Raw genomic sequence first — 55,298 nt, 5'->3', positions numbered from 1 at the left:
TGCGCCACCGCCCCGTCGACCATGGCGTGCACCTGGTCCTTGTCGGTGATGTCGGTCTGCAGGAACTCGGCCTTGACGCCCCACTCGTCCCGCAGCCACTGGGCGGTCGATTCACCCGCGGCCGTGTCGATCTCGGCCACCAGCACGTTCGCGCCCTCACGTGCGAACGCACCCGCGATCCCGCGTCCGATGCCCATGCCGGCGCCGGTGACGATCGCGACCCTCTCGTCGAGCTTTCCCACAACGATCCCCTCTCCCAGAAGAGCTGAAGGGTCCCTTCACGCGCGCACAGCGCACGAAGGGACCCTTCAGCCGAATCGACTTCAGTTACCGCGGACGCGGTACCGCCGCGTCGATGAACAGTCCCTCCACCGACACGCACACCTCGCCGGCGGCGTTCTTGATGTCGCCGACGGTGTGAATCTTTCGCCCGTCCACCGAGATCTGCTTGCCGGTGACGGTCAGCTGCTCGAACAGCGGCGTCGGCTTGTGGTACCGCACGTTGAGCTGTGCGGTCATGCCGGCCTTGCCGCCCCACGCGTTCGCGACACCGAGCACGTGATCGAGGATCAGCGACGACACTCCGCCGTGCACGCACCCGGGCGGACCCTGGTACGGCAGCGTCAGCGTGACCACGCCCTGAACCGAACCGTCCTCGAGTCCTTCGAGCACGAGCGGCGGCGCGATTGCGTTCTCCGGACCGGTGATCGGGTCATGCCTGGTGACGCCCTCGCCGCTCCACATGTCGATCATCCGCTCGGCCACCTCGGGAGCGTGCTCCTCGAGGTGGTCGGCGATGCTGTTCAACTCCTCCGCGACACGGTCGAGATTCGCGTTGCCGCGATCGGTCCGCAGCATCGCGTCGATCACGCGGCGGGCCGCGGCGGTCGCACGGTCGACCGGTGCATCCTGCGGCGCCGACGTCAGGACGGTGCGATGCGGATGGGTCTCGACCGTCGGGTGGTCACCGACCTTCACGAGCGAACCTCCATCGTCGCGTGGGTCAGCACCGGCTGCCCGTCACGCTCGGGGCAGGTCGCGAGCAGGGTGAGTCGATCTCCGTCCTGCCAGACGGACGTCTCGATGGTCTCGCCCGGGTAGATCGAGCCCGCGAAGCGCACCGAGTAGCTCTGCACGCGAGCAGGATCGCCGCCGAGCAGACCGTCGACGACGGCCTTGCAGACCACGCCGTACGACGCGAGCCCGTGCAGGATCGGGCGGTCGAAACCGGCCATCTGCGCGAACGCCGGATCGGCGTGCAGCGGATTCATGTCGGCGCTGAGGCGGTACACGAGCGCCTGCTGCGTGCTGGTCGGCGAGACGAGGACCTTGTCGGCGTCGCGTTCGGGAACGGTGTTGGTCACCTCCGGCCCGGCGTCGCCGCCGAACCCGCCCTCGCCGCGCGCCCAGATCTGCATGCCCGTGGTCCACAACGGGTTTCCGTCGAGGTCCGTCGCGGACTGCTCCAGCACGATGACCGCGGCCTTGCCCTTGTCCCACACGTCGGCGACACGCGACGAGATCCGGGCCGAGCCCGACGTCGGGATCGGTGCGTGCAGCGTCAGCGCCTGCCCGCCGTGCAGGATCTTGCGCAGGTCGATGTCGATGCCGGGCATGTTCATCCCGGCCGGCTTCAGCGTGCCGGCCGAGACGCCCTGGCCCGCGACCATCGCGAACGTCGGCAGGACCCGCACGCCCTTCTCGTACACCCAGCCGAGCTCGGCGGGATCGAGCGAGTTCACGCCCGCACCGAGACCCAGGTGGTACAGCAGGACGTCACGCTCGGTCCAGTTGGCCTCGCGCACAGTCGGTTCGGCCGACAGCACGGCCTTCACATCGATGGGCATTACGACTCCTTGGAGATGGTCCCGGCCTGGTACAGCGTGACGATGCACGCACCACCGAGACCGAGGTTGTGCTGCAGACCCACACGGGCACCGTCGACCTGACGGGCGTCGGCCTGACCGCGCAGCTGCCATGTCAGCTCGGCGCACTGCGCCAGGCCGGTCGCGCCGAGCGGATGGCCCTTCGAGATCAGTCCGCCCGAGGGGTTCACCACGACCTTGCCTCCGTATGTGGTGGCGCCGGACTCGGCGAGCTTGCCGCCCTCGCCCGGCTGGCACAGTCCCAGGCCCTCGTACGTGATGATCTCGTTGATCGCGAAGCAGTCGTGCAACTCGATGACGTCGACGTCGTCGATCGTGAGCCCCGACGCGGCGAACACCTGCGCGGCCGCGGCCTTCGTCATCGGAGCACCGACGACATCGATCATCGACTTGTCCGCGAAAGCTTCCGCGGTGTCGGTGGTCAGGGCCTGCGCGACGATCTCGACGGCCTGATCCTCGAGGCCGTGCTCGCGCACGAACCGCTCGCTGACGACGACTGCGGCGCCCGCACCGTCCGACGTGGGCGAGCACTGCGAGCGGGTGAGCGGCGCGTGGATCATCTTGTCGTCCAGCACCTGCTGCAGCGTGTACTCGTCGCGGAACTGCGCGTACGGGTTGTTCACCGAGTGCTTGTGGTTCTTGACCGCGACGGATGCGATCTGCTCGGCAGTGGTGCCGTAACGCTCCATGTGCTCGAGGGCGGCGTTGCCGAACAGCTGTGCCGTCATGGGGCCATGGCCCCACTCGTGCTTGGCCGTCATGATCTTCAGGTGGTTGTCGAGCGTGGTGACCTTCGGCAGCGTGCCGTCGCCGACGAGCGACTTCTTGGTCATCTTCTCGAAGCCCACCGCGAGGGCGACGTCGACGATGCCGCCCTGCACCCACTCACGGGCCATCATGAGCGCATTGGAACCGGTGGCGCAGTTGTTGTGGACGTTGACGATCGGGATGCCGGTCAGCCCCGTCTCGTACAGCGCCCGCTGGCCGCCGCACGACGGCTGGAAGACGTAGCCGACCGCGGCGCGCTGCACCTGGTCGTAGGAGATCCCTGCGTCGGCGAGCGCCGTGCCGACCGCCTCGGAGACCATGTCCGGGTACTCCCAGTCACGAGACTCGATCTTCTCGAACTTGGTCATACCCACGCCGATGACGAACGTGCGATTACTCATGCTTGTGGAACTCACTTTCCGGGATCAGGGTCGCGCGGCAGACCGAGGATCCGCTCGCCGATGATGTTGAGCTGCACATTGGTGGTACCACCTGCGATCGACATGCACTGCGAGTTCAGGAACATTTGCGTCGCGGAGCGTCGGTGCTGGTCGCCCAGCAGCGCAGCCGGGCCGGCCCAGTCCATCGCGACCTCCCAGACCTGCTGGATGTGTTCGACGCCCAGGAGTTTCGCGATCGACGACTCCGCGCCGGGCTGCGCGCCGGTGAGCGAACGCAGCGTGGTGCGCAGTCCCATCAGGCCGCCGGACTGTGCGTCGCACAGCACCTTACCCAGAACGGTCAACTGTTCGGCATCGAGCCCGCCGGGAACGGTGTCGGCGAGGTCGAGCAGCGCCTCACCGCCCGAACCGAGGGACGAGTCGTGCGACAGCGAGACCCGCTCGTTCGCGAGGGTGGTGCGGGCCAGCTTCCAGCCGTCGCCGGGCTCGCCGACCAGGCACTCGTCGGAGACGAACACGTCGTCGAGGAACACCTCGTTGAACAGTGCCTCGCCGGTGATCTCCCGCAGCGGACGGATGTCGAGGCCGCTGTTCTTGATGTCGATCAGGAAGTACGACAGGCCCTTGTGCTTGGGGGCGTCGGCGTCGGTGCGGGCCAGGCAGATGCCCCAGTCGGCCTCGCGGGCCATCGACGTCCACACCTTCTGCCCGTTGAGTTTCCAGCCGCCGTCGACCTTGGTGGCCTTGGTGGAAAGGGCCGCCAGGTCCGATCCGGCGCCGGGCTCGGAGAACAGCTGGCACCACACAATGTCCCCGCGCAGCGACTGCGGCACGAATCGCTCGACCTGCTCGGCGTTGCCGTGCGCGATCAGCGTCGGGATCACCCAGTTGCCGATGATCATGTCGTGCGGCGTGAGTTCGGTGGCCCGCAGTTCCTCGGCGATCACCAACTGGGTGACGGCGTCGGCGCTCTTGCCCCACGGAGCGGGCAGATGCGGTGACGTGTAACCCTTCTCGGCCAGGTACGCCTTCTGCTCGGCGCCCTCGAGCGCCTTCGCGGGCTCGAGCTCGGCCCGAATGTCGGCGCGGATCTGCTCCGCCTCCGGCGGCAACTCGACGCTGAGGATGCGGCGGGCGCCGTCGAGGGTGAGCTGCGCGACCCGACGCTTCCACGACGCCGTCGATCCGAGGAGGATGCGCAGCGACTGCGCGCGACGCAGGTACAGGTGGGCGTCGTGCTCCCACGTGAAGCCGATGCCGCCGAGGACCTGGATGCAGTCCTTGGTCACCTGGAACGCCGACTCGAGTGCAACCGCGCCGGCCACCGCCGCCGCCAGCGACGCCTCGCCGCCGTCGACATCCTCGCCCAGTGCGCGGGCTGCGTCCCACGCGGTGACCCGGGCCTGCTCGGTGAGGCTGAACATGCGGGCAGCCTTGTGCTTGACGCCCTGGAACTGGCCGATGACCCGGCCGAACTGCTGACGCACCCGCGCGTAGTCCGCGGCGGTCGTCGTCGCCCAGTCGGCGAGACCCGCCGCCTCGGCCGCGAACAGCGTGGCGGCGATGTCGAGGATCCGCTGCGAATCCAGCGCCAGCACATCGTCGTCCGCGATCTCGAGGCCGTCCACGCTGATCTCGGCGTTGCGGCGCACCACGTCGTGGCTCGGGAGTTCGGTGACGTCGAGACGATCTCGTCCCACCACCACGAACGCGAGGGCGCCGGCGTCGTCCGCGGCGAGCAGGAACACGTCGCCCACCTGACCACCGAGGATGAAGCTCGACGTGCCCGACAGCGTGACCTTGCTGCCGTCACGGACCAGCTTCAGCCCGCCCGGCTGCAGCGCGACCGCACCGAACACCGAACCGTCGGCCAGCCCCGCCAACTCGGCGGTGCGGCCCGCCTCGTTCAGCACGGCCGAGACGACCGCGGTCGGCAGGAACGGTCCCGGCACCATCGCCCGCCCGAGTTCCTCGGTGACGATCGCGAGTTCGACCAGACCGTAGCCGGCGCCGCCGAACTCCTCCGGCAGATGCAGGCCCAACATGCCCAGCTCGGCCAGCGATCCCCAGTACACGGGACGGGCCTCGGCCTTCGCCTCGACCGCCTCACGGATCACGGCCGGGGTCGCGTGGCGGGCGGCCCAGCCACGCACGGAATCGCGGAGTTCGCGGTCTTCGTCACTCAGTCCAATGGTCATCGAAAATCCTCGGAAGTAGATGAAATACGACAGGCGCTTCCCGCCCGTGCGCCTTTCTGGTGCTGCCTGCTACCAAAAAGGCGCACGGGCGGCGGAGCCGCCTAGATGCGCTCGATGATCGTGGCGGTGGACAGCGCGCCACCCGCGCACATGGTGATCAGCGCGGTGGAGCGGTCCGAGCGCTCGAGCTCGTGCAGCGCCGTGGTGATCAGGCGCGAGCCGGTGGAGCCGACCGGGTGACCCAGCGCGATCGCGCCGCCGTTGACGTTGACCTTGCTCAGGTCCGCCTCGAGCACCTGCGCCCACGACAGCGCGACGGCCGCGAAGGCCTCGTTGATCTCGACGATGTCGATGTCGTCCAGCGACATGCCGGCCTTGCCCAGCACGTGGCGGGTGGCGTCGATCGGGCCGTCGAGGTGGTAGTACGGGTCGGCGCCGACCATGCCGGACGACACGATGCGGGCGCGCGGGCGCAGTCCGAGAGCCTTCGCCTTGTCCTCGCTCATCAGCAGCACGGCGGCCGCGCCGTCGCTGATCTGCGACGACGAACCGGCGGTGTGGATACCGCCGTCCATGACCGGCTTCAGAGCGGCCAGCCCCTCGGCGGTGGTCTCGCGCAGGCCGCCGTCGCGGCTCACGGTCGCAACCTCACCGGTCGGCTCGCCCTCCTTCGTCACGACCGGGGCCTCGACGGGCACGATCTCCCGGTCGAAGCGGCCCTCGGCCCACGCCTGCGCGGCGCGGCGCTGCGACTCGAGACCGAACGCGTCGGTGTCACCGCGCTTGATGCCGCGGTTGGCCGCGATGCGCTCCGCGGAGGTGAACTGGTCACCCATGTCGACCGTCCAGTCCTCGGGGAACGGGATGCCGGTACCGGGCGCGAGTGCCTGACCGAGGAACACCCGGCTCATCGACTCGACACCGCAGCCGATGCCGGCGTCGATCTGACCCGACGCGATGAGGCCCGCCACCATGTGCACGGCCTGCTGCGACGATCCGCACGCGCAGTCGATCGTCGTCGCCGCGGTCGTGTAGGGCAGGCCCGCATGCAGCCATGCGTTGCGCGCGACGTTGTTGGACTGCTCGCCCGCCTGGGTCACGACACCGCCGACGATCTGACCGATCTCCTCGGGAGCGACACCGGCGCGGTCCAGCACGGCGCGCTGGGCGAAACCGAGCAGGGTGGCCGGGTGCAGGCCGGACAGGGCGCCACGACGGCGACCGATCGGGGTGCGGGCGGCCTCGACGATGACGACGTTGGTCATGGAGTGCTCCTCTGAAGAACTGCGAGTACGTGCGAAATCCGCGAACCGGCCCCGGAGCGGGACTGCAACGCGTTCATTTTTGGAATGTATTCTACTTTCGCGATGAGGGCAATGGACGCGGGGGAACTGGATCACGAACTGGACCCCATCGCCGCCCGACGACGAATTCGGCCCCGCAGGAACCCTGCGGGGCCGAATTTGAAATTCGTTTCAGTTACGCCGTCTCGGCGGATTCCGGAAGCTGCGCGTTCGACAGATCGGCCAGCAGCAGGCGGCACGCCGTGCGGAGATCCTCCTCGGCATCCGGGACGGAGATCCGCCCGTTCAGGCACGACTGGATGATCCCGAACCACGCCGAGACCAGTAAACGGACCAGAACCGAGTCGTTCTCCGTGACCTGCTCCAGTCCGGCGGCCTCGAACAGCACATCGCGGAACTGGCGGTCCACGCGCGCCACGTCGGGAATCGCCGTGACCTTCGCGGTACTCGTCGACTGGATCATCGCGTTCGCCAGCAGCGGCCGACGCAGGAGCGCGCGCGTGGCCCGCAACAGCGTCTCGAAGATCTCGTCCTGCGGGGTGGGCGCCGGGTGCGCGCGCCGCGCGAACCCCTCGCTCATCTGGTCGATCTGGTCGACCATCACCGCCACGAACAGGTGCGTCTTGGACGGGAAGTACCGGTAGAGGGTGCCGATCGCGACGCCGGCAAGCTTCGCGACCTCGTGCATCTGAACCCGCTCGAGATCCTTCTCGGTGCCCAACTGAGCCGCGGCGTCGAGCATCCGCGCAAACCGCGCCCGCTGCTCGGCCGAACTCGGTTCGGCTGCGTCCCGCGCCTCGGCGACTCTCGGCACCGTTGATCCCCTACCTTCTGCTCGTCCATGCGTGCGCCGCGGCGCGCGACTCACACTGGAATGCTCCCACCCGACGTCAAATCAGGCGACGAACCGCCGCACAATTCCGCTCAGTGGGAGTCCCGCGGCCGCGGAACAAGCACCTGCGATTGCGTTCCACATCGAACCCGAAATCGATGGAGGACACAACCACGCCGGGTGGGGCAACCGATGGCGGCCCGGTCGCTAGACCAGGTTGTCCTCGATCGGCAGCCCGAACGCGCCGCGGCCGTACATGGCCAGGGCGCGTTCGGCGTCGTTGGCGACGTGCACGCTGCCCGCGTGCGCGTCACGCCACGCCCGCTCGATCGGGTTGCCACGATTGAGCGAGTTTCCGCCCGCGGTCTTGAACAGCAGGTCGATGGCCTCGACCGCCCGCTCGGTCCCGCGCACCTGGTCGCGCCGCACCCGCAGTCGCTTGCTCATCGGCAGCGGCTGTCCCTCCTCCGCCAACTCGAGCAGTTCCCGGATGTTGCGGTCCATCTGCAGGATGGCCGCGTCGATCTCGGACGACGCCCGGGCCACCGCGACCTGCGCGAACTGGTCCTCGGCGAACCGCCCGCCCCCGAGGCTGAGCCGGACCCGGTCCCGCATCGCCGTCAGGTAGATCTCGTAACAGCCGGCCACCGTGCCGATCACCGGGGCCGCGACCGCACTGGTGAAGATGGCGCCGAACGGCAGCTTGTACAGCGGCGCCGTGTTGATCTTGGTCCCCGGTGCGCGCAACTGTGCCGCGTCGTAGTTGCGCAGCACCCGGTACTCGGGCACGAACGCCTTCTCCACGGTGATCTCGTTGCTCGCCGTACCCCGCAGGCCCACGACGTCCCACACGTCGTTGATCCGATAGTCGGTGCGCGGCACGACGACGGTCATGAAGTCGACGGGACGCCGGTCCTCGCAGACCACGAGGGCGCCGAGCATCGCCCACGACGCGTGGTCGCAGCCCGACGAGAAGCGCCAGCTGCCCGTCAGCTCGTAGCCGCCCTCCACCGGAATCAGTTCCCCGACAGGCGCATACGCCGACGACACGAGCACCGAGGTGTCCTGGCCCCACACCTCGTCCTGCGCACGGACGTCGAACAGGCCCAGGTGCCACGGGTGCACACCGAGCACCGACGCGACCCATCCCGTCGATCCGCACGCACCCGAGATGGCGCGCACCACCTCGTAGAAGTCGACGGGGCTCGCCTCGAGGCCTCCGTACCGCGCGGGCTGCAGCATCCGGAACACGCCGGCGGCGCTCAGGTCCCGGATCGACTGATCGGATACACGGCGGGACTCGTCGACAGTCTGTGCGCGATCGGCAATGGCAGGCAGTAACTCGCGAACCGACCGCAGAACCTCGTGGGCCATGTGGTGCTCCTTCGCGGCCCCGGACGGGGTCGCATGTCGGGATTGGGGGGGTACCCGCATGGTAGGGCCGGATCCGGAAACGCCTCCTGCGGGAGTCCCCTTCGTCCGGTTTCCAACGGTGCTACGCCTCCTCACCCGTCGGTCCCGCCCAGTGGGACTACGGAAATCCGGGTGATAGGTGTCACCTAGCGTGGCCGTCAATGCCACAGGTGCATCCTCCGCACGGCGACGATCACCCGCGGCCAGCGCTCGACATTCGAACGCGCCTGAACTCGAAATTGCATTTCCCTGAAAGGACGGACGAAGTGACCCTCAAGTCCGAAGAGCCCGAAGTTCGCGAGATCGTTGCCGGCAGCGCCCCGACCCGCTTCGCGCGCGGTTGGCACTGCCTGGGCCTTTCCGAGTCCTTCAAGGACGGAAAGCCGCACTCGGTCCACGCTTTCGGCACCAAGCTGGTCGTCTTCGCAGACAGCAAGGGCGACCTCCAGGTCCTCGACGCGTACTGCCGCCACATGGGTGGCGACCTGAGCCAGGGCGAGATCAAGGGCGACTCGGTCGCCTGCCCGTTCCACGACTGGCGCTGGAACGGCAAGGGTCGCTGCACGGACATCCCCTACGCCCGCCGTGTCCCCCCGGTCGCCAAGACCCGCGCCTGGCCGACCCTGGACCAGGACGGCATGCTCTTCATCTGGCACGACCCCGAGGGCAAGGCGCCGGCCGAAGAGGACATGTACATCCCCCGCATCGAGGGCGCGCTGAGCGACGAGTGGACCGAGTGGGTCTGGTACACCACCGAGGTCGACACCAACTGCCGCGAGATCGTCGACAACATCGTCGACATGGCGCACTTCTTCTACGTGCACTACTCGTTCCCCACGTTCTTCAAGAACGTCTTCGAGGGCCCGGTCGCCAGCCAGTTCATGCGCGGCGAGGCCCGCACCGACATGCGCCCGCACGCGACCGGCGTCCCGAAGATGCTCGGCAGCCGCTCCGACGCGTCCTACTTCGGTCCGTCCTTCATGATCGACGACCTGGCCTACGAGTACGAGGGCTACGACGTCGAGTCGATCCTCATCAACTGCCACTACCCGGTCAGCCCCGACAAGTTCGTGCTCATGTACGGCATGATCGTCAAGAAGTCGCCGGTCCTCGGTGACAAGGCGCTCGCGACCGCACAGAAGTTCGGTGAGTTCATCGCCAAGGGCTTCGAGCAGGACATCGCCATCTGGAAGAACAAGACCCGCATCGAGAACCCGCTCCTGTGCGAGGAGGACGGCCCGGTCTACCAGCTGCGCCGCTGGTACGACCAGTTCTACGTGGATCGCGCCGACGTCACCTCGGAGATGACCGACCGTTTCGAGCACGAGATGGACACCACCAAGGCTGTCGCATCGTGGCGCCGCGTGGTCGAGGACAACCTCGAGAAGAAGGCGCGTGAGAATGCAGCCGCTGGAGTGTGATCGCTGCGGGGCCTGCGTGCAGGTCCAGAAGCACAGCTGGGAGCACACGGCCGTGCAGTGGAACGAGGCGGCACAGGAGCAGTGCCTCGAGATCCACGAGTGGGTGGGCCGGGAAGGCCGCCCCGGTGCACCGGTCATGCGGTGCGAGGCGTTGAGCGCGGCGATCCAGGTCGCCGCGCTCGACGGGCGCCTCGCGATCACCAACGAGGAGCCCGTCCCCACCCCGCAGGTCGTCGACCACTGAGTCGCGCCGCAGACGAGAGAGACCTTTCATGATCGACAAGAACCAGTACGGCCCGTGGGTCGTCATCGCCGGCGGCTCCGAGGGCGTCGGCGCGGCCTTCGCCGACGAGCTCAGCCGCGCCGGGCTCAACCTCGTGCTGATCGCGCGCAAGCCGGGACCGCTCGAGGAGACCGCGGAGAAGGTCCGCGCCAACGGCGTCGAGGTCCGCACGCTGTCGCTGGATCTGCTGGCCGACGACGCCATGGACCAGATCCGCAAGGTCACCGACGACCTCGAGGTGGGCCTGCTCATCTTCAACGCCGGAGCCAACAGCTACGGCCACGAGTTCGTGACGGGTGACCTGAACGGATTCAACGGGGTCATCAACCTCAACATCACCAAGCAGCTCGAGCTGTCGCACCACTTCGGCGCGAAGATGAAGGACCGCGGACGCGGCGGCATCATGCTGCTCGGCTCGCTGGCCGGCTACATGGGCTCCGAGCACCAGAGCATCTACGCGTCGGCCAAGGCGTTCAGCCGGGTGTTCGCGGAGAGCCTGTGGCTCGAGCTCGCGCCGTACAACGTCCATGTCGTCGAGCTGATCCTGGGCGTCACCCGCACTCCCGCGATGATCCGTGCCGGACTCAACTTCGACATCCCCGGCATGATCGTGCAGGAGCCCGAGGACGCGGCGCGCGAGGGTCTCGAGCACCTCACCGACGGCCCCGTCTGGGTGGCCGGCGGCAACTACGCGGCCGCCGAGAAGCGCAGCGGCTTCCCCCGCGACAAGATGGTCAAGGGCGCGGCCGAGGCGATGCGCAAGCTGCTGAACCGCTCCTAGAATTCCAGATCGACAGGCTGTGGCTGCGACCGAAAGGTCGCAGCCACAGCCGTATTCGCACCCCGCCTCGGAAGGAATGCCGATGAGTCTCAAGATCCTGTTGGCCGAACGCGAGATCGCCCGCGGCGTCGTCCGGTTCGCACGCGCGATGGACGACCGCGACTGGCCGGTGCTACACGAGATCATGCTGCCCGACGCCACTGCCGAACTCGGCACCGGAACGCTGCACGGCCCCGGCGAGGTGGAGGCCGCGATCCGCTCGTTCCTCGACGACTGCGGGCCCACCCAGCACCTGCTGGGCAACATGCTGATCGACGTCGACCTCGAGGCGGGCACCGCCACCAGCCGGACCTACGTGTCCGATCTGCACCTCGGCGTAGGCGACCGGCAGGGCCTGAGTTTCTCCACGCTCGGCGACTACCACGACGAGTGGCGACTCACCGACGGCACGTGGCGGATGAGCCACCGCACCAAGCACATGCGCGGCACCCAGGGCGAGATCGAGGTGCTCGGTGCCGGTCCCGGGCACTGGAACGGCGGAGCGTCGCCGGTGAACCCGCGTACGGCCGCGGCGGACGTCGAGGCGATCAAGGCGCTCAAGGCCCGCTACTTCCGGCTCATGGACACCAAGGACTGGGACGGACTGGCCGCCGTCTTCACCGACGACGTCGCGATCGACATGACGGAGACCGGTGGCGGCGTGACGAATTCGGTGTCGGAGTACATGCCCTTCCTGCGGGCGAGCATCGAGAACGTCTCCACCGTCCACCACGGCCACATGCCCGAGATCACCCTCACCTCCCCCACCACCGCGACCGGCGTGTGGGCGATGGAGGACAAGCTGTGGTGGCCGGAGGGCTCCGCGCCCGGACTCGGCGCCCTGCACGGCTACGGCCACTACGTCGAGGAGTACCGCAAGTCCGGCGACGGCTGGCGGATCGCCTCGATGCGCCTGACCCGGCTGCGGACCGACACGGCGTAGGGCGCTTCGTCCGACCGAATTGTCCGATACGGTTGCGGCAGGCTGGCGGGGGGCCTGCCGCAACGGGGAGGAACACGCATGTCGAGGAATTGGGCCGCCGCCCTGGCGGCTGCCGGACTTCTGGGTGCTGCGGCGTGCGGGACCACCACGGTCACGGACACCATCGCCGATCCGGCTGTCGCACGCGCCAGCCTGCTGCCCGACGCCTCGGAGCTTCCGCCGGGAGCCGTGGTCGAACGACTCGACCGCGAGGACCAGATGGTCCTCAGCCTCAAACTCGACGCGCCCAGCACCGGCGACGGACTGGACACGACGGCGACGTTCGAACCACCGGAGTGCGACGGGCAGAACAGCTACGCCGACGAGGCCCGAATCCGCCTGATCGAGAACGGCTCCGCGGCCGGCGTGCTGCTCGGCGAGGAACGCGGCTACATCGTTCTGGTCAGCGAGACGGGCATGAACATCACCCGGGTCGCGGACGCGCACACCGGATCCTGCTCGACGTACACCGTCACCTACGACGACCCCGGCGCGTCCGCCCGGACGGTACGCACCGAGCGACTCGACCTCCCCCAGGCGCTCGCGTCGGAGGACGCCGTCATCCTGTCCGAGGTCACCGACCCCGACAACCCGAAGTGGACCGACGACGAGATCCTGCTGGGGTACGCGGCGGTCCGCGGCTACACCGTGATGGTGCTGGCGTACCACGGCAAGGAGTTTCGCGCCGAGTTCGACGACCTCTTCACGCGAGCGATCGAGAAGGTTCGCGCGCAGGCCTGAGCGAGACGTCGTTCAGCGAAGGCGATCCAGCAACCCCATCGCGTCGAACGGCGCGTAGCCCTTCATGTCGTTGTCGAAGTACACGAAGGCGTCCAGCCCGTCGTCGATCCAGGTGCGCACCGTCGCGGCCCACCGGTCGAGGGCCTCGTCGGTGTAGCCGCTCGCGTACAACTCGGCGTCACCGTGCAGGCGGGCGTACGCGAAATCCGTCGTGTTCTCGTCGATGCGCGGATACCGGCCCGCGGTGTCGGCCAGCACGAGCGCGACACCGTGCTCGCGCGCGATCGAGACGACCTCGGGCACCGCGAAACTCGGATGCCGCACCTCGAGTGCGTGCCGGATCGGACGCTCGGCGTCCGTGACGGCGAGGACACGGTCGTCGGACAGCTTGTCGTCGCGGTGCTCCGCGAGCGTGCACGCGGCGGTGGTGGTCCGTGGCAGCCGCGCCAGGAAGGCGTCGAGGCGGTCCGCGTCGAACTGCATGTTCGGCGGCAGCTGCCACAGGATCGGACCGAGCTTGTCGCGCAGGCCGAGCACACCGGACGCGAAGAAGTTCGCGAGCGGGACCTCGACGTCCAGGAGCCTGCGCACGTGGGTGATGTACCGGCCGCCCTTGACCGCGAACACGAATCCGTCGGGTGTCTCGTCGCGCCACTTCACGAAGCTCGACGGCTTCTGCAGCGCGTAGAAGGACCCGTTGATCTCGATCGATGTCAGATGCTCGGCGGCGTACCGCAGTTCCTCGCGGTGGACGAGACCTGCCGGATAGAACCCGCCGCGCCACCCCGGGTACACCCACCCGGAGATGCCCACGCGGACGTCCGCCATGCCGCCGCAGTGTAGTCCCGCCCGGCCCACGATTCCGGCGACTCGGGAACACCCGTCGGAGGGCCGGGGTACCGTCGGATCGCTGGAAACAAGACTGTAGGGGGGATTTTCTCCATGTGGGGTTCAGATCCGAAACGCGTGGCGCGACGCCGGGTGCAACGGGGGTTGCTCGGCGCGTCGCTCGCGGCACTGGTGGCACTGCCGCTTGCCGGGGAGGCGCTCGCGGCTCCGGGAAGCACCGGGAGCGCCGGCAGCACCGGGAGCGCCAACGGCTCGAGCGGCAGCGCGGCCGCAAGCTCCGACAACGGCAGCGTGACCGCCGGGTCGGTGATCCCGGGGCCGCTCCAGAACGAGCATCCGCCGCTGCCGCCGCTGCGCGACGACATCACGACCGCAGCCATCACCGGCGAGGTGCACAAGACCGATCAGCTGGTGCGCTTCACCGTCGCCTCGCCGGCGCTGCACCGCGAGGTCGGGGTGGAGGTGCTTCTCCCGAAGGACAATTCGGTGCCGCGCCCGTCGATCTACGCTCTCGAGGGCGTCGACGCCGGCGAGGACACCAGCGGGTGGCTCACCAACGGTGGCGCTGCGGAATTCTTCGCGGACAAGAACGCGAACGTCGTCCTGATCAACGGCGGTGTTTCCGGGCTGTACACCGACTGGGACCGGACCGACCCGGGCGTCGGACTGCACAAGTGGGAAACCTTCATCACCCAGGAACTGCCGCCGCTGCTCGACGCCCGACTGAACACGAACGGCGTCAAGTCACTGCTCGGGATCTCGATGGGCTCGCAGGGCGCGATGATGCTCGCGCACCGGAACCCCGGGATGTACCGCGGCATCGTGGTGTTCAGCGGCTGCTACTCGACCACCGACGACCTCGGTCGGCTCACGGTGCAGTCGACCGTGTCGTCGCGCGGCGGCGACATCGCGAACCTGTGGGGCGAGGTCGGCGGACCCGAGTGGGAGGCTCACGACACTGTGCGCAACGCCGAGGCACTGCGCGGCATGGACATCTACATCTCGGTGGGGTCGGGCGTGCCGGGCCAGTACGAGGATCCCGCTGCATCCGACTGGTTCGACCGGGTGTTCATCGGTGGCCCCATGGAGGTCGCGGCGAACGGCTGCACCCGGCTTCTCGACTCCCGCCTCGAGCAGCTGAAGATTCCCGCCACCGTCGAGTACGAGCCGATCGGCATCCACGGATGGTCGTACTGGCGGGACCGGCTGCCGAAGGCGTGGCCGACGCTCGCGCGTTCGCTCGACCTCCCCGCCTGACCCAGGTTCGGCGAGAGGTCGGCACCGACACGGGAAGGGCCCCGCACGGACGAATCCGTGCGGGGCCCTTCCCGTCGTCACGACCGGACGATCATGCCTTGGGGATGAACGCCTTCAGCGGCTCCGAGGCCGACCAGTCGTGGCCCCAGTAGCTGTCCGCCGTGATCTCCTCGGCGGTGTAGAAGGTCTCGTCGACCAGCATGCCCTCGGTGCCGAACTCGAGGTCCCAGCCTCCGGGTGCACGCACGTAGAACGACACCATCTTGTCGTTCGTGTGGCGGCCCAGGGTCGAGGAGATCGTGAAGCCGAGCTTGGCGACACGGTCCAGTGCCTGGCCGACGGCGTCGAGCGTGGACACCTCGGTCATGAGGTGGACCAGGCCGGGCTCGTCGGTCGGCGGCGCCGGGCACAGCGCGAGGCTGTGGTGACGCTGGTTGACGCCGAGGAACCGGACGCGCGAGACGCCGTCCTGCAGCCGGATGGCGCCACGCGGGAGGAAGCCGAGCACCTCCGTGTAGAAGGCGTAGGACTCCGCGAACTTCGGCGTCGGCAGCACGACGTGACCGAGGCCCTGCGGGCCGGTGACCCACTGGCCACCGTGCGGCGTCACGACCGGGCTGTGGTCGAGCACCGGGCCGAAGAAGACCTCGACGCGGGTGCCGGCGGGGTCGTCGAACGCGATGACCTTCTCGGCGTCGCGGTAGTCGGCCTCTTCGAGGGAGAGCTCCTCGACAGCGATGCCGGCCTTCTCCACGGCCTCGCGGACGCGCTGCAGTGCGAACTGGTCACGCACCTCCCAGCCCACCGCCAGGGCCTTGTCGGACTCGCCCGGCAGGACGATCAGGCGCGCACGCCGCTCGTCGAGGCGCAGGTAGAGGCCGTCCGGCTCGGGACCCGAGCCGATGGCCATTCCGAGGCCGTCGACGACGAGCTCACGCCAGCGCGCGATGTCCTGGGTCTGAATTCTGAGGTAACCGAGACCCCGAATGTCCGTCATATCAATCCGTCCCTGAGTGAGGAATTCAGTTGGGTTCGAACTAGATCATCGAACGGTGGATGCCCTGCGGCTCACCACCGAGCTGGGTCAGCGCCGATGCGTGGTTGATCGACCCGGGCACGTGGATCGCGTGGGTGAGGCCGACGTGCGCGTCACGCCAGAAGCGCTGCAGCGGGAGGGTGACCTTCATGGCACCGCCACCGGCGCGAGCGAAGATCTCGTCGAGGGCGCTCACGGCGCGCCACGCGGCGTTGGTCTGGGTGCGGCGACCGACGGCGCGCTCCTCGAAGGTGACCTCCTGGCCCTTCTCGGTCTTGTCCCAGAAGCGGTCGACGGTCTCGAGGATCGACACCTTCGCAGCGTTGATCTCGTCGGCGGCCTGACCGATGGCGTAGAGGACGTACGGGTCCTCCTTGATCGGGACGCCGGTGACCGCGACGCGCTCCTTCTGCGCGGCGATGTACAGCGCGAGACCGCCCTGGCACATGCCGATCAGCGACGAGGAGATACCGAGCGGGAAGATGCAGGAGAACGGGAACTTGTACAGCGTCTCGTCGCGGCCGGCGTGCTTGGCACCGTTGCCGCTGAGGACGATCTCGGAGTCGATCGTGCGGTACTCGGGGACGAAGGCGTCCTTGACCGTGAAGTCCTTGGAGCCGGTGCCGCGCAGGCCGACGACGTTCCAGCTGTCGTGGTCGACGGTGTAGTCCGCCTTCGGGACCAGCACGTGCAGGATCTTGCCGGTCGGGACACCCTTCTGGTCACCGACGAGCGCACCGATCATGACCCACTCGCAGTGGTCGTTGCCGGTGGAGAAGGACCAGCGGCCGTTCAGGATGTAGCCGCCGTCGACCGGCACCGCGACACCCATGGGGGCGTACGGCGACGCGATCCAGGTGTCGACGTCCTCGCCCCAGACCTCCTGCTGCGCCTTGGGATCGAAGAAGGCCATCTCCCACGGGTGCACGCCGACGATGCCGGAGACCCAGCCGGTCGAGCCGTCGACGGCACCGAGGGCCATCGCCGTCTCGGCGAACTCACGCGGGTGCGACTCGAGGCCGCCGAACTCCTTCGGCTGCAGCATCCGGATGACGCCGGCGTCGCGGACACGCTTGGCGTTGCCGTCCGACAGACGCATCAGCTTCTCGCCCTCGATGCCACCCTCGCGGATCTCGTCCGCGAACTGCATGATGTTGTCCAAAACCTGACCCATTGCTATCAGCTCTCTCTCTGCGATCCCACGGCGACGCGGATCAATTCTTAGCGGCCAGACCGATTGCGCTCTAGAGCACTTGGTCTTTCCTGTCCTCCGACAAGCTCGGGCGACCGGCCTCGACGAGAATCTCGGTTCGGGTGCGCCGTGACGCTTGGCATGCGCGCGGCATGCGCGAGGAAGCTGGGTGGGCACCGGAGCAGCGCATCGTCAGCGACAGCCGATCGAGCATCGCGCCCTCCTGGTGCGAGTGGGGACCAACGCTCTTCGATCGCGCTGATCGTGTGTGTGGAACGGTCCCAGGAATTCGGCCGGGAGAACAAAACCCCTCCCGCTCAGCGGGACTGGGATTCGGCCACGTCAGAGCCTGTTTCCCAGTCCCGCTGAGTGAGCACTCGGGAACCTTTCCGGACTACTTCGCGTTCGAACCCGACAGACGGTCCGAGGCCGTGTCGGCGACGTGGTTCGCGGCCACGTAGCCGAAGACCATCGACGGGCCGATCGTAGCGCCGGCTCCGGCGTATTCGTTGGCCATCACGGACGCCGACGTGTTGCCGGTCGCGTACAGACCCTCGATGACGCCGCCGTCCTCACGCAGCACGCGTGCCTCGGCGTCGGTGACGAGACCACCCTTGGTGCCCAGGTCGCCGGCCTCGACACGGATGGCGTAGAACGGGCCCTTGACGATCTCGTCCATGGCCGGGTTCTTCATCGTCGGGTCGCCGTAGTACTGGTCGTACACGCTGTCGCCGCGACCGAACTCCTCGTCCTTGCCGGTGCGGGCGTAGCCGTTGAACCGGTCGACGGTCTCGAGCAGGTTCTGCGGCGGGACACCGATCTTCTCGGCCAGCTCGCTCAGCGAGTTCGCCTTGTGGACGATGCCCTTGTCGTAGAAGCCCTGCGGGAACGGCGCACCCGGCAACACCTGCGCGAACGGGTACCGCGAGCGGGCCTTGCTGTCCATGATGAAGTAGGCCGGGACGTGGCCGCCGTCGAGCTGGTCGTGCACGAAGTTCACGTACGGAGCCGACTCGTTGGTGAAACGCTTGCCGTCCTTGTTCACGATCACCGACGGCGGGATCGAACGCTCGGACACCAGCGGGATGACCGCACCCATCGGGTGCATGACGGACGGCATCCACCAGGCGTCGTCCATGAGGTCCACCGCGGCGCCGAGCTTCTGGCCCGCGACGATGCCGTCGCCGACGTTCTCGCGCGCACCGGCGCTGTAGTTCTCCACGCCGTTCTCGGGCAGGTACTGCGCACGCATCTGCTTGTTGTGGTCGAAGCCGCCGGTCGCGAGCAGGACACCCTTGCGGGCACCGATGCGCACGGTCTTGCCTTCGCGCTCCGCCGTGATGCCGATGACGGCACCCTTGTCGTCGACGATGAGGTCCTTCATCGACGTCTGCAGCCACAGCGGAACGCCGGCGTCCTTGAGCGCCATGCGCATCCGCGCGACGAGCGCGCGACCACCGGTGGACATGTGGCGACGACGGATCACGTTCGACGACACGCGCCACGCCGCGACGAGCGACGCCCGGCGTCCCTGCCAGGTCCGCTTGACCATCGCCAGGTCGTGGTAGTCCTTCGACGTGACCCACAGGCCGAGCGGGCCCTTGAGGCTGTTGGGGCGCTGGTACTTCTCGTCCTCACCCAGCTTGCGGGTGTCGAACGGGGTGCACTCGACGGTGCGTCCGAGGGGGCGTCCGCCCTCTTCCTCGGGGTGGTAGTCGGCGTAGCCCTTGACCCAGTAGAACTCGATGTGAGGGCTGCGCTCGAGCAGTTCCATCATCGGCGGGCCGTTGTCGACGTAGGCGTCGAGACGCTCGTCGGACACCTTGCCCTCGGTGACGACGTCGAGGTACCGGCGCACCGACTCCCTCGAATCGCCGGCGCCCTTGCGGACGAGCACCGGAGCGTTGGGGATCCAGATGCCGCCGCCGGAGATCGCGGTGGAGCCGCCGTAGGTCTTGCCCTTGTCGATGATCAGGGCGGACATGCCGCGGTCCGCGGCGGTGATGCCGGCGGCCATACCGCCGCCGCCGCTGCCGACGACGAGGAAGTCGACGACGGTGTCGAAGTTCTGATTCTCAGCCATGGTGATCAGTCAGCTCACTTACGGTCGCGCAGAAGGAAGGAGAGCACGGACGCGACCCAGGCGTCGCGGGCCTCGATCATGGTCCAGTGGCCGCAGTTCGGGAACACGTGGAACTCGGCGTTGGGGATGTCGCGCATCGGCAGCAGGCCGAGGTCGACGGGGCTGACCCGGTCGTCGCGGCCCCAGGTGAGCAGCGTGGGGGCCTTGATCTTGCCGAACTGAGCCCAGTACGGAGTGCCGTCGGCCTGCGCGTTGGCCGCGGCCATCGCGGCGAAGGCCTTGCTGCTGTACATGCGGCGGGCGATCTCGAGGGTCTTGGGCTCGGTCGCGAGGGCCCAGCGCTCCTCGATGAGCTGCTCGGTCACCACGGCGGGGTTGTAGACCATCGAGTGCAGCCAGCGGACGAGGCTCTCTCGGGTCGGGTTGTCGGTGAACTCCATGAGGAGCTTGATGCCCTCGCCCGGGTTGGACGAGAGGATGTTCTTGCCCATGCCACCGATCGAGACGAACTTGTTGACGAGTTCGGGGCGCGCGATAGCGATGCGGGCGCCGACGACACCGCCCATCGAGTTGCCGATGATGTCGACCGGACCCAGGCCCAGCCCCTCGAGGAAGACCGGCACCGCGTTGACCGCCTCGACCATCGGGTGGCCGTCGCACGGGTCGGAGACACCGAAGCCGGGGAACTCGAGCACGTAGCAGTGGAAGTGCTCGGCGAAGTCCGCGAGCACGCCACGGTAGTTGCGCCAGCCCGTGACGCCCGGGCCGGAGCCGTGCAGCAGCAGCAGCGGCGGACCCTCGCCGGCCTCGTGGTACCGGAGCACACCCTGATCGGTGTGCAGTTCCCTCAGAGTTCCCTCGTAGGTCAGCTCAGTAGTCATCGTCGCCTCTGTTTGTCCAAGATGTCGTGCGGGTCACAGCCCATCCGGGCGAAGGCTGCCAGCCCGTGCCGATCGCGGCCATGTGGCATCCCGATCAGCGAGACCGCGGGGCGGATCGATCGTCCGCGCCAGGGGTCGTTCCGCTGATCGAGACAGCAGTTCAGCGCGGGGAAGGCACCGCCATACGCTCGCAAACATCGACTTCGGCAGCTCCGACTTTCGCATGCCGGTCGTTCGTTCCACGACTGTGTCGATCATCCGTTCCACGAGCAGGAGGTGCCCATGACCGCTGAGACGATTGCACACCGGAGCACGGCGGGAGCCGGCGCGCCGACGCCCGACGAGATGCGCCGCGTGATGAGCCAGTTCGCGACCGGCGTGACCGTGGTGACCGGCCTGGACGACGAGGGGCCGGTCGGATTCGCCTGCCAGTCGTTCGCGTCGGTGTCGCTCGAGCCCCCGCTGATCCTGATCTGCGCCGACCATCGCGGGCGCGCCTGGCCCCGGATCCGGGAGACCGGCCGATTCTGCGTCAACGTGCTGCACGAGGAACAGTCCGACCTGTGCTCGCGCTTCGGCTCCAGCAAGGGCCGCAAATACGAGGAGCTGGACTGGGAGCTGTCCCGCTGGAACACCCCGGCGCTGCCGGGTGTCCTGATGCGCGTCCACGCGGAGGTCCACGACGTTCACGTCGCCGGCGACCACGACGTCATCATCGGCCGGGTTCTCGAACTCGACACCGTGTGCGAGGAGCGCCCGATGGTGTTCTTCCGCGGCAAGTTCGGCATCCAGGCTCCGGTGCTGACCCCGGCGGGCGCGACCGCCTGATCCCCGAGGACCGAACGAGAACCCGAGGCCGTGCTCCGATTCCGGAGTGCGCCTCGGGTTCCCGTTCGTGGTGTCCGGTGTCAGATCGCCGGTCGGATCCTCGGTCGGATTCCCGGTCGGATTCCCGGTCGGATCCCGATCAGATCCACTGCCCGCTCTGGATGGACAGCAGTCGGTCCATGGCGTCAGCTGACCAGGTGTCCGCGGGCGTGGTCGGCGTGCGTCGGCCACGACGCGGCGCGCCGAGTTCCGGGTACAGGGTGCGCGAGACCTCGCGGGCTGCGTCGACGACGAGCGGCGCGACGCGCTCGAGCTGGGCGGTGCGGGCGTCGCCGCACAGCGAGATGCCGGCCACCGGACCGTCGTGGCCGCGGACCGCGACACCGACGCACGCGACGCCGCGCACCGACTCGCCCCGTTCGAACGCGAGGCCCCGACGCTGCCGGATCCGGTTGAGTTCCTGGTGCAGCGTCGGGATGTCGGTGATGGTGCGATCGGTGCAGCGGCTGAGCCGCTCCTCGTAGAGGCTGTCGACGCGTTCGGGATCCAGCCACGCCAGCATCGACTTGCCACCGGCCGTCGAGTACGCCGGGCCGCGACCGCCGACCCGCGACGGCAGAGTCGACGCGAAACGCCCACCCACCTTGTCGAGGTAGACGCTCTCGCTCCCGTCGAGGACCGCCAGGTGGACGACCATGCCGGTCTGCATGTGCAGTTCGTGTAGCAATGGCGCTGCGGCAGCACGGATTTCACTGTGGCCGCCGTCGCCGCCGCCGAGCCCGAGCGCGCGGCGACCGAGGCAGTAACCGAACGACGCGTGCTCCACCCAGTTCAGGCGCACGAGCTGGTCGAGGATGCGGTGCACCGTCGAGCGGGGCAGCTGGGTACGGCAGGCCACCTCCTCGAGGGTCAGCCGCGCAGCGCGGCCATCGAAAGCGTCGAGAATCAGGGTCATCCGTTCGACCATGGACGGCGGCAGTTCACGGCGCGGGGCCTGCGCAGCGGCCGCCTCACCGGAATCGACGACTGTCATAGACACCTCCAAGCAACATCCACGCCCCTGGTCAGAGGGGCGAAACGATCCAAAACTGAAATCAATTCTGACAGGCTAGCAGGTGGGTCCCGCTGGGCGGGACAGATTCCCTGCCGATTGTTTGTCCGAATCGGACATCGCCATCATGACGTGACCGCCATCACCTCGCACGGTCGGCGGCGGCGGGCCCGACAAAACTCCCGGTGACCGGAAAAGCCGCAGCGGCCACCGCAGCGGCGGAGTAGAACGAAGCTGACCTGACCATCCAGCAACGGAGCCGTAGGGATGCACATCGGAATCGTCTCCCCCGTCGTGGTGCTGCACCCCGACGCCCACTCGGAGTGGGAACGCGATGCCGGCATCACCGAACTGGCCCAGGTCGCCGAGGCCGCCGACCGGCTCGGATTCCACCACCTGACCTGCAGCGAGCATGTCGCCGTGCCGATCGAGGTGGCACGCGCCCGGGGCGGAACCTACTGGGATCCGCTCGCGACGTTCGGTTACCTCGCCGCCCGCACCACCCGGATCCGCCTGGCCACCCAGGTCCTCGTCCTGGGCTACCACCACCCGCTCGAGATCGCCAAGCGCTACGGCACCCTCGACGCCGTCAGTGGCGGACGACTGGTCCTCGGCCTGGGCGTCGGGACGCTGCGGGAGGAGTTCGAACTCCTGGACGCGCCGTTCGAGGACCGCGGCGCCCGCGCCGACGACGCCCTCGCGGCGCTCCGTGCCGCGCTGTCCCGGAGCCTGCCGGAGTACGCCGGGACCTATTACGAATTCCACGACCTGCTCGTCGAGCCGCACGCCGTCCAGGACCGCGTCCCCCTGTGGGTCGGCGGCCGCACGATGCGCTCCCTGCGCCGGGCCGTCGAGCACGGCGACGGCTGGGTGCCGTTCGGGCTGGGCGTCGACGAGCTGGCCGCGATGCTCGGCAAGGTCGGGGTCCCGGCCGGCTTCGAGATCGTGCTCGACGCCGGCGCTCCCCTCGATCCGCTCGGCGACCGCGACCGCACCGTGCGCGCCCTCGAACGCCGTCGGGCCGCAGGCGCCACCATCGCCAGCGCGTCGATCGCCGCGACGGGGGCCGCGCACTACTGCGATCAGCTCGCGGCCCTGCACGCACTGGGCACCGAACTCGGTCTCGAGTTCGAGCCCGCCCAGGCCTGACCGCCACTCCCCCACGAGAACATCCCAGCGGGACAACACCGAAGGAGATCCGATGACCGACATCGCGACCGATACCGCCGCACTCGTCCAGTCCCTCGTCGAGCGGGTTCAGCTGCTCGAGGACAAGCTCGCGATCCAGGAGCTCATCACCGCGTACGGCCCGGCCGTCGACGCCGGCGAGGCCGAGAAGGTCGGCGCCCTGTGGGCCGAGGACGCGGTGTACGACGTCGACATGCGCCTCATGGACGGTCGCGCCGAGATCATGGAGATGGTGCGCACCCGCCCGCACCAGGACTACATCAACGGCGGCTGCGGCCACCTGCTCGACCCGGTCAACATCGTGGTCAAGGGCGACACGGCGATCGCGACCTGCCATTCGCAGCTGCTGCGCCGCAACGAGAACGAGGATTCGTTCCGCGTCTGGCGCGTGACCGCCAACCGCTTCGAGCTCGCGAAGAGCGACGGCGAGTGGAAGATCCAGCGGCGCACCTCGCGCGTGCTCGACGGCCGCGCCGAGGCCCGTGAGCTGCTCGCTCGCGCCGGCAGCTGACCGACCCACGAAACGTCGAACGGCCTGCCCCTCCTTCGAGGGGCAGGCCGTTCGGTCACGACCGGATCAGTCGGCGGCTTCGAGAGTCGCCTTGGCCCAGCGGTAGTCGGCCTTGCCTGCAGGCGACCGGACGACCTCGGAAACGACGACGACGGTGCGCGGCACCTTGTAGCCGGCGATCTGGGTCCGGCAGTGCGCGATCACCTCGTTCTCGTCGAGATCGTCGATGCCGTCGCGGGCCGAGATGACGGCCGACACCCGCTGCCCGTACGTGGGGTCCGGGATTCCGGCGACGAGCGCGTCGAGCACGTCGGGGTGGCTCTTGAGTGCCTCCTCGACCTCCTCGGCGTACACCTTCTCGCCGCCGGTGTTGATGCACGACGATCCACGGCCGAGGACGACGATGGTGCCGTCGGCTTCGACGCGTGCGAGGTCGCCGAGCACCGACAGCCGCACGCCGTCGACGACAGGGAACGTCGCGGCGCTCTTTTCCGGATCGCCGAAGTAGCCGAGCGGAACGTGTCCGGCGCGGGCCAGGTAGCCGACGGTCTCCGAGCCGGGCTCGATCGTCGAGAAGTCGGTGTCGACCACGCGTGCCTTCGGCGACGGCGGCATCCGCAGCTGGCCGTCCTCGTCCTTCTTGAGTTCGCCGTCGTTGCCGGACTCCGACGAGCCGAAGGCGTCGCGGAGGTAGACGTTCGGCAGGAGCTTGTTGAGCTTCTCGCGGACACTCGCCGACCACAACGCGCCGCCGGAACCGATGATCCACAGCGTGCTCAGGTCGAAGCGCTCACCGTGCTCCTCGATCGCGTCTGCGAGCGGGCGGGCGATCGCGTCGCCCACCACCATCACGGTGTTGATCTTGTGCTGGTCGACCAGTTCGAGCGCGGCCACCGCGTCGTACCTGGGCATCAGGACCTGCTTGGAACCCATGAACATGCAGGTGAACAGCGAGTACGACGCCGCGCCGTGCATCAGCGGTGCGGTGACCAGGTAGGTCATGGCGAACTGGTTCGCGGCCGCAGCAGCACCGAGTTCGGCGGGCGAGAGGATCGGATCGCCGCCCATGATGGCGCCGCCGGCGAGTGCGGCGTGGTAGAAGTCCTCGTGCCGCCACATCACGCCCTTGGGCATGCCGGTGGTGCCACCCGTGTAGATGATGTACAGGTCGTCGGCGCTGCGCTCCGCGAAGTCCCGTTCGGGCGACTGCTCGGCGACCGCCTGCCGGTAGTCGGCGAGCGAAACGTCCGCGGCGGCAGCCGCTTCCGCGAGGGCCGGTCCGGCCGGCTCGCCGACGAGCACGATGTGCCGCAGATCGGGGCACTTGGGCAGCACCTCGGCGATGACGTCGCTGAACTCGCCGTCGGCGATCACGGCCTTGAGATGCGCGTCGTTGTACAGGTAGACGAGCTCGGCACCGACATAGCGGAAGTTGACGTTGACCGGGACGGCGCGAACCTTGAGGCAGCCCAGCAGCGATTCGACGAACTCGATGCTGTTGCGGGCGTGCAGACCGACGTGATCGCCCGGCTGCACCCCCTGGGCCGCGAGGTGATGGGCGATGCGGTTGGCGCCGGCGTCGAACTCGGCGAACGTGCGCGACTCCGATCCGCAGACGAGCGCGATCTTGTCCGGAACGGCATCGATCACGGCTTCGGTCAGATCGGCGAGATTCAGTGTCATGGCTGACCCTTCAGGTGAATCGCACACCGAGCAACAGTGCGTTCTACCACAAACCCGCCCCCCGTGTGCCTGAGATCACAACTAGGTGAGTAGAACATATTCCGATACCACGATCAATAGCCCGCCGAACAGATTTCGGGATTTCCCACGCCAGAGAGGGCGCACCGCATCGCGTGCGGGCGATCGACGAGACGCACGGTGCCCGAAATCCCCACAGCCCTTGTGCCGAAACTAGAATGAATACTAGTTTGGAGTGCATCGCACGTAAGGTAAGGAGCCTGACATGGTGGAATCCCTGAGCTTGGCCGGTCGCACGGCCATCGTCACCGGCGCGGGAGCGGGACTCGGTCGCGCCGAGGCGCTCGCACTCGCCGAGGCCGGGGCGGCGGTCGTCGTCAACGACATGGGCGCGGCCGCGCACGACGTCGTCGACGAGATCAAGGCCGCCGGCGGCCAGGCGCTCGCGATCACGGGTGACGTCTCGGATTGGTCGCTCGGCGAGCGGATGGTCCAGGAGGCGGTCTCGAACTTCGGATCGATGGACATCCTGGTCAACAACGCCGGCATCCTGCGGGACAAGATGATCTTCAACCTGTCGGAGTCCGACTGGGACGACGTGATCCGCGTCCACCTCAAGGGCCACGCCGCGACGTCGCACGCGGCGGCGGTGCACTGGCGCCAGGCCAGCAAGGACGCCGGCGGCCCGATCTTCGGTCGCGTCGTCAACACGTCCTCCGAGGCCTTCCTGTTCGGCTCCGCCGGACAGCCGAACTACTCGGCCGCCAAGGCCGGTATCACCGCGCTGACGCTGTCGACCGCGGCCGGACTCTCCCGCTACGGCGTGCGCGCCAACGCGATCTGCCCCCGCGCCCGGACGGCAATGACCGCCGACGCGTTCGGCACCGAGAACAACACCGGCGCACAGGGCCTCGACCCGCTGGCGCCCGAGCGCGTCGCCACTCTGGTCAGCTACCTCGCCTCGCCCGCGTCGGACGAGATCAACGGCCAGGTGTTCGTCGTCTACGGCAAGATGGTCGCGCTGATGGCGGCGCCGCAGGTCGAGAACCGTTTCGATGCTGCGGGTTCCGAGTTCTCGCTCGAGGAGCTGGCCGGTCAGCTGACGCCGTACTTCTCGGGTCGCGGACCCTACGAGACCTACGCCGCATACAGCGTCGCCGGTCTCGAGAAGATCGCGCTGGCCACCGACGCTCCCGCCGAAGTCTGAGCCGGGAACGGGACTCCGGCATGAGGCTGGCAGGAAAGGTCGCGATCGTCACCGGTGGCGCCGGCGGCATCGGCCGCGCGATCACCCGGGTGTTCTCACGCGAGGGCGCGAAGGTGCTGTTCGTCGATATAGACGAAGGACAGGGTCGAGAACTCGAACGAGAGATCACGGATGCCGGCGGTGCGGCGAAGTTCCTCAACGTCGATATCTTGCAGAAGGATTCGGCAGCGAAGATCCGCGACACCGCCGTCGAGGCGTGGGGCCGGATCGACGTGCTGGTGAACAATGCGCACGCGTCCCGGCAGGCGTCCCTGCTGGAACACACGCAGGAGATGTTCGACATCTCGTTCGGTACCGGCTTCTATCCGACCGTGCACCTGATGCAGGCGTGCTACCCGCAGTTGAAGGAATCGAAGGGTTCGATCGTCAACTTCGGATCCAGTTCCGGGCTCGAGGGCATGCCGACGCAGACGTCGTACGCGGCCGCCAAGGAGGCCATCCGCGGCGTCAGCCGGGTGGCCGCCAACGAATGGGCGGCGGACGGCATCCGGGTCAACGTGCTCTGCCCGTTCGCGGCGACCGAGGGCGTCGTGGCGTGGCAGAAGGCGTTTCCCGAGCGTGCGGCCGCGACCGTCGCGAAGGTGCCGCTGCAGCGGATCGGCGATCCCGAGACCGATATCGCCCCGGTGGCGTTGTTCCTCGCGAGCGACGACTCCAAGTACATGACCGGCCAGACCCTCATGGCGGACGGCGGCAGCCTGAAGTTGCGTTGACCGGTACCGGAATGCACCAATTTTCCGGTACCGCCTCGTAACCTCCTCTGTCGGCGGTATAAACCCTGGCAGCCTGCTGCGAAGCAGGCCGCCTACCAAACCGCCGACAGAGGAGTTCCATGACCGATAGCCGGGCGAACAGACGAACTGCGACTCAGGGGATCGGAAGTGTCTCCCGCCGCAGATTCCTTGCGGGAACGGGACTTGCGGCTGGAGCGCTCATGCTCTCGTCGATGTCCACGGTCGCCTCCGCAACCCCCCGCCGCGCCCTCGCCGACGGCGACCGCGTGCCGGCTCTCGTGATCGGCAGCGGGTACGGCGGTGCCGTCGCGGCCCTCCGACTCACCCAGGCCGGGATCCCCACCCAGATCGTCGAGATGGGCCGAAGCTGGGACACCCCCGGGGCCGACGGCAAGATCTTCTGCGGGATGCTCAATCCCGACAAGCGCTCGACGTGGTTGTCCACCACCACCGATCAGCCCGTCAGCAACTTCATGGGCTTCGGCATCAACAAGAGCATCGACCGGTACGTCGGCGTGCTCGACTCCGAGCGGTTCTCCGGCATCAAGGTCTACCAGGGTCGCGGCGTCGGCGGCGGTTCGCTCGTCAACGGCGGCATGGCGGTCACCCCGAAGCGCACCTACTTCGAGGAGATCCTGCCGTCGGTCGACTCGAACGAGATGTACAACACGTTCTTCCCGCGCGCCAACGCGGGCCTCGGTGTCAACAACATCGACCAGGCCTGGTTCGAGTCGACGCCGTGGTACCAGTTCGCCCGCACCGGCCGCAAGACCGCTCAACGGTCCGGTTTCACAACGACTTTCGTTCCGAACGTCTACGACTTCGACTACATGAAGAAGGAGGCCGCGGGGCAGGTCACGAAGTCCTCCCTCGGCGGCGAGGTCATCTACGGCAACAACGCCGGCAAGAAGTCGCTCGACAAGACCTACCTGGCGCAGGCCGCGGCCACCGGCAAGCTCACGATCACCACCCTCCACCGTGTCACCAAGGTCGCGCCGGCCTCCGGCGGCGGCTACAGCGTGACGATGGAACAGATCGACGAGCAGGGCAACATCGTCGCCACCAAGGTCGTCACCGCGGACCGTGTCTTCTTCGCCGCCGGCAGCGTCGGCACCAGCAAGCTGCTCGTCGCGATGAAGGCGCAGGGCCACCTGCCCAACCTCCCGTCGCAGGTCGGCGAGGGCTGGGGCAACAACGGCAACATCATGCTCGGTCGCGCGAACCACATGTGGGACGCGACCGGCTCCCAGCAGGCCACGATCCCGACGATGGGCATCGACAACTGGGCGGACCCGACCGCGCCGGTCTTCGCCGAGATCGCCCCGCTCCCCGCGGGTCTCGAAACGTACGCCAGCATCTACCTGGCCATCACGAAGAACCCGAACCGCGCACGGTTCCAGTTCAATTCGGGCACCGGCAAGGTCGACCTCTCCTGGACCGTGGCGCAGAACCAGCCCGGTATCACGATGGCCAAGAAGGTCTTCGACAAGATCAACGCGAAGGAAGGCACGATCTACCGGACGGACCTGTTCGGGGTGTACAAGACCTGGGGCGACGATTTCACGTACCACCCGCTGGGCGGCTGCGTGCTGAACCAGGCGACCGACAACTACGGCCGTCTGCCCGAGTACCCGGGCCTGTACGTCGTCGACGGCTCGCTGGTCCCGGGCAACGTCGGCGTCAACCCGTTCGTGACCATCACCGCGCTGGCCGAACGGAACATGGCGAAGGTCATCTCCACCGACCTGGCCTGAGTTCTTCGCCCGCGTTCCCGTCGTCGCAGTCGGCGGGAACGCGGGCGGTACGGACATCTCTGTTCTGCACCTTTCCGTTCTTCGCCTCCGCGTTCTGCGATAGCCTCGTCCACGTGCTCGACGGTGGATGAGAGGACATCTGATGTCTCGACACTCGAGTTATACGGAAGGCACGCCCAACTGGGTGGATCTGCAAACCCCGGACCAAGCCGCGGCCAAGGCTTTCTACACAACGCTTTTCGGCTGGTCGTACGACGAACAGCCGATGATGGACGACGAGGTCTATTCGGTCGCGACACTGCGGGACGAACGGGTCGCGGGCATCGCCCCGATGCCGCACGGTTCGTCCGCCGACGCGGCCGCCAGGTGGAACACCTTTCTCGCCGTGGACGACGTCGACGCGACCGCGGCCAAGGTGGAACCGGCCGGCGGAAATCTGATCCTCCCACCGTTCGACGTCGTCGAGGCCGGGAGGATGGCACTGGTCGCCGACCCCACGGGTGCCGAGGTGTCCCTGTGGCAGCCCCGAATCCACATCGGCGCGACGCTGGTCAACGAGACCGGAACTTTGATCTGGAACGAACTCGTCACCGATCGCCCGGAGAGCGCGCTGGCGTTCTACCGGGCCGTCGTCGGACTGGGCTCGGCCGCGATGCCGATTCCGGGCTCGGGTGACTACACCGTGCTGCAGGTGAACGGCGACGGCGTGGGCGGCTGCCTGCCGCCACCACGCCCGGACGCGCCCAACCACTGGCACGTCTACTTCTGCGTCGACGACACCGACGCCACCGTCGCACAGGCCACCGAGGCGGGCGGGACGCTGCTGACCGACCCGTTCGACATGCCCTCCGTCGGGCGCATGGCGGTGCTGTCCGACCCGCAGGGCGCGGTGTTCAGCGTTATGCAGCCGGAATCGGCCTGACCTCGCTCACTCGATCCCGAACAGGCGCACGGCGTTGTCGTGCACGACGGCGCGCACCCAGTCGTCGCCCAGGTCGAATTTGGTGACGGCCTCGAGCGCGTCCAGGTAGGTGTACGGGATGTTGGGGAAGTCGCTGCCGAAGAGGATGCGGTCCCCCAGATCGCGCAGGCGCGGAACCTCCTGTCGCGGGAACGGGACCTTCGATTCGGTGAAGTCGGTGAACGCCATCGTCGTGTCCAACTGCACCCGCGGGTAGCGGTCGGCGAGATCGAGGAACTCGACGTATTCGGGCATCCCCATGTGCGCGACGATCAGCGCCAGACGCGGGTACCGCGCGAGCAGGGCGGCGATGCGGTCGGGCCCGGTGTAGCGGCCGGGTGCCGGGCCGGATCCGCAGTGGATGACGATCGGGGTGCCGCTGTCCTCGAGCAGCCCCCATACTGGGTCGAGCAGCGGATCGTTCGGGTCGTAGTCCCCGACCTGGATGTGGGACTTGAAGACTCGGACACCCGACTCGAGGGCCGCGGCCACGTAGCCGGGCGCCGACTCCTCCGGGTAGAACGTCGCGGTGTGCAGGCAGTCGGGGGTGCGGGCGGCGAAGTCCGCGGCCCACTGGTTGAGCCACGCGCCCATGTCCGGCTTGTGCGGATACAGCATGGACGTGAAGCGGCCGACGCCGAACGCGCGCAACTGCTCGACGCGCGACTCCTCCTCGGTCCGGTAGCGGATGGGCCATTCGCGGCCGACGAGCGGGCCCGCGGAGTCGAAGTACGCCCACACCTTGTCCATCACGTTCTGTGGCATGAAGTGGGTGTGCACGTCGATCAGGGCGGGGAGACCCAGCCGCTCACGGAAGGCGACGACCCCGGCCACCTCCGACGCCCAGTCCGGTTCCGCCAGTCCAGCCGATTCGCACACAGATCGCTCCTCTCGTCACGCCGCGTTCCGGTTCCCCGGACACCTCCACAGACCCTAGTCGCGACCGGTTTGCGCTGAGTGAGACCTCGGTTTGACGTGCTCGGAAAGCCCCTGGAACGCTACCTAGCAATTGCTTGGTTTACGACGAACCCCGAAAAGGCACTGACGACATGACCTCTTCATCTCCCCTGTTCCAGCCACTGAAGGTGCGCTCGCTCGAACTCGCGAATCGCATCGTCATGTCGCCGATGACGCGGTCCTATTCGATCGACGGCGTCCCCGGCGACGACGTCGCCGGCTACTACCGCCGACGCGCCGAGGGTGGCACGGGCCTGATCGTGACCGAGGGTGTCGCGATCGACCACCCGACGGCGGTCGACAACTCGCGTGTCCCGCGCATGTTCGGCGAGGAGGCCCTGGCGGGCTGGCGCAAGGTCGTCGACGGGGTCCACGAGGCCGGCGGCAAGATCATCCCGCAGTTGTGGCACGTGGGACCGCTGTGGGGCGCGATGAGCAAGGTCGACCCGGCGCTCGAGCCGATGCGCCCGTCGGGCGAGTGGGGCCCGCTCGGCACCACCTCGTACCCGGAGTCGTACACCTCGTGGGTCCAGGAGCCCACCGAGGCGATGACCGAGCAGGACATCCAGGACGTCATCTCCGCGTTCGCCCGCGCGGCCCGCAACGCGATCGACGTCGGGTTCGACGGTATCGCCCTGCACGGCGGCCACGGCTACCTGCTGGACTCGTTCCTGTGGGCGGGCACCAACAAGCGTGACGACGAGTGGGGCGGCGACCTCGAGCGCCGCACCCGCTTCCCGGTCGCGGTCGTGAAGGCGATCCGCGCCGAGATCGGCGAGGACTACCCGATCTTCTTCCGCTTCTCGCAGCACAAGCAGCAGAACTACACCGCGCGCATCGCCGAGACCCCCGACGAGCTGAAGGTGATCCTCGGCGCTCTGGCCGCGGCCGGCGTCGATGTGTTCGATGCCAGTATCCGCCGCTTCGACTTCCCCGCGTTCGAGGGCAGCGACCTGTCGCTGGCCGGCTGGGCCAAGGAAGTCACCGGCGCCATCACGATGGCCGTCGGCAGCGTCGGCATCGGAAAGTCGCTGCGCGACAGCCGCATCGAGGGTTCCGCTCCGGTGGTCGACAACATCCCCGAGCTGGAGAAGCGCATCGACGGCGGCGAATTCGACCTCATCGCGATCGGCCGCCTGCACCTGGCCGACCCGGCACTGGCGTCGACGCTGCGCGCCGGCGCGCCGCTGCCCGCCTTCGTCCGCGACGTCCACGAGGGCTCGCTGACGTAGTCGAACCGCATGCGAGGAGTGGTCCACCCGCTCGGCATGATCGGATGGTCGCCGCGGCAACTCCCGCGAGGAGCTGCGGCGACCATCTCGTTCGTCGGGCACCGCACACGCGGACCGACTCGAAGAAAGCGACTCATGACCGACTCCATGACGAAGTACGACGACGCCGACTGGCACTACGGCGGCACGTTTCCCGAGGACCTGCCGAATGCGGCCGGTGGCACCCACATCGGCATGTTCGTGGCGTGGTGCCTGCTGGGCGGCTTCGCGGGCGCGGACGTGGAGGACGACCTCGAGCCGCTCGAGTCGCAGGAGACGACGCCCGGCGCCTTTCTGATGGACGTGCTCGACGAGAAGTTCGTCAGCGACGACCTCACCGCCGACGGCAACGCCTTCGCCGTCGCGTACTACGCCGGCGAGAACGACGACTCCCGGTACATCGACGACTATCTGGACGCGTTCGACACGACCGCGGCGGAGATCTACCGGGTCGAGGACAGCTGGGAGACGTACGACGTGATCGCGGAGCGGATCGACGCCCGTTTCCGCGCCTGGGTGGACGCCGGGCGGCCGCGCTTCCTGGCCTGACGGTCAGAACAGCGTGAGCAGTGGCTCCGGCTCGGGCTCCGGCTCGGCCAGGGTCACCGGGGCGGTCGGCTCGGACGGCCGCCCGAGTCCGCGCCACGGGCGGGCCTGCTCCGGCGCGTCGACGACGGCGCGGGCCGCCTCACCGGCCAGCTTGTCCGCGATCTCGTTGAAGTGGTTGCCCACGTGTCCGCGGACCCACTTGAAGCGCACCGGCCCGGTCCGTTCGGTGATCGCCCGGTCGATGTCCTGCACCAGTTCGAGGTTCTTCACCGGACCACCGGACGCGGTCTTCCAGCCCTTCCGCTTCCAGCCGGGCAGCCACTCGGAGGCGCACTTGATGGCGTACTGGGAGTCGGACTCGATGAGCAGCGGCTCGGGTCCGGGATGCGCCACGATCGCCTCGACCAGCGCCCACAGCTCGGCGATCTGGTTGGTGCCGGAGACGTCACCGCCCGACCGGCTCGGACCGTCGTGATCCACCCACGCCCATCCGATGGCGCCACCGGGGTTCTTCAGGCACGAACCGTCGGTACTCACGATGATCATGCCTTCGGACAATACGTGCCGGCGCCGCCACGCGCCGGTCGGGTCCCGGGCCGGTGGCGATAGGCTGCCGGGGATGACCGGTACGGCGCCGACGGTGCAGCTCGAGGTGGTCACGAAACGTCCCGTGGACCTATCGTCGACCCTGTCTCCGCTGCGCCACGGACGCTTCGATCCGTGCCACCGCACCGATCCCGACGGCACCGTCTGGCGCACGTCGCTGCTGCCGTCCGGGGCGGTGACGTACCGACTGCGTCAGCTCGGGCCGTCCGTCGTCGACGTGCGCGGGTGGGGTCCGGGCGCGGGGGAACTCGAGGTGTACGTGCCCGGTCTCGTCGGCGAGGACGACGCCGACCGCGCCGCCGACTTCTCGCCCGTCCACCCCAAGCTCGCCGACGCGCACCGCCGGTTCCCGAACCTGCGGATCGTGCGCACCGCGCGGGTGCTGGAGTCCCTCGTGCCGGCGATCCTCGAGCAGCGCGTGCACGGCGTGGCCGCGCAGGCGTCGTGGCGTCGGCTCGTGACGCGGTTCGGCACGCCGGCGCCGGGGCCGGCCCCCGACGGCATGCGGGTCCCGCCGAGCGCCGACGTGTGGCGGCGGATCCCGTCGTGGGAGTTCCACCGCGCGAACGTCGACCCCAGGCGGGCGCAAACGGTCGTCGCCTGTGCCCGCGTCGCGGACCGACTCGAGGAGATCGTCGACCTGGACCGCGACGCGGCGCACCGCCGGTTGCGGGCCGTCCCCGGTGTCGGGGCGTGGACGGCGGCCGAGGTCGCCCAGCGCGCACTCGGCGACGCCGACGCCCTGTCCGTCGGCGATTTCCACCTCGCGGCGATCGTCGGCTGGAGCCTGCTCGGCCGGCCCCTCGACGACGACGGGATGGTCGAGTACCTCGCCGACCTGCGCCCGCACCGGTACCGCGCGATCCGGCTGCTCGAGGTCAGCGGTCAGGCCCGCAAACCGAAGTTCGGGCCCCGGACGCCGGTCGTCGACCACACCTGGCACTGAGCCCGGCGCTACCCGCCGAGCTTGGTGAAGTCCGGGTAGTTGGAGATCTCCCAGCCGCCGTCGACCATGAGGCTGGTCCCGGTGATGTAGCCGGCGTCGTCGCTGGCCAGGTACAGGCACGGCGCGGCGATCTCGGCCGGGGTCGCGGGCCGGCCCATCGGGATGCGTTCGACGAACATGTTCAGCAGCGGCTCGTAGCCCATCACCGGCGCCACCAGCGGGGTGTCCACCAGGCCCGGCATCACCGTGTTGACCCGGATCCCGTGCCGCGCGAGTTCGACGGCCGCGTTCTTGCCGAACATCTCGACGCCCGCCTTGCCGGTCGCGTACGGGCTGCCACCGATGACCGGCACGCGCCCGTTGAGCGATGCGACGTTGACGATGGCGCCGCCGCGACCGTTCGCCACCATGTGGCGCGCCTCGTGCTTGGTGCAGAGGAACACGCCCTTCTGCACCAGGTCGACGGTGAAGTCCCAGTCGGCTTCCTCGAGGTCGAGGATCTGGCCGCCCTTCTGCGCACCGGCGACATTGAAGGCCATGTCGAGTCCGCCGAAGCGCTCGGTCGCCACGGCGACGGCCGCGGCGACCGCGTCCTCGCTCGTGACGTCGGCCGGGGCGCCGACGAAGTTCTCGCCCAGTTCCTTCTCCATCACCGCGAGCGCGTCGGCCGCGAGATCGATACCGACGACGGACGCCCCCTCCGCGACCAGTCGCGTCGCGACGGCCGCACCGATCCCGGATGCCGCGCCCGTGACCACCGCGACCTTGCCGTCGAAGCGTGCGCTCACCGAAACTGCCTCAGACATCTCCCACCTCCACTAGCACCTTCATGCGGCGGCCCTCGGACACCGCACGCACGCCGTCGACCACGTCCGCGAGCGGGACGCGTTCCACCCACCCGTCGAGAGGGTAGGCACCCTCCGCCATCCGGTCGATGACGGTGCGGAACTCCTTGCGCGAGTATGCCAGCGACGACATCAGCCGCATCTCGCCGAACATCATCAGGTACGTGTGCAGTGGCACCTCTTCCTTGTAGGTCGCCAGCAGAACCACCGCCCCGCGCGGCCGCACCGTCGTGAGCGCGGTCAGGACCGCGGCACCGACACCGGCGCACTCGAACACGACGTCCGCGCCGGCCCCGTCGGTGCGCTCGCGCACCGCGGCGACCAGGTCGCCCGCAGTCGGGTCGATCACCTCGAATCCCAACCCGGCGGCGATCGCGCGACGGGTCTCGGACGGTTCGCTGAGCAGGATCCGGTCCACTCCCCCGGCGCGCAGGTTCAGTGCCGTCGCGATCCCGATCGGGCCCGCGCCGAGCACCAGCGCCGACTGCCCCGGCGCCACGCCGGACAGTTCGACGGCGTGCAGCGCGACGGCCAGTGGCTCGACCACCGCGGCCTGTTCGAGGGACACAGCGTCGGGCAGCACGTGCACGCTCTCCGCGGGGACGGCCGTGTACTCGGACAGCCCGCCGCCGTGCGCGTTGATGCCGTGGAAGGCGATCACCTCGCACAGGTGCTCGTGGCCGTCCCGGCACCGGGCGCACGTGCCGCACCGGTAGGTGGGCTGCACCGCGACCCGGTCGCCGACAGCGATGTCGGTGACACCGGCCCCGACGCCGCGGACCACACCGGAGAACTCGTGCCCGAGGATCTGCGGCCCGCACGCCCCCGTCAGGGGGTGCGGGTGCTCGGAGATCCCGAAGGAGTGGACCATACCGAGGTCCGATCCGCAGATGCCGTTGTATGCCACGCCGATCAGGACGTAGCCGTCGCTCAGCGCGGGCTCGGGGACGTCCTCCACCCGGAGGTCCTCGACGCCGTGCAGGACCGCGGCCCTCATGCCTTGGCCGCCAGTTCGTCCTCGTACTTCTTCGTCATGTGCGCAATCGCCGCGTGCTGCGCCTCGTTGTGGCCCTCGCGGACCTTCCCGGCGCGGGTCGCCGCATCGAACAGCGGCTGCGACTGCCCCTGGAAGTGCGGCGCCACCTGCTGCGCGATCAACTCAAAGGAGCGTCGGGTCGCGGCCGGGTTGGCCCAGTCGGTGCCCATGATCAGCATCGAGCCGAAGCCGCCGGACTGGTCGATGAGCTTCTGGATCAGCTCGCGCGCCTGCGCGGGGGTGCCGATGATGCCCATACCCGAATGGTTCATGTACTGGATCATCTGCTCCATGGATGCTCCACCGGAGCCGAAGTGCGGGAAGGCCGCGACCTTGCCGAAGTAGTCGATCCACTCCCCGAGGCCGAACCGCACGTCCTGCTGGGCCTGCTCCTCGGTCTCGGCGATGTGCATGGGGCACACCAGCCGCCACTGGTTGCGGTCCACGGTGGTCCCGAACTCGACGGCCCGCTCCTCCATGATTCCGAAGTGGTGGCCGAGGGCGTCGAAGCCTTCGGGGGTGAGGGTCGCGCCGATCGACAGCAGCCCCAGTCCGTGCTTGCCGGCCAGCCGCGGTCCGGTGGGCGAGGCCACGCCGGCGACGACGATGTCGAAGCACGGGTGCGAGTAGGGCCGCATCTGCAACTGGGCGTCGACCAGGTTGTGGGTCTTGGTCTTCGCCGTGACCCGCTCACCGTTCAGCAGCCGCATCACGATGTCGAGGTTGTCGTCGAGCAGTTCGCGACACTCGGTGGGGTCGAGCCCGATCATCGACGAGTCGGTGGGCAGCGAGCCCGGGCCGACGCCGAGCATGACGCGGCCACGGGTGAGGTGGTCGAGCAGCACCATGCGATCCGCGGCCCACAACGGGTTGTGATAGCTCAGGGAGGTCACGCCCGTGCCGAGCTTGATGCGCTTGGTTCGTTCGGCGGCGGCGGCGATGAAGATCTCGGGGCTGCCGATGATCTCGCTGCCCGCCGAGTGGTGTTCACCGATCCACACCTCGTCGAAGTCGAGGCGGTCGAGATGCTCCACCAGTTCGAGGTCGCGTTGCAACGCGACGGTGGGATTCTGTCCTGCCGCATGATGCGGTGCGATGAACGCACCGAAACGTAGCCTGCCCATGCGTGTACTCCTCGGGAAATCGCTGAAATGCGGTCGACCCCGACGCTAGAATTCCTTCCAGCCGGGCGACAGTGCACTTTGGTGGACAGTTCCGTATACCGCTTCGGCGTGTGCCATTGGACCGAATTGGTGGTGAAAGTTCTCTTGACCGAGGTCTCGCTGCGTACCACCGATTACGAACGGGTATTCGCGGTGCTCGACCGGTGCGCGGACGTCCGGACGGTGCCGGAGTTCCGCACCCGGATCGTCGGCGCGATGATCGACGTGTTCCCGATACGCGTCGCGACCTGCTTCGTCGGGGACACCTACGAGGGCCAGTTCGCCGATCCCGACGCCACCGTCGCCGGGGCCGCCGCCTGGGAACGCAAACGCGCTGTCTATCAGCAGAACTGGGCCCGGTTCGACGTCTTCGGGACGCCGGAGGCCCGGCGCTGCCTCGAGGCGACGCGGGTGGCATCGCTGGCCGACCTGCACTCCCTGCCGGCGGAGTCCGCAACCTACGTCCGCGAGTACCTCGACGCATGGCGTTCGGTCAACGCGCTGCACCTCGATCTGCCGGGGAACGCACGGGCACTGGTCGGGTTGTACGACGTCGACGAGAACGCGCTCGGCCCACGGGACGTCGCGGCGCTGCGACTGCTGGCCCGCCAGCTGTCGGTGCTCACCCGCGGTCTCGTGAACGCGCCCGGCCGGGACCTGCTCGCCGCGCTGACTGAACGGCAGCGCGATGTGGCGAGGCTGGTCGCCGACGGGCTGAGCAACGCCGCGATCGCGCGTCGACTCATACTCACGGAGGACACCGTCAAGAAGTACGTCAGCCGCATCCTCGCGGCGACCGGGTGCGCGTCCCGCACCCAGTTGGCCGTCGACGTGCAGCGTCAGTCCTTCGGTCCGCCCGCCACGTAGATCACCTGTCCCGAGACGAATCCCGCGCCCTCGCTGATCAGGAACGACGCAGTGTGCGCGATGTCGTCGGGCGAACCGACGCGGCGCACCGGGGTCTCGGCCGCGATGCCCGCCATGAAGTCGTCGAACGACACCCCGAGTCGTTCGGCCGTCGCGGCGGTCATCTCGGTGGCGATGAATCCGGGCGCGATCGCGTTCGCGGTGACTCCGAACGGCCCGAGTTCCAACGCGAGGGTCTTGGTCAGCCCCTGTATGCCGGCCTTGGCCGCCGAGTAGTTCACCTGACCGCGGTTGCCGAGAGCGGACGTGCTCGACAGGTTGACGATCCGGCCCCACCTCTGTTCGACCATGTACTTCTGCACAGCCCGCGTCAGCAGGAACGCTCCGCGCAGATGCACGTTCATCACCGCGTCCCAGTCGTCCACGCCCATCTTGAACAACAGGTTGTCCCGTGTGATCCCGGCGTTGTTGACGACGACGGTGGGTGCACCGAGTTCGTCGGCGATCCGGGCGACGGCAGCCTCGACGCCGGCCTCGTCGGACACGTCGGTGCCGACTGCGAGCGCACGCCCGCCGGCGCCCCGGATCGCGGCGACGGTGTCGCCGCACGCCGATTCGTCGAGATCGAGGACCGCGACGGCGAGACCGTCCGACGCGAGGCGCTTCGCGATCGCGGCACCGATACCGCGCGCCGCGCCCGAAACCACCGCCACGCGCTGCTTGCCGTCCGTCATGTGTCCGTTCCCTCCCGCTGCCCGGTGTCGTCCGTCGGTGAGGCTACGCGGGCCGCATCGTCAGGACAGCGAGACCGGCGAGATGGTGGCGACGATCCGGTCGATCGCACCGTCCTCGAAATCGAACGTCTCGACGATCTCGACGGTCATCAACCGCTGCCCCGCGATACCCGCGTCCAGGAGATAGCGGGTGTGCACGGTGTCGCCGCTCTCGGTCATCGTCAGGTCGCGCACGCCCTGGATCACGCGGTACTGGATGCCGTGGTTCAGGTCGTTCGTCAATTGCGGCCCGTTGATCCCGGTCCGGAGACCGGCCTCGACGCGGGTCGCGCCCGGAGTGAACAGGACTGCGCTCGCGTCGTGGTCGACGAGTGCGTCGATGTAGGCGCGGGCCATTGCCTGGTTCGCGGTGTCGGCGGGGTTCGGCGCCGCGGAGGCGACGGCGGGCGCGGCGGCGACGAACGCGGCCGCGGCGAGCAGGGACAGCGTCGAGGTCGTGGCGATTCGCATGCCGCATCGTAGCTAGAACACGTTCCACTCAGCGGGAGAATCGTCGACGGGGAAGAAGGTCCCGGGACGCGGGAGCCTCGCGACCTCCCGAGATAGGTACCTGCCACCGGGATCGACGCCGCTCACCGGGGCCGATCGACCCTTTCGAGGTCCGCGGCCGGACGACACTCCCGATCAACGAGACACCCCGCTGTTACCGCCGACACAGCTCGTTAGCGTCGTGACATCGGCAACGACAGGAGTTACCCATGAGTACGGACACCGCAACCATCACGCGCCTCCCCCAGATCCTCGAGGCCCAGAAACGTGCTGCGTCCGAACAGGGAACCCCGTCGGCCGAGATCCGCCGCGGTCGGCTGCAGAAGATGGTCGACCTGCTCGTGCGCTACCACAAGCCCCTCACCGAGGCGATGGACGCGGACTTCGGTGGACGCCTGGTCGGCTACTCGATCATGAACGACATCCTCGGGTCGATCACGTCCCTCAAGCACACCCGCGACTCGTTCGAGTCCTGGATGGAGAACGAGGAGCGGCCACCGTACCCGCCGTACGACCAACTGGGTGCGAGGGCGTACATCCAGTACCAACCCAAGGGATCGGTCGGCATCATCGGCACGTGGAACGCGCCGCTGTTCACGCTGCTGAGCCCGCTGGCGTGCGCGCTGGGCGCCGGCAACCGCGCGATCCTCAAGCCGTCGGAGATCGTGCCGCAGACGGCGCAGGTTCTCGCCGACGCCGTCGCGGAGATGTTCGACCCCACCGAGGTCGCCGTCGTGACCGGCGGCCCGGACGTGGCCGATACGTTCACCTCGCTGCCGTTCGACCACCTGGTCTTCACCGGCAGCACCGAGGTCGGCAAGCTGGTCATGGCGAACGCCGCCAAGAACCTCGTACCGGTCACGCTGGAACTGGGCGGCAAGTCGCCGACGATCGTCGGCCGCAGCGCCGACCTCGCCGGCGCGGCCGACAAGATCGCGATCGCGAAGGCCACCAACTCCGGGCAGATCTGCGTCTCCCCCGACGTCGTGTACGTCCCGCACGAGCATCTCGACAGCTTCGTCGGCGCACTCGAGAAGTCGTACGCGACCCTGCTGCCGACCATCACCGACAACCCTGATGTGGTTGCGGTCGTGAGCGATCGACACCTGGCCCGGGTCGAGTCGCTGGTCGCCGACGCGCACGATCGCGGCGTGCTCATCGTCGCCACGCCGGTCGACGAGAGCGCCGCGTTCGACGGCGACCGCAAGCGCCCGCTGCGCATCGTCGTCTCGCCGCCGGCCGACTCGAAGATCATGCAGGAGGAGATCTTCGGCCCCGCGGTCATCCTGCTGCCGTACGACCAGACCGAAGAGGTCATCGCGGACATCAACAGCAGACCGAAGCCGTTGGCGCTGTATTACTTCGGCACCGACCCGGTCGAGCAGCAGGCCGTGCTCACCCGCACGTACTCCGGCGGCGTCACCGTCAACGACATCATGATGCACCCGGGCATGAACGACGCGCCGTTCGGCGGTGTCGGCGCATCCGGCATGGGGCACTATCACGGCCGGGAGGGATTCCTCGAATTCAGCCACGCCCGTACCGTTTTCGAGGCACCCGAGCACGATCCTCGCGCCGAGTGGGGAACCCTGCCACCGTACGGCGAGGGCTTCCTCGCTGCCATGGAGGCCCAGGTCGTTCCGTAGCCGCAGTTCTGCCGATCAGTGAGAAGTCTTCCCACCGGTGCCCGTATCGGCGGGAAGAATGCTTGCCATGACGCGTGAACTGGCAGACCGCCTCGCCCTCTCGGACCTCGTTGCGCAGTATGCGATCGCCGTGGATCGCCGCGACGAACTCGCGCTGGCAGCGCTCTTCACCGACGACGCCCGGTTGGTGCAGCCGGCCGGGTTGGTCCGCCGCGGCAAGGACCCCGTCCTGGACGGTGCGCCGTCGATCGTGGCGGGGGTGTTCGGCGCCGTCGCACACCTGCACTCGACGCGGCACGTGGTGAACCAGCAGATCGTCGACTCGGAGGGTGACACCGCGCGCGGCGAGGTCTACTGCGAGGCGCACCACGTGTACGCGGTCGAGGGTGGGTACCGCGACTACGTGGTGGCCATCCGGTACGAGGACGGCTACCGCCGGGAGTCGGGCACATGGCGCATCGCCCGGCGTGAACTGTTCGTCGACTTCACCCACGACCGCGACGTCGACCTCCTCGGGTGACAGGCGGCCCGACAGTCCGCGCAGCTCAGAGACATTTTTGCTGAGCGGAACAGCCCTTCACCAATCCCCCCACCGCACCCTATAGTCCGACCAGGCAGGTGATCGGCATCGGCAGGGAGGGGCCAGGAATGGCAGGGTCGACGACACGGCGGCAGGAGATCCTCGACGCCGCCGCCGAACTGTTCGCCGACAAGGGCGTGGGCGCCACGCCGATCCGGGAGATCGCGGATCGGGTGGGTGTCGTCGCCGGCGCGCTCTATCACCACTTCCCGTCGAAGCAGGCGATGGCCGACGAACTGGTCACCGACTACCTCGAGAACCTGCGCACGCGCTATCGGTCGATCGACGCCCGGAACCTCGACCCCCGGTCCCGTCTGCGGGCGATCGTGAGCGCCTCCCTGGCTGCGGCGCAGGAGAACCCGCACGCGACGGCGGTGTATCAGGACGAACTGCCCCGACTCCGGGACGCCGCGCTTCACCCGAGGGCCGGTGACCTCGCCGACGAGATCCAGCAGACGTGGCTCGAAACCATCGAGGACGGCAAGCGCCGGGGCATGTTCCGCAGCGATCTGCCCACGGGGGTGTTCCACCGGTTCTTCCGAGACAGCGTCTGGCTGTCGATCAAGTGGCACCGGTCGGACGACGCGTATCCGACCGCACGCCTTGCCGAGCACTGCGTCGCGATCTTCCTGGACGGCTTCGCGGCCGATCGTCCCTCCGCGCACCGTGCCGACGAACACGTGTCGACGCACGCCGCGGCCTGACCGGGCCTTTCGAGCCGCTTCCGCTGGGCGGGATTCATCGGAAACGTGGCACCGTTGCCGATATGCTCTGCGGCACCTATCAACTGCTTGTTTGATAATGCAATCGACCGGAGGTTGAACCGATGAGCGGTGCCGTCGAATCCGCGCGGACCGAGTCCGTGACCCTCTCTCCCGAGGAGCAGTTACTCGCGATCGAGGAGATCAAGCGACTGTTCGCGGCGCGCCTGCGCGTCATGGACACCAAGCAGTGGGACCAGTACGGCCCCCTGCACACCGACGACGTCGTCAGCGAGTCGTGGGGCGCCGGCAGCCGCGTCGTCGGACCCGCGGCGCTCACCGCAGCCATCCGGAACACGCTGGACGGCAACGTCTCCGTAACCACGGCACACCACGGTCACACCCCGGAGATCACCCTCACCTCCGACACCACGGCCACCGGAATCTGGGCCATGGAGGACGAACTGTGGTGGACCAACGGCGACGTCGAGGAACACCTCCACGGCTACGGCCACTACCACGAGGAGTACCGCAAGGTCGAGGGCCAGTGGCTCATCAGCTACCGGACCCTGACCCGCCTGCGGGAAGACCACTCCCCCAACTTCTACGACTACCGACAGACAGAGAGGTCCAGCCATGGGTGAGCCCACCGGTGCAATGACTCTGACCGCGGCAGAGCAGTTGCTCGCGATCGAGGAGATCAAGAAAGTGTTCTCGGCGCGCCTGCGCGTCATGGACACCAAGCAGTGGGACCAGTACGGCCCCCTGCACACCGAGGACGTCGTCACCGAGACGTGGGGCGGACTGCCCGACGACAAGCAACCGACGGCGGGCGGGCAGTCCAACCGCGCCTCCGGCCGCGAGCACCTCACCAACTCGATCCGCGGCATGCTCGGATCCTCGACACATGTGACCACTGCGCATCACGCGCACACCCCGGAGATCACCCTCACCTCCGACACCACGGCCACCGGAATCTGGGCCATGGAGGACGAACTGTGGTGGACCAACGGCGACGTCGAGGAACACCTCCACGGCTACGGCCACTACCACGAGGAGTACCGCAAGGTCGAGGGCAAGTGGCTCATCAGCTACCGCAAGCTCACCCGGCTCCGCGAAACCCGCACCCCCAACTTCTTCGACTACATGGGAGCCCTGTGACCGCCGCCGCCACGGACATGTCCGCCCTCTTCGAGCCGCTCACGGTCCGGTCCCTCGAGCTGAGGAACCGGATCGCGATGTCGCCCATGACGCGTCACGGCTCGCCGGGCGGCGTCCCCACCGACGAGGTCGTCGCCTACTACCGGCGCCGCGCCGAGGGCGGAACCGGCCTCATCGTCACCGAGGGCACCGCGATCGAGCACCCGTCGGCGGTCGATGCCGACACCGTCCCGGTGATGTACGGCGAAGCGGCCCTGGCGGGTTGGCGCAAGGTCGTCGACGCCGTCCATGCCGCGGGCGGCAAGATCGTCCCGCAGCTGTGGCATGTCGGGCCGCTGTTCGGCGCCATGGGGCCGGTCGGCGACGTCAACCCGATGCGGCCGTCCGGGCACTGGGGCAGCGTCGGCAACACGATGTACTCCGACGAGTACGTCGAGCAGATGCGTCCGGTGACGGCCGCGATGACCGAGCAGGACATCGCGGACGTGATCGCGGCCTACGCGGCCGCCGCACGCAACGCGATCGACGTCGGGTTCGACGGTATCGCCCTGCACGGCGGGCACGGCTACCTGCTCGACGCGTTCCTGTGGGAGCCGACCAACCAGCGCGACGACGAATGGGGCGGAGACCTGCAGCGCCGCACCCGATTCCCCGCGGAGGTCGTCCGGGCCATCCGCCGGGAGATCGGCGAGGACCACCCGATCATCTTCCGCTTCTCGCAGCACAAGCAGCAGGACTTCGCGTCGAAGATCGCGCAGACGCCCGAGGAACTCGGAGTGATCCTGAACGCCCTGGTCGACGCCGGCGTCGACATCCTCGACGCGAGCATCCGCCGCTTCTACGCACCCGCGTTCGAGGGCAGCGATCTCTCCCTGGCCGGCTGGGCGAAGAAGGTCACCGGCGCCACCGTCATGGCCGTCGGCAGCGTCGGGCTCGACAGCGCGCTCAACGAGCAGGTCATCGTGGGGCTGCCGCAGATGTCGAACAACATCCCGGACCTGATGCGCCGCATGGGCGAGGGCGAGTTCGACCTCGTCGCGATCGGACGCCTGCACATGGCGGACCCAGCCATCTCGCAGCGTCTGCAGGACGGTGATCCCATGCCGGAGTTCGACCGCAAGCTCCACGAGGGCCGTCTGTACTGACGACACCCGCACCGGCCACAACCCCTGAACGGGAGTTCACGGCACGGCTTTCCGAGGAAAGCGTGCCGCGAACTCCCGTTCGGCGCTTGCGAAGGGCTAGCCCCTGCCCGGCACCAGGATCGCGCGGCCCTTGATCTTCCCGGCCTCGAGGGCGTCGAACGCCGCGACCGCGTCGTCGAGCGGGAAGGTCTCGGCCTCGATCGTCACGAGACCGCGGCGCGCGAGGTCGATCACCGCGCGCTGATCCGCACGAGTGCCGGCGTAACTGGTGCGCACGGTCGCGCCCCACGGCAGCGCGAAGCCCGTCCAGTCGAACTTGCCGCCGCCCAGTCCCAGCACGCGCAGGGCGCCGTCGCGCCCGATGATCTGAGTAGCGATGTCGACCGTCGCCTGCACTCCGACGCAGTCGAAGACCGCGTCGACGCCGATTCCGTCGGTCAGCTCGAGGATCTTCTCGGCACACGACGCGTCACTGGCGAACGCGTGGTCGGCGCCCAGCGTGGTGGCCAGTTCGAGCTTCTCCTCCGCCGAGTCCACCGCGATGATCCGGGTCGCCGTCGTGGCCGCGAGGATCTGGACCGCGGTGTGCCCGAGGCCCCCGATTCCCAGAACCACCGCCGTCGTGCCCGGCCCGAGGCGGTCACGGGCACCGTCGATCGCGTGATAGGTCGTCAGGCCGGCGTCGGCCAGCGGGCCCGCGGTGACGGGGTCGAGGTCGCCGAGCGGCTCCACGAACCGGGCGTCGACCTTCATGTATTCGGCCATGCCGCCGTTCGCCGCGAGGCCCGGGCACAGGGGCGCGCCCTGCCGGCCCGGTGACCGCTCGCAGGAGTTCTCGCGTCCCTGGACGCAGGCCCGGCACGATCCGCAACTCCACACCAGGAAGACGAGTACGGCGTCACCGACGGCGAAGGAGTCGACGCCGTCGCCGAGTGCGGCGATCCGCCCGGCGGTCTCGTGCCCGAGCGTCATCGGCGGCGGAATCATCGTGATCGGCGAGTGCCGCATGTGGATGTCCGAGTGGCAGAGTCCGCCGCCGGCCACCTCGATCAGGACCTCGCCGGGGCCGATCTCGGGAACCTCGGTGTCGACGACCGCGATTCGTCCGTGCTCAACTAGCTGCAGCGCGCGCATCCGCATCCTCCTCGATCGACGAAGCGGCATCGACGGCGAGATGCCGACGCAGGAACAGGATCTGGTGTTCGAGAGCCAGATCGAACCACGGCTTGCCCGGGTAGACGTCGAAGTGGTCGCACGGATAGTGGCGCACCTCCGCCCGTGCTCGTTCCGCCGCCTTGGCCGCCGCGTGCGGGGGCGCGCTGCGGTCGAGGTCGCCGATCTGCACCAGCAGCGGAGCCGTCACCTTGTCCGCGACCGTCACCGGTCGGTACGAGCCGATCTCCAGGAACGACCGCGCAGTGACCTCGTTCCGCCAGCTCGGGCCGGCGATGGACAGGTAGTCCTCGTAGATCCCGGGCAGCGCGAGCGCCGCCACCTCTCCCGGACGCGCAGTGAGCGGAATCGTCACGCCGACACCACCACGCGACGCCGTGATCTTGTCCCGGACGGCCGCGAGCGAGCTCTTCGCGAGATGGCCGGGGCTGTACTGACGCATCGACGCCGTGGACGCCGCCCGGGCGTCCGTCGCCGGCGTCAGCGAGATCAACGCAGCCAGGCTCGGGTCGGACGCGCCCAGGCTCAGGACGTGGCCGCCGGACAGCGACACGCCCCAGGCGACGATGCGGTCGGGATCGACCCCGTCGAGACGTCGCGCCGCCGCGATCGCGGCGGCATAGTCGTCGAGCTGGCCGCGGATCGAAATCGTCTGCCGCACCTGCCCACCGCTGCGACCGAAGCCGCGGTAGTCGAACGCGAGGACGTCGAGGCCGGCCGCGGCCAGACCCTCGGCGAATCCCTCGAGCCCGGAATCGACGGTGCCGCCGAATCCGTGGGCCATCACGACGCACGGCCGTCCCGCCGCGCTTCGGAAAGCGTCACCCTCGCCCTGGTAGTGCCAGGCCGAGCAACTGACCCCCTGTACGGGGAAGTCCACATCGGTACGTGTCACTGCTTGCTCCCATAGATTGTGTTGAGCCACACCGAAACAAGAGCCTCGCGGGCCGCAGCGGGGGTGAGTGCCCCCGTCCCGCCTCGCGACAGACTCTCGACGGCGCGATCGTTCATGTCGAGTAGAACCACGGCGAGCGCCCGGCTGTCCGGCCCTTCGATCGCCCGCCCCGACGACCGTTCGGCATCGATCACCGACGCCACCGGATCGATGAAGCTGAAGCGGTCGAGATCCCACATCTCGCGCACCGCGGGATCGGAGTCCCGCGCGTCGCGCAGGGCCCGGTACAGATTGGGGTGACGTTCCCAGGTCCCGATCACCTCGGTGATCAGACCCTCGATCATCTCCCGTGGGCTGCCCTCCCGGCCCAGGTATGCACCTGCACCGTCGCGCATCTCGCCGTAGACGGTCCGGGACAGGGCCGCGACGGCCTTGGCCTTGTTGTCGAAGTAGAAGTAGAAGGCCGACCGCGTGACGCCCGCGGCGCGCGAGATGTCGCTGATGCTGATCTCGTCGAGACTGTGATCCTCGAGCAGGTTCTCGACTGCCTCGAGAATCGCGGCCCGGCGCTCCTCCCCCTTGTTCGCCCTCCGGGTACCGGCTTCGGTGGTGGGCACGGGGTGACGGCTACTCATGTGTCGGCTTTCGGGTCGGTTACGGCGTACGGGTCCCCATCATGCCGGGGACGGGACGCCGGCGAATCGCACCGGCCCGTCCCTGCGCACCCGAGCGAGCCCGGCGGGCAACTCCTTGGTCCGCATCTCGTGTTCGTAGATGTAGTAGTCCACCTGCTGGGTGTGCCGCGGCCGATTGTTGAAGTGCCCCACGAAACGCTCCTCGTCGGCCTTGATCACGCGGTTCATCTCCTCGGCTGACGGCGGCCGGTAGGTGCCGGCGAGGTATGCGGCGAGCGTGCGGGACTGGCACTCGACGAACGGGAACAGCGTCGGCGCCGACTGTGCGAAACCGATGAATGCCAGATCGTCGAGCCCCGGCTTGAACATGCGCTTGTAGAGCGGGAAGTTGTTGCCGGGCGCGCTCAGGAAGTCCTCGTCGAAGAACGGGAACGTGATGTTGTAGCCGGTGGCGTAGATGATGACGTCGAAGTCCTGGCTGGTTCCGTCGACGAAGTGCACCGTCTCGCCGTCGAGCCGCTCGATGTTCGGCCGCGCGCTCAGGTCGCCCGAACCGAGGCGAATGTACAGCTCCTGCGACTGCGTGGGGTGCGCCTCGCCGAAGTGATGGTCGGGCTTGGGCAACCCGAACTTCTCCGGGCGACCCGACAGGAAGATCGGGCCGCGTCGACCCATCCGGCGCTGCCACGACAGCGGGATCTGCGGGATCGTCTGGATCAGGGTGTCGGCCGGGACTCCGAACGCGTACTTGGGCACGACCCAGGCGCCCGAACGGGTCGAGAGCGTGACCTTGTTCCGGAGGGTCCGGTGCGACAGTTCCACCGCGATGTCCGCCGCGCTGTTCCCGAGGCCGACGATGAGAATTCGCTTGTCCCGCAGATGCAGCGGCGTCTCAGGATCGATGTACGCGTGGGAGTGGATCGACTCCCCGGTGAATTCGCCGGGAAAGTCCGGGAGCCGGGGATCCCAGTGGTGTCCGTTGCCGACGACGAGGAAGTCGAAACGACGGGTCTCGCCGTCCTGCGTGAGGACCTCCCACCCGCCACCGGGCAGTCGCTCCGCATGCTCGACACCGTTCCGGAAGCTGATCCGGTCGAGCAACCCGAAGGCCTCGGCATAGTCGTCGAGGTAGCGCTTGATGTCGGTGTGGTGCGGGAAGTCCGGGAGCTCCTGGGGAATCGGGAAGTCCTTGAACGACAGGCGGGTCTTCGACGTGTCGATGTGCAGCGAGCGGTAGGCGCTCGAATGTCCGTTCGGGTTGCCGAACGCCCAGTTGCCGCCGATCCGGTCGGAACTCTCGAAGCACTCGTAGGGAATGCCGTAGTCGCTGAGCATCTTGCCGGCAGTCAGGCCGCTGATCCCGGCGCCGATGATGCATGTCGTGGGTTTCGCCATCATGCTCCGTTCGATGTGGATCGCGACGTGGACGTCGTGTCGACGACGCTCGCGCCACGTTCGGTGAGGTACCTCACAAGGTAGGCAGAAAATTGACACGCGTCAATAGTTGCGAGATCCACTGCCTCGCGGACGAAAACCCTCCTCACGGAGACTGGGGGTGCCGACGAACCGCGGAGGGCCGGGCGGCAACTGCCGCCCGGCCCTCCGGTGTGTCGACGTCCGATCAGGGCGCCATGTCGAGCCAACCGACGAATCCCGACGGATCGTGGCGGCCCATGACGGCGTGCTCGAACATGCCCCAGCCCACCTGGCCGTCGATGGTCGCCTTCGCGACGTGGTCGATGGTGCTGTAGGGCAGCCTGCCGAGGAACTCCGGGCTCGTCGTGTCGAACGTCGAGGACGACGACCAGTTCTCGCCGCGCCATTCACCGTGCGTCCAGTCCGGGTCGCCGCCGTAGCCGGCACCGTGGCTGAGCGAGATGAAGCCGAGGTTCTCGATGTCCACCACGAGGGCCTCACCCGCCGGCGTGGTCAGGTGAATTCGTGCGGTCTCCGGATGCCGCGTGCCACTGCGGTAGACGACCTCGACCCGGGGCCACCCCAGCTGCTCGACGCGGCCGTCGGCAAAGACGCGGGTTGCGTGGTTCAGGGTCCGGTGTCCGTCCTCGGACTCCTGGACGATCACGATGAGCGCGAAGTCCTCGAACCGCAGAGGAACGTAAATCCAGTAGTGCCCACCCCGGGCCTCGTAGGTCATCCGCCCCTGCGGATCCGGCTCACCGACCGGCCGGATGCCCCAGGAGCGGTCCCGGGTCCCCATCCACGTCTGCGGATCCACGGCGAAGCCCTCTCCGCGCACCGACAAGGTGCCCGACCAGCTTCCGACCTGCGCGAAGCGCGAGGCGTCGAGGATCGGACGCGGTCCCGACATCAGGACGTGGGCTTCCTCCAGCACCGCGGGGAACGACCCGTCCCACGTGATGTCGCACGAAAGTTCGTCGTGCTCGCAGATCAACCGGATCTTCTGCAGCGGTTCGACGACTTCGAGACGATACGCGCCGACCGAGCTCTCCATCGAGCGCTCTTCCAGCGCATCCGAGAACCGCACCGCGACCTGCGTGTCACCGTGCCGCACCGTGACGAAGGCGTCGGTGACGCCCAGGTTCGGGTAGACGCCGAATCCGGAGATCAGGTACACGTCGCCCGTACGGTCGTGCGCATTGAAATAGTTGCGGTCGTAGAAGTTCCGGTCGGTGGAGGCCACCCGGGCCATCGACAACGGCGACTGGTGGACCGGGAACTCGTCGAGCGGAACCGGCTTCATCACTTCTCCCATTCGTAGGTTTCGTCGATCAATTGCGCGAGCATGCGGTGGTGCAGCACGTACTCGTCGGGGTTCTCGGGAACATCCGCCTCGCCGAAGTGGATTCGTCTGCGCTCGATCTGCGACATCACGATCCCGTGCCGCAGGGCGGCGTACACCAGGTAGAAGTCGAGATCGCGCACCTCGACCCCGGCCGCGCTTTCGTACTGTGCGACCACGTCGGACGGCCGGAACATCTCGGGTAGTCCCGGCATCGAGAACTGTTCGGCCAGGTCCTGGAAGCACCGGTGGAAGAAGAGGAACCAGCCCAGATCGAGCTCGCGCGGTGCGAGTACCGCGGATTCCCAGTCCAGCACCGCGGCCGGCGAGGTCCCGTCGTACATGATGTTGCCGATCCGCGAATCACCCCAGCACAGCACGTCGGGCGACGGTTCGGCCGGCCAGTTCGCCTCGAGCCAGTCGAAGGCCCGCTCGAGCACCGGGATGCGCAGTCCGTCGTTCCGCCTCGTCCATTCGTAGTACGCGCGCTCGCTCTCGAAGTGGTGGCGCAGGCTCGATTCTCCGGACCCAACCGTCAGCGACGGAGCCTTCGCGGCCGGATTCTCGATCGCGTGCACCCGTGCGAGCACCCGGACGCTGGCCTCCTGCAGGGCTTCCCGACCCTCGGCATCGAGCTCGTGCAGCCACCCACCGAAGACGTACGGCGGATTGTCCACCGGCACGGCCCCGCTGACCCGCTCCATCACCAGGAAGGGGCTCCCCAACGGCTCCACCGAGGTCTCGACCCACCACACGTGCGGAACCGGCACGTCGCTGTGCTCGCGGACCGTGGCCATGACGTCGAACTGATGCTGCAGGTCGTATCCGGGAAACACCGGGAACGCGGTGGCCTCGGGAGCGAGCCGTGCAACCAGGTGCGCGGTGTGCGGAACACCCTGCGCGGTCCAGTCGAGATCGAAGAGCACTGATACACTGGACATTCCGGAGTGTCCCGGGCGAGTGAGGTTGTATACGCGCGGGGCGGACCCGGCATCCAATTGCCTGCCGAGCCACCCCTGCAATCGCTCCCGTAGGTCGCGCAGATCGGTCTCCGTCGTGGTGATCTTCGCTTCCGCGCCCTCGGGAATCACGCTCTCGGTGGTCATGCCCGTACCTCCAGTTCTTGCATACGAAGTGATTCCGAGCGTCGCTCCACGGCGATCTCACGGCGGACAGCCCGCCCGGGCGACATTCGGATCGGAGAAGAAACATCGGGATCTTTTGTCGTGCAGACACTCTCGATCCGCTCCGCGACGGCGCAGACCCCGGATCCGCAAGAAGTACAGCAGCCAGCGACCACCGATGTCAACGAAATCCGCAAAGAAACTAGAGTCCGGTTCCAGTCCGGGGATACGGGCCGACACTGGCAACGGCAACTGGCCGGGCCACTGACGTGACCCGGCCTCGATGCGCCGTATCCGACTGTGCGAGAACGCCTAGCGCGACCACTGCTGCAGCGCAGCGTTCTTCCGGAAGTCCCAGCTGACGACCTCGTCGGCCTTGATCCGCAGCCACGCATGGCGACCGTCGGCGATGAAGTGATCACCACCCATGTACTTGCGGGCGAACAACAACTCCGCTTCAGCGACCTGATCGTCGGGCGTCGCGGTACGCGGAACCTCCCCGACGACCTCGGCGGCACCGCTGATTTCGACCCCACGAAGCTCGTGGAACTGCTCGCCGGCGTCGATCACGACCGCGATCCGGGGATCGCGCTGCACGTCGGACCAGCGCTTGCTCTTCACGATCGAGTTGAGCCACAGGTGCTCGCCGTCCCAGACGAACCACAGCGGGGCCACGTGCGGGCGCCCGTCACCGGCCGTCGTCGCGACCCTGCAGGTGCGCTCGCCGGCGAGGAACGCGTCGATCTCCTCGCTGCTCATCGCGATGGCCTTGCCTCTGCGTTGCGCCATGTTGCCTGCCCTCTCCGAAGTTCGTTCAGCCTGGTGGATTCCCGGGCGGTCTACCGTCCGCGCCACACCGGTTCCTGCCGGGATGCGAATGCTTCTATGCCCGTTCGGAAGTCTTCCGAATCGAGCACCACCCGAAGTGCGTCGGCGGTGGCCTCCCACCCATGTGCGTCGTCTCCCGCGGTGAGCGCGTCGAGTGCGCGCAGGCTCTCGCGCACCGAGACAGGCGAGGCCTCGCACACCTCGCGCGCCATCCTCATCGCTCCCTCCAGTGCCCCGCCCGGGTCGGTGACTTCGCTGACCACGCCCAATCCGAATGCCCGCTCCGCCGACAGCGTTCGACCCGTGATCAGCAATTCGCGTGCCACGTTGACCGGCAGTGCCCGCGGGGCACGGAAGAGCGCACCCGAACTGGCGACCAGGCCGCGGCGCGCCTCCGGTAGCCCGAACTCGGCCGACCGGGAGGCGACCACCAGATCACACGCCAGTGCGATCTCGAATCCACCACCGAGCGCGTAGCCTTCGACGGCGGCGATCAACGGTTTGACACGCTTGCGCCGGATGATTCCGTACTCGCCGCCGCGTGGCATCCGCAGGTCCGCCCGCTCCCGAATGTCGGTGCCGGCGGAGAACACTCGCTCCGTTCCCGTGACCACACCGACCCACAACTCGCCGTCGTCGTCCAGGAGGTCGAACGCCTCCTCCAACCCCTCGGCGGTCTCACGGTCGATCGCGTTGCGACGCTCCTCGCGTTCGATCCGAACCACGAGGACACGTCCGTCCCGTTCGTACTTCACCGTCACGAGGCGTCACCGATCTCGCCGGTCGGGATGCCGCGCCGGTGGGCGGAACCATCATCCCTGGACACGACCCGCACCATCGATCCGCCCACTGCCACCTCCATCGACGATCGCGTTCCGGCACCGATGCCGAATGTCGCTTCAACTCCGGCGATCTCACCGGATCTCCGCATTTATTGGACTCGGAGGCTAAAGATAGACGCTAGTCTATCTTTTTGGAACGGGTTCGCGATTTCTTTCCGAGATCGTCTCCCGAGCGCTCCTCGGCAGAGTGCCGAACGGTCCACCACAACGCGCCTACCACTACAATCTCCTGGGCGTCACGCGCTCCGGGGCCGGGTCCGAGGGTTCGATCCCGGCCGGCCGGAACGCCGGATCGGGTCGAATCGACCTGCTGAAGATCCTCGATCGTGAAATATCTGGAGAGCATGAACGAGCCCACGACACTCGGCCGCCGCGAACTGAACAAGCAGCAGACGCGCGGGCGGTTACTGGACGCCGCGCGGGTTCTCTTCGCGGCGGGAGGAGTGGTCGGCACCACCGTCGAGGAGATCGCGGACCAGGCAGGCGTCTCGCGTGCGACGTTCTTCAACTACTTCCGAAGCAAGGACGAACTGCTCGGGGCGCTGCACGCCGGCAACGTGGACTCGTTGGCGGCGACGATCGACGACCTGCTGGCCCAGGACCTGACGACCGAGGAGCGGATCCTCGGCCTGTTCGCGGACTTCGTCCAGGCCACCGAGGAACTGCCCGGATTCCTGCGCGCCATGACTGGCGAGCTCGATCGCGACCTCGCGACACCCGAGGTCAGCGCGGTGCGGACCGAGCGCTTCAACGACGAGATCCTCCGCATCCTGATGCCGGGACTCGAGCGTGGCGAGGTCCGCACGGACTACCCGCCGCTGTTCCTCGCCCAGATGGTCGCCGCCATCTACGTCTCGACCATCCGCTACTGGCGACAGGACCCGGACTACGACCTCGCGGACGGTTTCGGCAAGGCCGCGCGGTACGTGGCCGAGTCGCTGAAGCCCCGGAACTGATGTCCAGTTCGCGAGGTTTGTCCTCGCGGTGCAGGTCGGACGGGGTAAGTTCTTTTTTGTACTGGCCGGTCGGAATGCTGGGTGGGAACGCGGGGGCGGAATGACGGACGAGCGAGAAACCATCACCCGACGTGAGGAGCGGAAGCAGCGGACGCGCGAGCGATTGCTCGACGCGGGTCGCACGCTGTTCGCGGAACGCGGATTCGACCACACCACGATCGACGACATCGCGGCCGCAGCGCACGTCTCGCGAGGCACGTTCTTCAACTACTTCGAGAACAAGGACGCCGTCCTCGCGGCGCTGCACCGAGTCCACATGGACAAGTTGCCCGGGATCATCGACGACCTGCTCGCGCGAGACCTGACCACCGCCGAACGAATCCATTCCCTCTTCGACGACGTCGTCGAAGCCGCGGTGACCCTCGAGCAGTACTTCCGAGCCACCACCCGGGAACTGGACCGGGACCTCGCGACACCGGAGATCAGTGCCGCCCGCACGGAGCGATTCATCGTCGCGTTCGGCCGCGTCCTCGAGGCGGGCGTTCCCCGCGGCGAGGTGCGGTCGGACTACCCGCTGCGTTTCCTCTCGCAGATGGTGACCGCCGTGTACGTGACGACGATCCGGTACTGGCGCCAGAACACCGTCTTCGACATGGAACTGGAGTTCCACCGCGCCGCCCAGTTCATCGCCGAGGCCGTTGCACCGCCCGGGGCCGGGAACCCGTCCGGCCCGAACGGGGGGAGGTCCGGGCCGGACGGAGGATCGGAGGGTTAGGCGGCGTCGTCCGCGAGGTCGACGGCCAACTCGGCGCCGGTCGCGGCCCGCACCTGCTCGACGGTGACGTCGGGCGCCAGTTCGCGCAGCACCAGTCCCGTGTCGGTGACGTCGATGACGGCCAGGTTGGTGATGATCCGCTGCACCACCGCCTGCCCGGTCAACGGAAGCGAGCACCGCTCGACGATCTTCGCGCCGCCATCACGGTCCG

55 protein-coding genes and 1 pseudogene (1 of these 56 running past the window's edge) are annotated in these 55,298 nt (G+C 68.2%); 25 read left to right on the top strand and 31 right to left on the bottom strand.

Annotated features, from left to right (window positions below; all coding sequences use genetic code 11):
• From EGT67_RS23845 to hsaA, 8 genes are all read right to left on the bottom strand, one after another.
• Positions 1-242, bottom strand: the start of a protein-coding gene (locus tag EGT67_RS23845) for an SDR family NAD(P)-dependent oxidoreductase (protein ID WP_127918588.1). The gene continues 547 nt to the left of window position 1, outside the view; only the first 242 of its 789 coding nucleotides appear in the window; the start codon lies at positions 240-242; its stop codon lies off the left edge, out of view.
• An 85-nt stretch (positions 243-327) separates the two neighbouring features.
• The gene (locus tag EGT67_RS23840; protein ID WP_127918587.1) at positions 328-978 is read right to left on the bottom strand and encodes a PaaI family thioesterase; all 651 of its coding nucleotides are present in this window, start codon (positions 976-978) and stop codon (positions 328-330) included.
• Complete coding sequence (locus EGT67_RS23835; protein ID WP_127918586.1) at positions 975-1,847, bottom strand: MaoC/PaaZ C-terminal domain-containing protein; 873 nt, start codon at positions 1,845-1,847, stop codon at positions 975-977. Before EGT67_RS23835 ends, EGT67_RS23840 begins: the two co-directional genes overlap by 4 nt.
• Positions 1,847-3,055 (bottom strand): lipid-transfer protein, encoded by a 1,209-nt coding sequence (locus tag EGT67_RS23830; RefSeq protein WP_127918585.1) that lies wholly within the window; start codon positions 3,053-3,055, stop codon positions 1,847-1,849. The genes EGT67_RS23835 and EGT67_RS23830 overlap by 1 nt, the downstream gene beginning before the upstream one ends.
• A gap of 11 nt (positions 3,056-3,066) precedes the next feature.
• The gene (locus tag EGT67_RS23825) at positions 3,067-5,253 is read right to left on the bottom strand and encodes an acyl-CoA dehydrogenase family protein (protein WP_127918584.1); all 2,187 of its coding nucleotides are present in this window, start codon (positions 5,251-5,253) and stop codon (positions 3,067-3,069) included.
• A 101-nt stretch (positions 5,254-5,354) separates the two neighbouring features.
• On the bottom strand, positions 5,355-6,518 hold the full coding sequence (locus tag EGT67_RS23820; protein WP_127918583.1) for a steroid 3-ketoacyl-CoA thiolase: 1,164 nt from the start codon (positions 6,516-6,518) through the stop codon (positions 5,355-5,357).
• Positions 6,519-6,732: 214 nt separating this feature from the next.
• Positions 6,733-7,371 carry a TetR/AcrR family transcriptional regulator gene (locus EGT67_RS23815; RefSeq protein WP_127918582.1) on the bottom strand — a complete coding sequence of 213 codons (639 nt, stop codon included), beginning with the start codon at positions 7,369-7,371 and terminating at the stop codon, positions 6,733-6,735.
• 225 nt (positions 7,372-7,596) lie between these two features.
• On the bottom strand, positions 7,597-8,763 hold the full coding sequence (hsaA, locus tag EGT67_RS23810; RefSeq protein ID WP_127918581.1) for a 3-hydroxy-9,10-secoandrosta-1,3,5(10)-triene-9,17-dione monooxygenase oxygenase subunit: 1,167 nt from the start codon (positions 8,761-8,763) through the stop codon (positions 7,597-7,599).
• A gap of 305 nt (positions 8,764-9,068) precedes the next feature.
• Between hsaA and EGT67_RS23805 the strand changes: the two genes are divergently transcribed.
• From EGT67_RS23805 to EGT67_RS23785, 5 genes are all read left to right on the top strand, one after another.
• Positions 9,069-10,223, top strand: a complete 1,155-nt coding sequence (locus tag EGT67_RS23805) for a 3-ketosteroid-9-alpha-monooxygenase, oxygenase component (protein WP_127918580.1) — start codon at positions 9,069-9,071, stop codon at positions 10,221-10,223.
• Positions 10,204-10,467: a hypothetical protein gene (locus EGT67_RS23800; RefSeq protein WP_127918579.1), complete on the top strand. Its 264-nt coding sequence runs from the start codon at positions 10,204-10,206 to the stop codon at positions 10,465-10,467. The genes EGT67_RS23805 and EGT67_RS23800 overlap by 20 nt, the downstream gene beginning before the upstream one ends.
• A gap of 28 nt (positions 10,468-10,495) precedes the next feature.
• Complete coding sequence (locus tag EGT67_RS23795) at positions 10,496-11,287, top strand: SDR family NAD(P)-dependent oxidoreductase (RefSeq protein WP_127918578.1); 792 nt, start codon at positions 10,496-10,498, stop codon at positions 11,285-11,287.
• Positions 11,288-11,369: 82 nt separating this feature from the next.
• Entirely contained in the window at positions 11,370-12,269 is a 900-nt protein-coding gene (locus EGT67_RS25570; RefSeq protein ID WP_127918577.1) for a nuclear transport factor 2 family protein, read from the top strand.
• A 78-nt stretch (positions 12,270-12,347) separates the two neighbouring features.
• Positions 12,348-13,049 (top strand): hypothetical protein, encoded by a 702-nt coding sequence (locus tag EGT67_RS23785; RefSeq protein WP_241566217.1) that lies wholly within the window; start codon positions 12,348-12,350, stop codon positions 13,047-13,049.
• A 12-nt stretch (positions 13,050-13,061) separates the two neighbouring features.
• Here EGT67_RS23785 and EGT67_RS23780 read toward each other — a convergent pair whose 3' ends face one another.
• Positions 13,062-13,877, bottom strand: coding sequence for a DUF72 domain-containing protein (locus EGT67_RS23780; protein WP_127918576.1), 816 nt, complete (start codon positions 13,875-13,877; stop codon positions 13,062-13,064).
• 114 nt (positions 13,878-13,991) lie between these two features.
• Here EGT67_RS23780 and EGT67_RS23775 point away from each other — a divergent pair, with 114 nt between their 5' ends.
• A complete protein-coding gene (locus tag EGT67_RS23775; protein ID WP_127918575.1) occupies positions 13,992-15,155 on the top strand; it encodes an alpha/beta hydrolase in 1,164 nt (387 codons plus the stop codon).
• 91 nt (positions 15,156-15,246) lie between these two features.
• Here the strand turns inward: EGT67_RS23775 and bphC are convergent, their stop codons facing one another.
• From bphC to EGT67_RS23755, 4 genes are all read right to left on the bottom strand, one after another.
• Complete coding sequence (gene bphC / locus EGT67_RS23770; RefSeq protein WP_127918574.1) at positions 15,247-16,152, bottom strand: biphenyl-2,3-diol 1,2-dioxygenase; 906 nt, start codon at positions 16,150-16,152, stop codon at positions 15,247-15,249.
• A 40-nt stretch (positions 16,153-16,192) separates the two neighbouring features.
• Complete coding sequence (locus EGT67_RS23765) at positions 16,193-17,365, bottom strand: acyl-CoA dehydrogenase family protein (RefSeq protein WP_127918573.1); 1,173 nt, start codon at positions 17,363-17,365, stop codon at positions 16,193-16,195.
• A 412-nt stretch (positions 17,366-17,777) separates the two neighbouring features.
• On the bottom strand, positions 17,778-19,466 hold the full coding sequence (locus EGT67_RS23760; protein WP_127918572.1) for an FAD-binding protein: 1,689 nt from the start codon (positions 19,464-19,466) through the stop codon (positions 17,778-17,780).
• 14 nt (positions 19,467-19,480) lie between these two features.
• Complete coding sequence (locus EGT67_RS23755) at positions 19,481-20,347, bottom strand: alpha/beta fold hydrolase (protein WP_127918571.1); 867 nt, start codon at positions 20,345-20,347, stop codon at positions 19,481-19,483.
• Positions 20,348-20,629: 282 nt separating this feature from the next.
• Here EGT67_RS23755 and EGT67_RS23750 point away from each other — a divergent pair, with 282 nt between their 5' ends.
• Positions 20,630-21,175 (top strand): flavin reductase family protein, encoded by a 546-nt coding sequence (locus tag EGT67_RS23750; RefSeq protein ID WP_127918570.1) that lies wholly within the window; start codon positions 20,630-20,632, stop codon positions 21,173-21,175.
• Positions 21,176-21,314: 139 nt separating this feature from the next.
• Here EGT67_RS23750 and EGT67_RS23745 read toward each other — a convergent pair whose 3' ends face one another.
• Positions 21,315-22,208, bottom strand: coding sequence for an IclR family transcriptional regulator (locus EGT67_RS23745; RefSeq protein WP_127918569.1), 894 nt, complete (start codon positions 22,206-22,208; stop codon positions 21,315-21,317).
• 285 nt (positions 22,209-22,493) lie between these two features.
• On the opposite strand from EGT67_RS23745, the gene EGT67_RS23740 reads away from it, so the two are divergent.
• Positions 22,494-23,375, top strand: a complete 882-nt coding sequence (locus EGT67_RS23740; protein ID WP_127918568.1) for a TIGR03619 family F420-dependent LLM class oxidoreductase — start codon at positions 22,494-22,496, stop codon at positions 23,373-23,375.
• A 52-nt stretch (positions 23,376-23,427) separates the two neighbouring features.
• On the top strand, positions 23,428-23,925 hold the full coding sequence (locus EGT67_RS23735) for a nuclear transport factor 2 family protein (RefSeq protein WP_127918567.1): 498 nt from the start codon (positions 23,428-23,430) through the stop codon (positions 23,923-23,925).
• 66 nt (positions 23,926-23,991) lie between these two features.
• On the opposite strand, the gene EGT67_RS23730 is transcribed toward EGT67_RS23735, so the two are convergent.
• Entirely contained in the window at positions 23,992-25,608 is a 1,617-nt protein-coding gene (locus EGT67_RS23730) for an acyl-CoA synthetase (RefSeq protein ID WP_127918566.1), read from the bottom strand.
• Between the two features lie 283 nt (positions 25,609-25,891).
• Between EGT67_RS23730 and EGT67_RS23725 the strand changes: the two genes are divergently transcribed.
• From EGT67_RS23725 to EGT67_RS23710, 4 genes are all read left to right on the top strand, one after another.
• Positions 25,892-26,833, top strand: coding sequence for a 3-oxoacyl-ACP reductase (locus EGT67_RS23725; RefSeq protein ID WP_127918565.1), 942 nt, complete (start codon positions 25,892-25,894; stop codon positions 26,831-26,833).
• Between the two features lie 20 nt (positions 26,834-26,853).
• Entirely contained in the window at positions 26,854-27,606 is a 753-nt protein-coding gene (locus EGT67_RS23720; RefSeq protein WP_127918564.1) for an SDR family NAD(P)-dependent oxidoreductase, read from the top strand.
• 221 nt (positions 27,607-27,827) lie between these two features.
• Positions 27,828-29,381: a GMC family oxidoreductase N-terminal domain-containing protein gene (locus EGT67_RS23715; protein ID WP_476742043.1), complete on the top strand. Its 1,554-nt coding sequence runs from the start codon at positions 27,828-27,830 to the stop codon at positions 29,379-29,381.
• 142 nt (positions 29,382-29,523) lie between these two features.
• Positions 29,524-30,303, top strand: a complete 780-nt coding sequence (locus EGT67_RS23710; protein WP_127918562.1) for a VOC family protein — start codon at positions 29,524-29,526, stop codon at positions 30,301-30,303.
• A gap of 6 nt (positions 30,304-30,309) precedes the next feature.
• Here the strand turns inward: EGT67_RS23710 and EGT67_RS23705 are convergent, their stop codons facing one another.
• Positions 30,310-31,176 (bottom strand): amidohydrolase family protein, encoded by an 867-nt coding sequence (locus EGT67_RS23705; protein WP_241566223.1) that lies wholly within the window; start codon positions 31,174-31,176, stop codon positions 30,310-30,312.
• A 215-nt stretch (positions 31,177-31,391) separates the two neighbouring features.
• On the opposite strand from EGT67_RS23705, the gene EGT67_RS23700 reads away from it, so the two are divergent.
• Entirely contained in the window at positions 31,392-32,531 is a 1,140-nt protein-coding gene (locus EGT67_RS23700; protein ID WP_127918560.1) for an NADH:flavin oxidoreductase, read from the top strand.
• Between the two features lie 135 nt (positions 32,532-32,666).
• The gene (locus EGT67_RS23695) at positions 32,667-33,119 is read left to right on the top strand and encodes a DUF7832 domain-containing protein (protein ID WP_241566216.1); all 453 of its coding nucleotides are present in this window, start codon (positions 32,667-32,669) and stop codon (positions 33,117-33,119) included.
• A 3-nt stretch (positions 33,120-33,122) separates the two neighbouring features.
• On the opposite strand, the gene EGT67_RS23690 is transcribed toward EGT67_RS23695, so the two are convergent.
• A complete protein-coding gene (locus EGT67_RS23690) occupies positions 33,123-33,665 on the bottom strand; it encodes a ribonuclease H family protein (protein WP_127918559.1) in 543 nt (180 codons plus the stop codon).
• 73 nt (positions 33,666-33,738) lie between these two features.
• Between EGT67_RS23690 and EGT67_RS23685 the strand changes: the two genes are divergently transcribed.
• On the top strand, positions 33,739-34,671 hold the full coding sequence (locus tag EGT67_RS23685; RefSeq protein ID WP_127918558.1) for a DNA-3-methyladenine glycosylase family protein: 933 nt from the start codon (positions 33,739-33,741) through the stop codon (positions 34,669-34,671).
• An 8-nt stretch (positions 34,672-34,679) separates the two neighbouring features.
• Here EGT67_RS23685 and EGT67_RS23680 read toward each other — a convergent pair whose 3' ends face one another.
• Genes EGT67_RS23680 through EGT67_RS23670 form a run of 3 tightly spaced genes read right to left on the bottom strand, consistent with a single transcriptional unit; the run spans position 34,680 to position 37,676 of the window.
• Positions 34,680-35,477, bottom strand: a complete 798-nt coding sequence (locus EGT67_RS23680; protein WP_127918557.1) for an SDR family NAD(P)-dependent oxidoreductase — start codon at positions 35,475-35,477, stop codon at positions 34,680-34,682.
• Positions 35,470-36,513 carry an alcohol dehydrogenase catalytic domain-containing protein gene (locus EGT67_RS23675; protein WP_127918556.1) on the bottom strand — a complete coding sequence of 348 codons (1,044 nt, stop codon included), beginning with the start codon at positions 36,511-36,513 and terminating at the stop codon, positions 35,470-35,472. The genes EGT67_RS23680 and EGT67_RS23675 overlap by 8 nt, the downstream gene beginning before the upstream one ends.
• Complete coding sequence (locus EGT67_RS23670; RefSeq protein WP_127918555.1) at positions 36,510-37,676, bottom strand: LLM class flavin-dependent oxidoreductase; 1,167 nt, start codon at positions 37,674-37,676, stop codon at positions 36,510-36,512. Before EGT67_RS23670 ends, EGT67_RS23675 begins: the two co-directional genes overlap by 4 nt.
• Before the next feature lie 81 nt (positions 37,677-37,757).
• Between EGT67_RS23670 and EGT67_RS23665 the strand changes: the two genes are divergently transcribed.
• The gene (locus tag EGT67_RS23665; RefSeq protein WP_241566215.1) at positions 37,758-38,582 is read left to right on the top strand and encodes a helix-turn-helix transcriptional regulator; all 825 of its coding nucleotides are present in this window, start codon (positions 37,758-37,760) and stop codon (positions 38,580-38,582) included.
• On the opposite strand, the gene fabG is transcribed toward EGT67_RS23665, so the two are convergent.
• Positions 38,555-39,316: a 3-oxoacyl-ACP reductase FabG gene (gene fabG, locus EGT67_RS23660; protein WP_127918554.1), complete on the bottom strand. Its 762-nt coding sequence runs from the start codon at positions 39,314-39,316 to the stop codon at positions 38,555-38,557. The genes EGT67_RS23665 and fabG overlap by 28 nt on opposite strands.
• A 60-nt stretch (positions 39,317-39,376) precedes the next feature.
• Positions 39,377-39,826: a DUF8021 domain-containing protein gene (locus tag EGT67_RS23655; protein ID WP_127918553.1), complete on the bottom strand. Its 450-nt coding sequence runs from the start codon at positions 39,824-39,826 to the stop codon at positions 39,377-39,379.
• A 248-nt stretch (positions 39,827-40,074) separates the two neighbouring features.
• Between EGT67_RS23655 and EGT67_RS23650 the strand changes: the two genes are divergently transcribed.
• From EGT67_RS23650 to EGT67_RS23625, 6 genes are all read left to right on the top strand, one after another.
• Entirely contained in the window at positions 40,075-41,511 is a 1,437-nt protein-coding gene (locus EGT67_RS23650) for an aldehyde dehydrogenase family protein (protein ID WP_127918552.1), read from the top strand.
• Positions 41,512-41,578: 67 nt separating this feature from the next.
• Complete coding sequence (locus EGT67_RS23645; protein WP_127918551.1) at positions 41,579-42,031, top strand: nuclear transport factor 2 family protein; 453 nt, start codon at positions 41,579-41,581, stop codon at positions 42,029-42,031.
• 128 nt (positions 42,032-42,159) lie between these two features.
• Positions 42,160-42,795, top strand: coding sequence for a TetR/AcrR family transcriptional regulator (locus EGT67_RS23640; protein WP_127918550.1), 636 nt, complete (start codon positions 42,160-42,162; stop codon positions 42,793-42,795).
• Positions 42,796-42,917: 122 nt separating this feature from the next.
• Positions 42,918-43,436 carry a nuclear transport factor 2 family protein gene (locus tag EGT67_RS23635; RefSeq protein ID WP_127918549.1) on the top strand — a complete coding sequence of 173 codons (519 nt, stop codon included), beginning with the start codon at positions 42,918-42,920 and terminating at the stop codon, positions 43,434-43,436.
• Positions 43,429-43,953 carry a nuclear transport factor 2 family protein gene (locus tag EGT67_RS23630; RefSeq protein WP_127918548.1) on the top strand — a complete coding sequence of 175 codons (525 nt, stop codon included), beginning with the start codon at positions 43,429-43,431 and terminating at the stop codon, positions 43,951-43,953. Before EGT67_RS23635 ends, EGT67_RS23630 begins: the two co-directional genes overlap by 8 nt.
• Before the next feature lie 17 nt (positions 43,954-43,970).
• Positions 43,971-45,098 carry an oxidoreductase gene (locus tag EGT67_RS23625; RefSeq protein WP_164877647.1) on the top strand — a complete coding sequence of 376 codons (1,128 nt, stop codon included), beginning with the start codon at positions 43,971-43,973 and terminating at the stop codon, positions 45,096-45,098.
• A gap of 96 nt (positions 45,099-45,194) precedes the next feature.
• Here the strand turns inward: EGT67_RS23625 and EGT67_RS23620 are convergent, their stop codons facing one another.
• The 8 genes from EGT67_RS23620 to EGT67_RS23585 form a co-directional block, all read right to left on the bottom strand.
• Entirely contained in the window at positions 45,195-46,232 is a 1,038-nt protein-coding gene (locus tag EGT67_RS23620) for an NAD(P)-dependent alcohol dehydrogenase (protein ID WP_127918546.1), read from the bottom strand.
• Positions 46,210-47,151: an alpha/beta hydrolase gene (locus tag EGT67_RS23615; RefSeq protein WP_127918664.1), complete on the bottom strand. Its 942-nt coding sequence runs from the start codon at positions 47,149-47,151 to the stop codon at positions 46,210-46,212. The genes EGT67_RS23620 and EGT67_RS23615 overlap by 23 nt, the downstream gene beginning before the upstream one ends.
• A gap of 11 nt (positions 47,152-47,162) precedes the next feature.
• Positions 47,163-47,783 carry a TetR/AcrR family transcriptional regulator gene (locus EGT67_RS23610; protein ID WP_241566213.1) on the bottom strand — a complete coding sequence of 207 codons (621 nt, stop codon included), beginning with the start codon at positions 47,781-47,783 and terminating at the stop codon, positions 47,163-47,165.
• 57 nt (positions 47,784-47,840) lie between these two features.
• Positions 47,841-49,196, bottom strand: a complete 1,356-nt coding sequence (locus EGT67_RS23605; RefSeq protein ID WP_127918663.1) for a flavin-containing monooxygenase — start codon at positions 49,194-49,196, stop codon at positions 47,841-47,843.
• A 226-nt stretch (positions 49,197-49,422) separates the two neighbouring features.
• A complete protein-coding gene (locus tag EGT67_RS23600; protein WP_127918544.1) occupies positions 49,423-50,523 on the bottom strand; it encodes an Rv3169 family protein in 1,101 nt (366 codons plus the stop codon).
• The gene (locus EGT67_RS23595) at positions 50,523-51,668 is read right to left on the bottom strand and encodes a phosphotransferase family protein (protein ID WP_127918543.1); all 1,146 of its coding nucleotides are present in this window, start codon (positions 51,666-51,668) and stop codon (positions 50,523-50,525) included. Before EGT67_RS23595 ends, EGT67_RS23600 begins: the two co-directional genes overlap by 1 nt.
• Positions 51,669-51,998: 330 nt before the next feature.
• Positions 51,999-52,475 carry a pyridoxamine 5'-phosphate oxidase family protein gene (locus EGT67_RS23590; RefSeq protein ID WP_241566212.1) on the bottom strand — a complete coding sequence of 159 codons (477 nt, stop codon included), beginning with the start codon at positions 52,473-52,475 and terminating at the stop codon, positions 51,999-52,001.
• Between the two features lie 50 nt (positions 52,476-52,525).
• Positions 52,526-53,275, bottom strand: a complete 750-nt coding sequence (locus EGT67_RS23585) for an enoyl-CoA hydratase-related protein (protein WP_127918542.1) — start codon at positions 53,273-53,275, stop codon at positions 52,526-52,528.
• 425 nt (positions 53,276-53,700) lie between these two features.
• Here EGT67_RS23585 and EGT67_RS23580 point away from each other — a divergent pair, with 425 nt between their 5' ends.
• Positions 53,701-54,312 (top strand): TetR/AcrR family transcriptional regulator, encoded by a 612-nt coding sequence (locus EGT67_RS23580; protein WP_127918661.1) that lies wholly within the window; start codon positions 53,701-53,703, stop codon positions 54,310-54,312.
• Positions 54,313-54,412: 100 nt separating this feature from the next.
• A complete protein-coding gene (locus EGT67_RS23575; RefSeq protein WP_127918541.1) occupies positions 54,413-55,087 on the top strand; it encodes a TetR/AcrR family transcriptional regulator in 675 nt (224 codons plus the stop codon).
• On the opposite strand, the pseudogene EGT67_RS23570 reads toward EGT67_RS23575, so the two are convergent.
• A pseudogene (locus EGT67_RS23570) lies at positions 55,084-55,298 on the bottom strand (succinyl-CoA--3-ketoacid-CoA transferase); the annotation flags it as partial. The gene EGT67_RS23575 and the pseudogene EGT67_RS23570 sit on opposite strands and share 4 nt — an antisense overlap.

This window comes from Prescottella agglutinans (assembly GCF_004011865.1).
In the GTDB taxonomy this organism is placed as follows: domain Bacteria; phylum Actinomycetota; class Actinomycetes; order Mycobacteriales; family Mycobacteriaceae; genus Prescottella; species Prescottella agglutinans.
Note: the sequence above shows the minus strand (reverse complement) of the source record. Positions and strands in the feature narration are given on the sequence as shown.

What these genes read in the sequence shown, in the direction of transcription:
- EGT67_RS23835 (WP_127918586.1), bottom strand. Translation starts at nt 1,847, where the DNA reads ATGCCCATCGATGTGAAGGCCGTGCTGTCGGCCGAACCGACTGTGCGC.
- EGT67_RS23830 (WP_127918585.1), bottom strand. Translation starts at nt 3,055, where the DNA reads ATGAGTAATCGCACGTTCGTCATCGGCGTGGGTATGACCAAGTTCGAG.
- EGT67_RS23825 (WP_127918584.1), bottom strand. Translation starts at nt 5,253, where the DNA reads ATGACCATTGGACTGAGTGACGAAGACCGCGAACTCCGCGATTCCGTG.
- EGT67_RS23820 (WP_127918583.1), bottom strand. Translation starts at nt 6,518, where the DNA reads ATGACCAACGTCGTCATCGTCGAGGCCGCCCGCACCCCGATCGGTCGC.
- hsaA (WP_127918581.1), bottom strand. Translation starts at nt 8,763, where the DNA reads ATGGCCCACGAGGTTCTGCGGTCGGTTCGCGAGTTACTGCCTGCCATT.
- EGT67_RS23800 (WP_127918579.1), top strand. Translation starts at nt 10,204, where the DNA reads ATGCAGCCGCTGGAGTGTGATCGCTGCGGGGCCTGCGTGCAGGTCCAG.
- EGT67_RS23795 (WP_127918578.1), top strand. Translation starts at nt 10,496, where the DNA reads ATGATCGACAAGAACCAGTACGGCCCGTGGGTCGTCATCGCCGGCGGC.
- EGT67_RS25570 (WP_127918577.1), top strand. Translation starts at nt 11,370, where the DNA reads ATGAGTCTCAAGATCCTGTTGGCCGAACGCGAGATCGCCCGCGGCGTC.
- EGT67_RS23785 (WP_241566217.1), top strand. Translation starts at nt 12,348, where the DNA reads ATGTCGAGGAATTGGGCCGCCGCCCTGGCGGCTGCCGGACTTCTGGGT.
- EGT67_RS23780 (WP_127918576.1), bottom strand. Translation starts at nt 13,877, where the DNA reads ATGGCGGACGTCCGCGTGGGCATCTCCGGGTGGGTGTACCCGGGGTGG.
- EGT67_RS23775 (WP_127918575.1), top strand. Translation starts at nt 13,992, where the DNA reads ATGTGGGGTTCAGATCCGAAACGCGTGGCGCGACGCCGGGTGCAACGG.
- bphC (WP_127918574.1), bottom strand. Translation starts at nt 16,152, where the DNA reads ATGACGGACATTCGGGGTCTCGGTTACCTCAGAATTCAGACCCAGGAC.
- EGT67_RS23765 (WP_127918573.1), bottom strand. Translation starts at nt 17,365, where the DNA reads ATGGGTCAGGTTTTGGACAACATCATGCAGTTCGCGGACGAGATCCGC.
- EGT67_RS23760 (WP_127918572.1), bottom strand. Translation starts at nt 19,466, where the DNA reads ATGGCTGAGAATCAGAACTTCGACACCGTCGTCGACTTCCTCGTCGTC.
- EGT67_RS23755 (WP_127918571.1), bottom strand. Translation starts at nt 20,347, where the DNA reads ATGACTACTGAGCTGACCTACGAGGGAACTCTGAGGGAACTGCACACC.
- EGT67_RS23750 (WP_127918570.1), top strand. Translation starts at nt 20,630, where the DNA reads ATGACCGCTGAGACGATTGCACACCGGAGCACGGCGGGAGCCGGCGCG.
- EGT67_RS23745 (WP_127918569.1), bottom strand. Translation starts at nt 22,208, where the DNA reads ATGACAGTCGTCGATTCCGGTGAGGCGGCCGCTGCGCAGGCCCCGCGC.
- EGT67_RS23740 (WP_127918568.1), top strand. Translation starts at nt 22,494, where the DNA reads ATGCACATCGGAATCGTCTCCCCCGTCGTGGTGCTGCACCCCGACGCC.
- EGT67_RS23735 (WP_127918567.1), top strand. Translation starts at nt 23,428, where the DNA reads ATGACCGACATCGCGACCGATACCGCCGCACTCGTCCAGTCCCTCGTC.
- EGT67_RS23730 (WP_127918566.1), bottom strand. Translation starts at nt 25,608, where the DNA reads ATGACACTGAATCTCGCCGATCTGACCGAAGCCGTGATCGATGCCGTT.
- EGT67_RS23725 (WP_127918565.1), top strand. Translation starts at nt 25,892, where the DNA reads ATGGTGGAATCCCTGAGCTTGGCCGGTCGCACGGCCATCGTCACCGGC.
- EGT67_RS23720 (WP_127918564.1), top strand. Translation starts at nt 26,854, where the DNA reads ATGAGGCTGGCAGGAAAGGTCGCGATCGTCACCGGTGGCGCCGGCGGC.
- EGT67_RS23715 (WP_476742043.1), top strand. Translation starts at nt 27,828, where the DNA reads ATGCTCTCGTCGATGTCCACGGTCGCCTCCGCAACCCCCCGCCGCGCC.
- EGT67_RS23710 (WP_127918562.1), top strand. Translation starts at nt 29,524, where the DNA reads ATGTCTCGACACTCGAGTTATACGGAAGGCACGCCCAACTGGGTGGAT.
- EGT67_RS23700 (WP_127918560.1), top strand. Translation starts at nt 31,392, where the DNA reads ATGACCTCTTCATCTCCCCTGTTCCAGCCACTGAAGGTGCGCTCGCTC.
- EGT67_RS23695 (WP_241566216.1), top strand. Translation starts at nt 32,667, where the DNA reads ATGACCGACTCCATGACGAAGTACGACGACGCCGACTGGCACTACGGC.
- EGT67_RS23690 (WP_127918559.1), bottom strand. Translation starts at nt 33,665, where the DNA reads ATGATCATCGTGAGTACCGACGGTTCGTGCCTGAAGAACCCCGGTGGC.
- EGT67_RS23685 (WP_127918558.1), top strand. Translation starts at nt 33,739, where the DNA reads ATGACCGGTACGGCGCCGACGGTGCAGCTCGAGGTGGTCACGAAACGT.
- EGT67_RS23680 (WP_127918557.1), bottom strand. Translation starts at nt 35,477, where the DNA reads ATGTCTGAGGCAGTTTCGGTGAGCGCACGCTTCGACGGCAAGGTCGCG.
- EGT67_RS23675 (WP_127918556.1), bottom strand. Translation starts at nt 36,513, where the DNA reads ATGAGGGCCGCGGTCCTGCACGGCGTCGAGGACCTCCGGGTGGAGGAC.
- EGT67_RS23670 (WP_127918555.1), bottom strand. Translation starts at nt 37,676, where the DNA reads ATGGGCAGGCTACGTTTCGGTGCGTTCATCGCACCGCATCATGCGGCA.
- fabG (WP_127918554.1), bottom strand. Translation starts at nt 39,316, where the DNA reads ATGACGGACGGCAAGCAGCGCGTGGCGGTGGTTTCGGGCGCGGCGCGC.
- EGT67_RS23655 (WP_127918553.1), bottom strand. Translation starts at nt 39,826, where the DNA reads ATGCGAATCGCCACGACCTCGACGCTGTCCCTGCTCGCCGCGGCCGCG.
- EGT67_RS23650 (WP_127918552.1), top strand. Translation starts at nt 40,075, where the DNA reads ATGAGTACGGACACCGCAACCATCACGCGCCTCCCCCAGATCCTCGAG.
- EGT67_RS23645 (WP_127918551.1), top strand. Translation starts at nt 41,579, where the DNA reads ATGACGCGTGAACTGGCAGACCGCCTCGCCCTCTCGGACCTCGTTGCG.
- EGT67_RS23640 (WP_127918550.1), top strand. Translation starts at nt 42,160, where the DNA reads ATGGCAGGGTCGACGACACGGCGGCAGGAGATCCTCGACGCCGCCGCC.
- EGT67_RS23635 (WP_127918549.1), top strand. Translation starts at nt 42,918, where the DNA reads ATGAGCGGTGCCGTCGAATCCGCGCGGACCGAGTCCGTGACCCTCTCT.
- EGT67_RS23630 (WP_127918548.1), top strand. Translation starts at nt 43,429, where the DNA reads ATGGGTGAGCCCACCGGTGCAATGACTCTGACCGCGGCAGAGCAGTTG.
- EGT67_RS23625 (WP_164877647.1), top strand. Translation starts at nt 43,971, where the DNA reads ATGTCCGCCCTCTTCGAGCCGCTCACGGTCCGGTCCCTCGAGCTGAGG.
- EGT67_RS23620 (WP_127918546.1), bottom strand. Translation starts at nt 46,232, where the DNA reads ATGCGCGCGCTGCAGCTAGTTGAGCACGGACGAATCGCGGTCGTCGAC.
- EGT67_RS23605 (WP_127918663.1), bottom strand. Translation starts at nt 49,196, where the DNA reads ATGGCGAAACCCACGACATGCATCATCGGCGCCGGGATCAGCGGCCTG.
- EGT67_RS23600 (WP_127918544.1), bottom strand. Translation starts at nt 50,523, where the DNA reads ATGAAGCCGGTTCCGCTCGACGAGTTCCCGGTCCACCAGTCGCCGTTG.
- EGT67_RS23595 (WP_127918543.1), bottom strand. Translation starts at nt 51,668, where the DNA reads ATGACCACCGAGAGCGTGATTCCCGAGGGCGCGGAAGCGAAGATCACC.
- EGT67_RS23590 (WP_241566212.1), bottom strand. Translation starts at nt 52,475, where the DNA reads ATGGCGCAACGCAGAGGCAAGGCCATCGCGATGAGCAGCGAGGAGATC.
- EGT67_RS23580 (WP_127918661.1), top strand. Translation starts at nt 53,701, where the DNA reads ATGAACGAGCCCACGACACTCGGCCGCCGCGAACTGAACAAGCAGCAG.
- EGT67_RS23575 (WP_127918541.1), top strand. Translation starts at nt 54,413, where the DNA reads ATGACGGACGAGCGAGAAACCATCACCCGACGTGAGGAGCGGAAGCAG.